The sequence below is a fragment of the Polyangium sp. 6x1 genome (assembly GCF_029946515.1).
Classification (GTDB): Bacteria; Myxococcota_A; Polyangia; order Polyangiales; family Polyangiaceae; genus Polyangium.
This window is the reverse complement of the sequence record NZ_JARZHH010000005.1, coordinates 57,672-115,342: the sequence shown is the minus strand read 5'-3', so window position 1 is coordinate 115,342 and position 57,671 is coordinate 57,672. Positions and strand designations below refer to the sequence as shown.

34 protein-coding genes and 1 riboswitch (2 of these 35 cut by a window edge) are annotated in these 57,671 nt (G+C 69.0%); of the genes, 24 read left to right on the top strand and 10 right to left on the bottom strand.

Going from position 1 to position 57,671, the window contains the following annotated elements; translation table 11 throughout:
• Nucleotides 1–1,028 carry the 5' portion of an FHA domain-containing serine/threonine-protein kinase gene (locus QHF85_RS07855; protein ID WP_281326452.1) on the bottom strand. The gene continues 661 nt to the left of window position 1, outside the view, so 1,028 of the gene's 1,689 nt are visible here — the first part of the coding sequence; the start codon lies at nucleotides 1,026–1,028; its stop codon lies beyond the left edge, outside the window.
• 430 nt (nucleotides 1,029–1,458) lie between these two features.
• A riboswitch (cobalamin riboswitch) is annotated at nucleotides 1,459–1,617 on the top strand.
• 167 nt (nucleotides 1,618–1,784) lie between these two features.
• On the opposite strand from QHF85_RS07855, the gene QHF85_RS07850 reads away from it, so the two are divergent.
• From QHF85_RS07850 to QHF85_RS07830, 5 genes are all read left to right on the top strand, one after another.
• Complete coding sequence (locus QHF85_RS07850) at nucleotides 1,785–3,002, top strand: hypothetical protein (protein WP_281326451.1); 1,218 nt, start codon at nucleotides 1,785–1,787, stop codon at nucleotides 3,000–3,002.
• A 147-nt stretch (nucleotides 3,003–3,149) separates the two neighbouring features.
• Nucleotides 3,150–3,770 carry a hypothetical protein gene (locus QHF85_RS07845; protein ID WP_281326450.1) on the top strand — a complete coding sequence of 207 codons (621 nt, stop codon included), beginning with the start codon at nucleotides 3,150–3,152 and terminating at the stop codon, nucleotides 3,768–3,770.
• A 126-nt stretch (nucleotides 3,771–3,896) separates the two neighbouring features.
• Nucleotides 3,897–5,600 carry a serine/threonine-protein kinase gene (locus QHF85_RS07840; protein ID WP_281326449.1) on the top strand — a complete coding sequence of 568 codons (1,704 nt, stop codon included), beginning with the start codon at nucleotides 3,897–3,899 and terminating at the stop codon, nucleotides 5,598–5,600.
• 77 nt (nucleotides 5,601–5,677) lie between these two features.
• Nucleotides 5,678–8,341: a TonB-dependent receptor gene (locus QHF85_RS07835; protein WP_281326448.1), complete on the top strand. Its 2,664-nt coding sequence runs from the start codon at nucleotides 5,678–5,680 to the stop codon at nucleotides 8,339–8,341.
• A gap of 9 nt (nucleotides 8,342–8,350) precedes the next feature.
• Nucleotides 8,351–9,754, top strand: a complete 1,404-nt coding sequence (locus QHF85_RS07830; protein ID WP_281326447.1) for an MBL fold metallo-hydrolase — start codon at nucleotides 8,351–8,353, stop codon at nucleotides 9,752–9,754.
• Between the two features lie 3 nt (nucleotides 9,755–9,757).
• Here the strand turns inward: QHF85_RS07830 and selA are convergent, their stop codons facing one another.
• On the bottom strand, nucleotides 9,758–11,128 hold the full coding sequence (gene selA / locus QHF85_RS07825; RefSeq protein ID WP_281326446.1) for an L-seryl-tRNA(Sec) selenium transferase: 1,371 nt from the start codon (nucleotides 11,126–11,128) through the stop codon (nucleotides 9,758–9,760).
• 139 nt (nucleotides 11,129–11,267) lie between these two features.
• Here selA and QHF85_RS07820 point away from each other — a divergent pair, with 139 nt between their 5' ends.
• Genes QHF85_RS07820 through QHF85_RS07810 form a run of 3 tightly spaced genes read left to right on the top strand, consistent with a single transcriptional unit; the run spans nucleotide 11,268 to nucleotide 16,813 of the window.
• Nucleotides 11,268–14,891: an FG-GAP-like repeat-containing protein gene (locus QHF85_RS07820; RefSeq protein WP_281326445.1), complete on the top strand. Its 3,624-nt coding sequence runs from the start codon at nucleotides 11,268–11,270 to the stop codon at nucleotides 14,889–14,891.
• Nucleotides 14,892–14,906: 15 nt separating this feature from the next.
• A complete protein-coding gene (locus QHF85_RS07815) occupies nucleotides 14,907–16,109 on the top strand; it encodes a hypothetical protein (RefSeq protein ID WP_281326444.1) in 1,203 nt (400 codons plus the stop codon).
• The gene (locus tag QHF85_RS07810) at nucleotides 16,106–16,813 is read left to right on the top strand and encodes a uracil-DNA glycosylase (RefSeq protein ID WP_281326443.1); all 708 of its coding nucleotides are present in this window, start codon (nucleotides 16,106–16,108) and stop codon (nucleotides 16,811–16,813) included. Before QHF85_RS07815 ends, QHF85_RS07810 begins: the two co-directional genes overlap by 4 nt.
• Nucleotides 16,814–17,188: 375 nt before the next feature.
• Here the strand turns inward: QHF85_RS07810 and grxD are convergent, their stop codons facing one another.
• Nucleotides 17,189–17,503 carry a Grx4 family monothiol glutaredoxin gene (grxD, locus tag QHF85_RS07805; protein WP_281326442.1) on the bottom strand — a complete coding sequence of 105 codons (315 nt, stop codon included), beginning with the start codon at nucleotides 17,501–17,503 and terminating at the stop codon, nucleotides 17,189–17,191.
• Nucleotides 17,504–17,940: 437 nt separating this feature from the next.
• On the opposite strand from grxD, the gene QHF85_RS07800 reads away from it, so the two are divergent.
• The 3 genes from QHF85_RS07800 (at nucleotide 17,941) to QHF85_RS07790 (ending at nucleotide 20,506) form a co-directional block, all read left to right on the top strand.
• Complete coding sequence (locus tag QHF85_RS07800) at nucleotides 17,941–18,417, top strand: VOC family protein (protein WP_348652722.1); 477 nt, start codon at nucleotides 17,941–17,943, stop codon at nucleotides 18,415–18,417.
• 95 nt (nucleotides 18,418–18,512) lie between these two features.
• On the top strand, nucleotides 18,513–18,920 hold the full coding sequence (locus QHF85_RS07795) for a hypothetical protein (RefSeq protein WP_281326440.1): 408 nt from the start codon (nucleotides 18,513–18,515) through the stop codon (nucleotides 18,918–18,920).
• Nucleotides 18,921–19,129: 209 nt separating this feature from the next.
• Nucleotides 19,130–20,506: a hypothetical protein gene (locus QHF85_RS07790; RefSeq protein ID WP_281326439.1), complete on the top strand. Its 1,377-nt coding sequence runs from the start codon at nucleotides 19,130–19,132 to the stop codon at nucleotides 20,504–20,506.
• Between the two features lie 167 nt (nucleotides 20,507–20,673).
• On the opposite strand, the gene QHF85_RS07785 is transcribed toward QHF85_RS07790, so the two are convergent.
• The 3 genes from QHF85_RS07785 to QHF85_RS07775 all read right to left on the bottom strand — a co-directional run bounded on the left by QHF85_RS07785 (nucleotide 20,674) and on the right by QHF85_RS07775 (nucleotide 25,957).
• Nucleotides 20,674–22,584, bottom strand: coding sequence for a hypothetical protein (locus QHF85_RS07785; RefSeq protein WP_281326438.1), 1,911 nt, complete (start codon nucleotides 22,582–22,584; stop codon nucleotides 20,674–20,676).
• Between the two features lie 63 nt (nucleotides 22,585–22,647).
• Nucleotides 22,648–24,150 carry a hypothetical protein gene (locus QHF85_RS07780; RefSeq protein WP_281326437.1) on the bottom strand — a complete coding sequence of 501 codons (1,503 nt, stop codon included), beginning with the start codon at nucleotides 24,148–24,150 and terminating at the stop codon, nucleotides 22,648–22,650.
• A 391-nt stretch (nucleotides 24,151–24,541) separates the two neighbouring features.
• Nucleotides 24,542–25,957, bottom strand: coding sequence for an SBBP repeat-containing protein (locus QHF85_RS07775; protein WP_281326590.1), 1,416 nt, complete (start codon nucleotides 25,955–25,957; stop codon nucleotides 24,542–24,544).
• A 534-nt stretch (nucleotides 25,958–26,491) separates the two neighbouring features.
• On the opposite strand from QHF85_RS07775, the gene QHF85_RS07770 reads away from it, so the two are divergent.
• Entirely contained in the window at nucleotides 26,492–29,974 is a 3,483-nt protein-coding gene (locus QHF85_RS07770) for a CHAT domain-containing protein (RefSeq protein ID WP_281326436.1), read from the top strand.
• Nucleotides 29,975–30,151: 177 nt separating this feature from the next.
• Here QHF85_RS07770 and QHF85_RS07765 read toward each other — a convergent pair whose 3' ends face one another.
• On the bottom strand, nucleotides 30,152–30,949 hold the full coding sequence (locus tag QHF85_RS07765) for a hypothetical protein (protein WP_281326435.1): 798 nt from the start codon (nucleotides 30,947–30,949) through the stop codon (nucleotides 30,152–30,154).
• Nucleotides 30,950–31,712: 763 nt separating this feature from the next.
• On the opposite strand from QHF85_RS07765, the gene QHF85_RS07760 reads away from it, so the two are divergent.
• The gene (locus QHF85_RS07760; protein ID WP_281326434.1) at nucleotides 31,713–32,798 is read left to right on the top strand and encodes a hypothetical protein; all 1,086 of its coding nucleotides are present in this window, start codon (nucleotides 31,713–31,715) and stop codon (nucleotides 32,796–32,798) included.
• 48 nt (nucleotides 32,799–32,846) lie between these two features.
• On the opposite strand, the gene QHF85_RS07755 is transcribed toward QHF85_RS07760, so the two are convergent.
• Nucleotides 32,847–34,943 carry a M13 family metallopeptidase gene (locus tag QHF85_RS07755; protein WP_281326433.1) on the bottom strand — a complete coding sequence of 699 codons (2,097 nt, stop codon included), beginning with the start codon at nucleotides 34,941–34,943 and terminating at the stop codon, nucleotides 32,847–32,849.
• A gap of 298 nt (nucleotides 34,944–35,241) precedes the next feature.
• A complete protein-coding gene (locus QHF85_RS07750; RefSeq protein ID WP_281326432.1) occupies nucleotides 35,242–37,077 on the bottom strand; it encodes a right-handed parallel beta-helix repeat-containing protein in 1,836 nt (611 codons plus the stop codon).
• Between the two features lie 153 nt (nucleotides 37,078–37,230).
• Between QHF85_RS07750 and QHF85_RS07745 the strand changes: the two genes are divergently transcribed.
• The 11 genes from QHF85_RS07745 (at nucleotide 37,231) to QHF85_RS07695 (ending at nucleotide 56,403) form a co-directional block, all read left to right on the top strand.
• Entirely contained in the window at nucleotides 37,231–39,057 is a 1,827-nt protein-coding gene (locus QHF85_RS07745; protein WP_281326431.1) for a hypothetical protein, read from the top strand.
• Between the two features lie 432 nt (nucleotides 39,058–39,489).
• Nucleotides 39,490–43,749 (top strand): aminotransferase class V-fold PLP-dependent enzyme, encoded by a 4,260-nt coding sequence (locus QHF85_RS07740; protein ID WP_281326430.1) that lies wholly within the window; start codon nucleotides 39,490–39,492, stop codon nucleotides 43,747–43,749.
• Nucleotides 43,750–43,763: 14 nt separating this feature from the next.
• On the top strand, nucleotides 43,764–44,366 hold the full coding sequence (locus tag QHF85_RS07735) for a hypothetical protein (protein ID WP_281326429.1): 603 nt from the start codon (nucleotides 43,764–43,766) through the stop codon (nucleotides 44,364–44,366).
• A 26-nt stretch (nucleotides 44,367–44,392) separates the two neighbouring features.
• Nucleotides 44,393–45,172, top strand: coding sequence for a CPBP family intramembrane glutamic endopeptidase (locus QHF85_RS07730; RefSeq protein ID WP_281326428.1), 780 nt, complete (start codon nucleotides 44,393–44,395; stop codon nucleotides 45,170–45,172).
• A 227-nt stretch (nucleotides 45,173–45,399) separates the two neighbouring features.
• Nucleotides 45,400–46,452 carry a hypothetical protein gene (locus QHF85_RS07725; RefSeq protein WP_281326427.1) on the top strand — a complete coding sequence of 351 codons (1,053 nt, stop codon included), beginning with the start codon at nucleotides 45,400–45,402 and terminating at the stop codon, nucleotides 46,450–46,452.
• A 237-nt stretch (nucleotides 46,453–46,689) separates the two neighbouring features.
• On the top strand, nucleotides 46,690–47,331 hold the full coding sequence (locus QHF85_RS07720) for a hypothetical protein (protein ID WP_281326426.1): 642 nt from the start codon (nucleotides 46,690–46,692) through the stop codon (nucleotides 47,329–47,331).
• A 195-nt stretch (nucleotides 47,332–47,526) separates the two neighbouring features.
• Nucleotides 47,527–49,869 carry an HAD family hydrolase gene (locus QHF85_RS07715; protein WP_281326425.1) on the top strand — a complete coding sequence of 781 codons (2,343 nt, stop codon included), beginning with the start codon at nucleotides 47,527–47,529 and terminating at the stop codon, nucleotides 49,867–49,869.
• A gap of 66 nt (nucleotides 49,870–49,935) precedes the next feature.
• The gene (locus tag QHF85_RS07710; protein ID WP_281326424.1) at nucleotides 49,936–51,570 is read left to right on the top strand and encodes a hypothetical protein; all 1,635 of its coding nucleotides are present in this window, start codon (nucleotides 49,936–49,938) and stop codon (nucleotides 51,568–51,570) included.
• Nucleotides 51,571–51,651: 81 nt separating this feature from the next.
• Nucleotides 51,652–54,705 carry a hypothetical protein gene (locus QHF85_RS07705; RefSeq protein WP_281326423.1) on the top strand — a complete coding sequence of 1,018 codons (3,054 nt, stop codon included), beginning with the start codon at nucleotides 51,652–51,654 and terminating at the stop codon, nucleotides 54,703–54,705.
• A gap of 4 nt (nucleotides 54,706–54,709) precedes the next feature.
• Nucleotides 54,710–55,636, top strand: a complete 927-nt coding sequence (gene tsaA / locus QHF85_RS07700) for a tRNA (N6-threonylcarbamoyladenosine(37)-N6)-methyltransferase TrmO (protein WP_281326422.1) — start codon at nucleotides 54,710–54,712, stop codon at nucleotides 55,634–55,636.
• A gap of 11 nt (nucleotides 55,637–55,647) precedes the next feature.
• Nucleotides 55,648–56,403 (top strand): class I SAM-dependent methyltransferase, encoded by a 756-nt coding sequence (locus QHF85_RS07695; protein WP_281326421.1) that lies wholly within the window; start codon nucleotides 55,648–55,650, stop codon nucleotides 56,401–56,403.
• Nucleotides 56,404–56,757: 354 nt separating this feature from the next.
• On the opposite strand, the gene QHF85_RS07690 is transcribed toward QHF85_RS07695, so the two are convergent.
• Nucleotides 56,758–57,671 carry the end of a hypothetical protein gene (locus QHF85_RS07690; RefSeq protein ID WP_281326589.1) on the bottom strand. Its footprint extends 2,200 nt past the window's final position, so 914 of the gene's 3,114 nt are visible here — the last part of the coding sequence; its start codon lies beyond the right edge, outside the window; its stop codon occupies nucleotides 56,758–56,760.

Sequence of the window (57,671 nt, the reverse complement as noted above, 5' to 3'; positions counted from 1 at the left end):
AGGTCCTGATCGGCGCGACGGCCGAGCGTCATGATCGGTTTGTCGAGGGGCAGGATCTGCCCGACGATCTCCGGCGCGTTCGTCGCGTACGTGATGAGGAGCGACTGGGCGCCGGGCGTGAACGCGGCCGTCTGGGCGCGGCCCGGCGGAGGCCCTGGCTCGAGGCGCTCGCGCGGGAGCTGGATCGGGCTCGTCGTGAGCTGCGTCGGGTTGAAGAACCGGAGGTGACGCGCCTGCGGGCGCATCGTCGGATCTTCGTTCATGCCGCGGAAGATCTGCTTGACCTCGTCGGTCGCGAGACCCGCGGGCACGTCGAACATGATCTGCTGGCGCATGGGCCGCGCGCGCGGCTTGTAGCCCGGCTCGGGGACGCGACAGGTCCACATCTCCCAGAGCGTGAGCACCATGGCGTAGACGTCGTCGTCGACGCTGGCGCCGCCGTTGCGCAGGCGCTCGGGCGACATGTAGTTCGGCGTGCCGCCGTCCGGGGGCGCCCCGGGCCTGCGCGCCGAGGCGCGGGCGCGCTCCTGCGCGAAGCCGAAGTCGAGGATGACGGTGCGGCCTTCGCTCACCATCACGTTGCCCGGCTTCAGATCGCCGTGCACGAGCCCCTGCGCGTGGATGGCCGCGAGGCCGCTGCACACCTCCGCCGCGATCTTCCGGAACTCGTCGGCGGTGTAGCCGCCTTGCGCTTTCTTCTTCCGGATGTGCGTGTGGAGGGTTTGTCCGGCGATCTTCTCCATCACGAGGATGGGGCCCCAGAGGCTCGGGGCGAGATCGAAGACCTTGCAAACGTTGGGATGGGCGACCGATCGCGCGAGCAAGAGCTCTTGGCGCAGCGCCTCGTCGTCGCCGGGCATGCGCGATTCCTCGCGCACGACCTTCAGCGCGACCTCTTGCTGCGTCGATCGGTCGAATGCGAGGAAAACCTCGCCCATGCCACCCTTGCCGAGGCTTTGTCGGATTTCGTATCGGTCGTTGATGACCGTTCCGGGAGTGATCGGGGGGGGAGGAGTTCTGTTGGTCACGACGAGAAGAGGGTCAGCCGCCTCGTTGCCCAGTGGGTCGAGACGGTGCTGGTTTCCCACAAGCGTCGTCCATCTCGGGCGAGAGCGCAACGAGTCCTTTTCAAGAACGAAAACCTTCCCGCGCGGACAAGCGTTTTCCGGGGTTTTGGGGTCGGTCCGGGCCCACCACGTGGCCCGGGTGGCCCGTCGCCCCTCTCGCACGTACCCCCCTCCACGCCCCTTTGTGGCCCCCCCGTGGTCGCCGCCCCACGCCCGTGAGGCCACCGAGGGAACGAGCGCTCCGGTCGATGAACCTCTTCTTGACTGCACGCTCGTTCATCGCCTACGCCGCCCCTGCGGTCCCCGGGACGCTCGTCGTGGGGACCGCCGATCTCGAGCAGTGGGCGCGCGCGTGTGGAGAGCGAAGGCTCGCCGGACGCGCGCGCCGGACAACAGGGAAGCCGGTGACATGCCGGCGCGGCCCCCGCCACTGTAGCCGGGGACGAAGGCGGAAGATCCACTGCGCGCAGAGCGCCTCGCTGGAGTGAGCCGGCGAGGCGCGAACGCGCGGGAAGGTCCGCCCGAGGACGATCCGGGAGCCAGGAAACCTGCTGCGTCGAGGCCCGACCGCGGTCTCCGGGGTGGAGCATGCGGCGGGGGGGCCCTCGCATCGTGTCTCTCCGTCTCTGCCCACCTCGGCGCCGCTCCCCGGCGGGATCGCTCGATCCCGCCCACGAGACCCGAGGGCGCGGGTGTGTCGCCCATGCGGAGAGGATCATGAACGACGAATCGAAACGCTTGAAGAGCGCGCGGCTCGCGCTCGCCCTCGCGATCGGCGCGAGCTTGATGATGGTCGCGTGCAGCGACGGATCGGATGGAAGCGGCGGCAACGGCGGCAGCGGCGGTAGCGGCGCCACGGGCGGCAGTGGCGGCAGCGGCGGCAGCGGCGGCGCTGGTGGTGGCGACAGCGCGTGCCTCGATCCTTCGACGTACGCGGATCTTTTCACGGTGAAGGACGCAGGGTTCTGCGTCGTCGGGCTGTACGAATCCGATGCGGTCGTCGGCATGCCCTCGACGTGGGGGAGCCACGGCGGCCCGGTCGCCGTGAGCCCGGCGCCTGCTCCGGGCGCGGTGACGATCGAGCGCCTCACGCCCCCCGACGGCGCGACGGGCAAGCTCACGATCGCGAAGAACGACATCGACGCGAAGATCCCGGCGATGACGTTCCTTGGAGCTCAAGCGATCGATCTGCCCTTCTTCGGATGGACGGCCGTCTCGTACACCGCGGGCGATCTCACGGGCGAGATCGTCCTGATCGACGGCACGACCGTCGCGACGCGCTACCCGGTGAACGGGTTCTACGCGGGCGTCGGCGTGGGCGACGGGACGCTCGGGCGGCTGCTTTACTCGGGGATCTCGGCCGTCGACGACGCGGGCGGGAAGACGAACGCGCTCTACGCGGCCGACGCCTGCGGCACCGATGCGGCCATGCCGCGGCTCGTGCCGGGCGACGACATGTCGTGCGCCGCGCCGCTCGCGGTCGACACGTTCGGCGTCGCGTCCGGACCGATCGCCGCGGATCGCGCGGGCAACGTGTTCGCGATCATGTCGGAGGCGAACGGCGATCAAGAGGCGCGCGGCTACGCGGCGGAGAAGGTCGCGCGGGGCACGGGGGCCACCACCGGCGCGTCGCTCTTCACGCTGCCGGGATACGCAGGCAGCCTCGCGGCGATCTCGCCTGCGACCGATGACGCCGGCGTGCTCGCGTTCCAGCCCGTCGACGGGACGACGTTCGACGCGCTCGACGTCGTCGCGCAGCACTACCGCGTGGAAAACGGAGCCGTCATCGCCGAGGGCACGCCAGGCGTGTTCCTCTCGGCGGCCACGCCTGGCACGTCCCTCCCCTTCTTCACGGACGACCAGGATCGGCTCTGGGTGGTCGGCCAACGAGACATGGACAAGACGGTCTTCGCGGTCGTGGCCCGCGTCCCCTGAACGCCTCCTCCCGGCGCTCGTGGTAGCCCGAGAGACCAGCCGACCCAACCAAGGAGCCGGGGGTCTCTCGGGGCCCGCGCGCCGGGGATGTATCTCCGTGCGGGGCGTGATAATCGACGCATGATGGGGTCCCCCATGGGAGGCGTCATGAACTTCCTCGAGCCCGACACAGATCGCGTCGTCCGCATGAGCATCGACGCCTTCCTGGAGGGAAGGTTGCGTCCCGACGTGGCTGGCGATCGGGTCTTCGAGACGAAGAACAGCCGGTATCGCATGGCGGCAGGCAAGCTCGTCGCCGCGACGTCGTCGCAGCTCGTGGGCTCGGAGCTCGTCGGGTGGCTCGTCGACGAGGAGTCGGACCGGGTGCGCGTCACGCCGCGCTGGGCGCCCGGCGCGCGCGCGGTCTTGCTCGTCAAGCGCCTCGGCCGGCACATCGTGGTCACCTCCACGACGCTCATGATGGAGGTCGACGGCGTGCTCGTGGAGGGCTCGGACACGCGCCCGCTGATGCCGCGCAAGGTGAGCACGCCTGCGATGCTCGCCGTGACTCCGCCTTCGGCGCAGGTGCCCATGATCCCCAAGGCCGCGCCCATGCCGCGCGGGGTCGGGATGGAAATCACCGTGCCCGAGGCCTCCGCGACGGACGCGCCCGCTTCGGTGCCGCGTGCGCCGATCAACCCCTCGACGCCGCCGCCGGGCCCGGGACCCGCGTCGGGGCAGGTGGTTCCTTCAACGCCCACCCCCCCCGGACGAACCTCTCTCGGCTGACCACTTCGCCCCTTCTCGGCGGGGCGAGCAGTCAGCACAATTGACACAAGAGCGCGCCAAAGGCAGACTTTTCCGCGCACGCGAGCGTGCCTTTGGGGGCCGCCGCTCGCCGAGGATCCAAACCCGATGGCCCAGGTTCCGCATATGGGCGCGTCCCGACAAGACCAGCTGGCCGAGGGCGTCGATGACCCGAAGGGGGCCGCGCCGGATCCCCTCATCGGGATGACCATCGGCGGTCGCTTCAAGATCGTCGGCGTCATCGCCCGCGGCGGCATGGGCAAGGTGTACCGGGCCGAGCAAGCGCCGCTCGGACGCATCTGCGCCCTCAAGGTCCTCTCCCCGAAGTACGAGGGCGACCGCGATCCGGAGTTCCACAAGCGCTTCTTCCTCGAAGCGTCGATCGCCGCGAAGCTCACGCACCCGAACACCGTCACCGTGTTCGACTACGGGCAGAGCGACGACATCTATTACATCGCGATGGAGTTCGTCGACGGCAAGACGCTCCACCGCGTGCTGCGCGAGGAAGGCCCGTTCCCCGAGGGCCGCGCGTGCCACATCGCCCGCCAAATCTGCCGCTCGCTGCGCGAGGCGCACCAGATCGGCGTCGTGCACCGTGACCTCAAGCCGGGCAACGTTCTCCTGGCGCAACACGGCGACGAACGGGACAACGTCAAGGTCCTCGACTTCGGCCTCGTCAAGGACGTCACGGGCGAGGCGGAGGACCTCACGCAGCAAGGCCTGTTCATGGGCTCGCCGAAGTACATGGCGCCCGAGCAGATCGTGGGCGCGGAGGTCTCGGCGCGCACGGACATCTACTCGCTCGGCGTGATGCTCTACGAGATGCTCTGCGGCAAGGTGCCCTTCGACAAGGGCCCCGGCGTCGGCACGCTGATGGCGCACGTGAACGACCCGCCGCCGCCGATGGTCCACTACAACCCGAACCTCGCGATCACCGAGGAGATGGAGGCGATCGTCCTCCGCTGTCTCGAGAAGGATCCGCAGCGCCGCTTCGGGTCCATGGACGAGCTCCTCAGCGCGCTGAAGCGTTGCGGCGGCGGCGCCGAGGAGATGATGACGGGGCCGTACCAGTCCTTCGCGCACTCGGGCGCGTTCGGGCGCGCGCGGAGCATGGACAGCCTCCCGCCCGGCGACACGGGCCTCTCGGGACCTCTGCGGCGGCCCTCGGGTCCGCCCGGCGACAGCGGCCCCTCGACGTCGCTCTCGCTCTCCGGCGCGCGCCCCGCGGCACTCGGCTTCAGCAGCCCGAACACGCTCGCCGATCCGCTCACGGCCTCGCAGCCGATGGCCGTGCCCGACCCCGACGCGCTCAACGGTCAGAGCGGCAAGCGGCGCTTCATGCTGATCACGGGCGTGCTCGTGCTCGGCTTCGTGGGCATCATCATCACGCTCACGCAGACGCGCGGCTCCGGCGAGACGACGGCGACGAGCGCCTCGCCCGCGACGACGCCGCCGCCCGCGGCCACGCAGGCGCCGCAGACGCCCGCGCGTCCGGGCGATCGCGTGGTGCACATCGAGAGTGATCCTTCCGGCGCGAGCGTCATGGAGGGGAACGAGACGCTCTGCGGGGGCACGCCCTGCGACGTGACGTTCCGCGGCGCCGCGGCCGCGGCCGACGTCGTGCACAGCCTCACGCTGTCGAAGAAGGGCTACCAGTCGAAGACCATCAAGGTCACGGTCGTCGAGGAGAAGGTGAAGGTCACGCTCGACGCCGCCGCGGGCACCGTGCGCACCGCGCCCGCCACGACGAAGGCCGGCGGGAACAAGGATCCGAACTACAAGCCGGATCCTTACAAAGGCAATCCTTACTGACGCGCGCCGCCCGCCGAAATGGCGGTGAGGCGTGGTGCGGGCTCGTGTAGAGTGCGGTTTGCCCCCGAGGAACCGCCATGTCGTCCGAGCCTTCATCCGCCCACCGTGACGCGCCCTCTTCCCCCACGGAACCACGACGCTCGCGTCGCACACGCACGCTCGTCGCGCTCGCCCTCGCCTTCGCCACCGCGCTCGCCGCGGGCCCCGCGATGGCCGACGCGCGCACCGAGGCGCGGCGGCACTTCCGCGCGGGCATGGAGCTCATCAGCAAGGGCAACTATCCCGAGGGCATCAAGGAGCTCGAGCGCGCGCAGGAAATCCTCCCGCACCCGAACGTCCTCTTCAACATCGCGCGCGCGCACGCCGAGGCCGGCAACCTCGAGAAGGCCATCAACGCGTACAAGCAGTACGTCGCGTCCGATCCGCCCGATCGCGCCGAGGCCTCGCAGGTCCTGAAGCAGCTCGAAGAGAAGCTCGCGCTCCAGCGCGCCGAGCAGGCCAAGCCCACCGAGCCGCCGAAGCCGAACGAGGGCGACGCCAAACCCGGCGACGCAAAACCCGGCGATACGACGCCCGGCGACACCAAACCCGGCGACGCGAAGCCCGGCGATGCCAAACCCGGCGACGCGAAGCCCGGCGATACGACGCCCGGCGACGCAAAACCCGGCGACGCAAAACCCGGCGACACCAAGACCGGCGACGCGCAGGCGCAGGCCGACGTCAACAAGATCGTCGGCAAGGCGCGCGACGAGGACGTCTACCGCGAGACGGTCATCACGGCCTCGCGCGGCGCCCAGAGCCCGCTCGATTCGCCGAACTCCACGACGATCATCACGCGGCAGGACATCCGCCTCTCGGGCATCACGCGCATCCCCGAGCTCCTGCGCCGCGTGCCCGGCATGGACGTCGCGCAGATCACAGGCGGTGACACGAGCGTCTCGATGCGCGGCTTCAACAGCCGGCTCGCGAACAAGCTGCTCGTGCTCATCAATGGGCAGCGGCCCGCGTACCTCGACATCCTCGGCGCGACGTTCTGGGAGACGCTCTCGATCGACGTCGACCAGATCGAGCGCATCGAGGTCGTGCGTGGCCCGGGCTCCGCGCTCTACGGCGCGAACGCGTTCGCGGGCGTCGTCAACATCATCACGATCGCGCCGGGCGACGGCCGCACGGGCTTCCGCGTGGGCTACGGCGACACCGGCCAGGGCTACGGATCCGCGTGGGCCACGGGGCGCGACGGCGACCTCGGCTACCGCGCCTCGGTCGGCTACACGCGCTACCCGCGGTGGACGCGCGAGGTGCAGGACGGCCGCACGGACATCCAGGTCTTCGATCCGAACCAGAACCTCGGCGCGGAGAACCTGCGCGTCGACATCCGCCTCGCGCAGCGCTTCAAGAACAACCGCGAGCTGCAGGTCGGCGGCGGCTTCGCGCGCAGCGACATCGACGTCTACGGCATCGGCCCGTTCAACGACTACCGCGCCCGCTTCGACAACGCCGACATCACGGCGCTCTTCAAGACCGAGAACTTTTCCGCGCGCGTCTTTTACGCGCGGGTCACGGCGCAGACCTCGTCGAACCACGACTACTACGGCCACACGCTCTTCCCGAGCCAGGCGAACCAGAACGTCGTCGACGCCGAGCTCAACTTCTTCAAGGACGTCACGTGGCCGAAGTCCGTCGAGCACAGCCTCCGCGGCGGCGCGGCGTATCGCCTCAAGTCGATCACCTGGACGTACCTTCAGGACGAGACGCCGATCGAGAACTGGGGCTCGCTCTTCCTCCAGGACACGCTGCGCTTCGGCAAGTCCGTGCAGCTCGTCGTCTCGGGCCGCGCCGACTACGTGCCCTACCTCGAGACCGTGAAGGTCTCGCCGCGCGGCTCGCTCATCATCAAGCCGACCGACCTCCAGTCGATCCGCGTGAGCGGCTCGACCGCCTTCCGCAACACGACCTTCCTCGAGTCGTACCTCGACCTGCCGATCCAGCTCCAGCTCCCGGGCGCCGAGCTGATCTCGGCGACGAAGCGGTACGAGGACCAGTCCTTCCGCCTCCGGCCCGAGAGCATCATCACGGCCGAGGCGAGCTACCTGAACCAGATGAGCGATCGCTTCGAGTTCGAGGCGACCGCCTATTACAACCGCGTCACGGACCTGATCGCGCTCGCCGGCGAGCGGCCGCTCACGCTGGCGAACCGCGCCGACGGGCTCGGCGGGCTCAACCCGGAGACGGGCCGTTACACGGTCGGCTTCGGCGGGTGGCTCAACCGCTGCGACATCCAGAACGTGTTCGGCGGCGAGATCGGCACGCGCGTCTATCCGATCGAGGGCCTCGACCTCTTCGCGAACTACGCGCTGAACGCCTCGTCGCAGGAGCTACCGGACGGCTGCACGGCGCCGACCGACCAGCGCACGAGCCGGCACAAGATCAACGCCGGCGTTCAGCTCCGCACGAAGCCCGGCATCGACGGCGAGATCACCTTCCACTACCAGTCGGCGCAGACCTGGGCCGAGCAGGTCGCCACGCTCTCGGGCATCCAGGTGCAGACCTTCGACGTCCCCGGCTACGCCCTGCTGAACGGGCGCATCGGGTGGCGCTTCCCGATCGCCAGCACGACCGGCGAAGTCTCGCTCGTCGTCTACAACGCGCTCGCGGGCCTCGCCGACGAAGCGCCGCAGATGCACCCCTTCGGCAACCGCGTCGGTCGCCGCATCATGGGCTTCTTCCAGCACACGCTGTAGAGTCGCCGCGTGGACATCCAGTTCGTCGGCGCGGCGCAGACCGTCACCGGCTCGATGCACGTCGTCCGCACCGAGCACGCCACCGTGCTGCTCGACTGCGGCCTGTTCCAGGGACGACGGCGCGAGTCCTTCGAGTACAACCGACGCCTCCGCGTGCCCGCGCGCGAGGTCTCGGCCGTGGTGCTCTCCCACGCGCACATCGATCACTCGGGCGCGCTGCCGATGCTCGCGAAGAACGGCTTCGACGGGCTCGTGTACGCGACGCCGGCAACGCGTGATCTCGCCGCGCTCATGCTCCGCGACGCGGCGGCGATCCAGCAGGCCGACGCGCGCTACCTGAACAAGCAATCCGTGCGGGAGGGCCGCGAGGACGAGCTCGTCGAACCCATCTACGGCGAAGAGGACGTGCTCGACGCGATCTCGCGGTTCGTCTCCGTCCCCTACCACCGCTCGATCCCCATCGCCGACGGCGTGCGCCTGACCTTCTTCGACGCGGGGCACGTGCTCGGCAGCGCGATCACGGTGCTCGACCTCGAGGAGCGCGGGAAGAAGCGGCGCCTCGTCTTCACCGGGGATCTCGGCCGCGCCGGGCGCCCGATCCTGCGGGATCCCGAGGTCCCCGACGGCGCCGACGTCCTCATCACCGAGAGCACCTACGGCGATCGCCTGCACGACGGCGTCGACAAGATGGAGGACGATCTCGCGCGCGTCGTCACGCGGACCGTCGCGCGCGGCGGCAAGGTCCTCATCCCCTCGTTCGCGCTCGAACGCGCGCAGGAGGTGATCTTCGCGCTGAAGAAGCTCCGCAAGGCCGGGCAGATCCCGCGCGTCCCGGTCTACGTCGACTCGCCGCTGACGGTCCGCATCACGGACGTCTTCAAGCTCCACCCCGAGTGTTACGACGCCGAGGCGCGCGAGCTGCTCCGCGGCACGGACACGCCGTTCGACTTCGAGGACCTCGAGTACGTCGAGGACAAGGAGCGCAGCAAGGAGCTCGGCGGCGAAGGCAGCGCGATCGTCATCTCGGCGAGCGGCATGTGCGAGGCCGGCCGGATCCTCCATCACCTGAAGAACGGCGTGGAGGATCCGCGCAACACCGTGCTGATCGTGGGCTACCAGGCGCAACACACGCTCGGCCGGAGGCTCGTCGAGCAGCGCGCGCGGGTCCGGATCTTCGGCGTCGAGCGCGAGCGCCGCGCGGACGTCGTGGTCCTGAACGGTTTTTCCGCGCACGCCGATCAGCGGGATCTCGTGGCCTACGCGGACGCTTGTCGCGCGCGGGGAACGACCGGGACAATCGCGCTCGTGCACGGCGACCCCCAGCCGCAGCGCGTCCTCGCCGACAAGATGCGCGACCGAGGGCACGGCTCGATCGTCATCCCGGCGCCAAACGACAAACTCGAAATCGTTTGACGATCAACCGTTCACGGCGCGAACGATCGCCGCCGTGAGCGGCGCGTCCTCGCCGTCGAGCAGCGTGCGCACGTCGAAGAGGATGCGGCCCTCCTGCACGCGCGGCAGGACCGGCGGATCCCCTGTGCGCAGGCGCTCCGCGATCGCCGCGAGCGCACCGCCCGTCGCTTCGAGCGCCACGCCGAACGAAGGCACCGGCTCCTCCGCGCACGCCCCTCCCCCCACGGCGCCGCCGAGCTCCACGACGGACGACGTCACGCCGAGGCGCACGAGCTCACCCTGGATCCACTCGGCCCGCGCGCGCACGGCGGGGAGCGGCGCGCGCAGCGCGGCCAGCGTCGGGATCGCGTCGAGGTCGTCTTCGAGGTACGCGGCGAGCGTCGCTTCGAGCGCGACCAGCGGGAGCCGACCGAGCCTGAGCGCGCGCGCCAGCGGATCTTTCCGGCACGCCGCCACGAGATCGGCGCGCCCCACGATGGCCCCGCCCTGCGGCCCGCCGAGCACCTTGTCGGTGCTGAAACAAACCACGTCGGATCCCGCCTCGACCGAGCTCCGCACGCTCGGCTCTCCCGAGAGCCCGAGCGGCCCGAGATCCACGATCGCGCCGCCGCCGAGATCCTCCAGCAAGAGCACCTTCCGCTCGCGCGCGAGCGCCGCGAGCGCCCGATGCTCCGGCCGCTCGACGAAGCCCACCTGCCGGAAATTGCCCTGATGCACGCGCAGGATCGCCGCGGCATCCGGCGCCGCGTCGAGCGCGCGCGCGTAGTCCGCGATCCGCGTCTTGTTCGTCGTACCGACCTCGACGAGCCGCGCGCCCGATCGCGCCATCACCTCGGGCACCCGGAAACCTCCGCCGATCTCCACGAGCTCGCCCCGCGACACCACCACGGGCCGGCCTGCCGCGAGCGCGCCGAGCATCAGCAGCACCGCCGCGGCGTTGTTGTTCACGACGAGCGCTGCCTCCGCGCCCGAGAGCTCGCAAAGCGCATCCTCGGCGAACGCGCCGCGACGCCCGCGCCTCCCCGTCGCGAGATCGATCTCGATCGACGTGTACCCGGACGCCGAGCTCGCGAGCGCCTCGGCCACGCGCGCGCCGAGCGGGGCGCGCCCGAGGTTCGTGTGCAGCACGACGCCCGTCGCGTTGATCACCCGCCGCGCGCGTGTCCCGAGCGTTCGCTCGGCATGCGCCGCGACGCGCAGCGCCACCTCCTCCGCGGAGGGACACGGCGCGCCGCCGCGCACGGCTTCACGTGCTTCGTCGAGCGAACGCCGCACGAGGCGCGTCAACGCGGGGACGCCGAGCCTCTGCTTGGCCTGTGTGAGGGACGGATTCGCGAGGACACGGTCCACCCGTGGGATGCCACGCAGATCCACGCCCCCTGCCCCTCGCGTTTCCTCCTCGCCCATCGGCTGCTACATCTAGCTGCTCTCCACTCCTTCTCCCGTACTTTTTGCGCACACACACTTACGCGGCCTCGCGAGAAACCGCGCCGGCGAGGCCGATGAGGAGACGATGCGAACGTACCGCCCCTCGTGGCGCGGCGGCTTGCTCGCCGCCCTGGCCCTCGCGAGCGCCCTCGCGCCCCAATCCGCGTCCGCCACGTGGCCTCCGTCGCCCCAAGCGGACATGGCCGATCCCGCGAACTGGCCGAACGATCCGGGCTACGCATTCGCGGACGATCGCGACGGCCAGTGGAACTACTACTCGTTCCTGCCGCCGGCCGCGCCGGGCGTCGTCCGCCGCGCGGACGAGGTCGCCTCCGGCATGAGCATCGACCGCGCGTGGCGCGTCTCCATCGGCGATCCGCGCGTCGTCATCGCCGTGACCGACAGCGGCATCTTCTGGGAGAAGCCCGATCTCGTCGACAAAGCGTACCTGAACCGCCGCGAGCTCCTCACGCACAAGCCCTTCCAGACGGGCGGTAGCCCCTGCGGCGGCGACGGCGAGCTCGCCGGCTTCGACTGCAACGGCGACGGCGTCTTCTCGGTCTCGGACTACGCGACCTCGATGCCGCTGCCGGCCTCCGATCGCAACGCGAACGGCGTGCTCGACGCCGGCGATCTGATCCTCGCCTTCTCCGATGGCATCGATGACGACGGCAACGGCTACATCGACGACATCTCGGGCTGGGACTTCATGAAGAACGACAACGACCCGTACGACGACACGCGGTACGGGCACGGCACGGGCGAGGCCGAAGACTCGTCGTCCCAGGCCGATAACGGCATCGGGCTCGCGGGCGCTTGCCCGCGGTGCATGTTCCTCCCGCTCCGCGTCGGCGACAGCTTCATCGGTGACGTGCAGGCGTTCGGCGAGGCCGTCGTGTACGCGACCGACAGCGGCGCGAAGGTCGTGCAGTGCGCGCTCGGCACGCTGAACATGACGCGCTTCGCGCAGGCCGCGCTCGACTACGCGTACGAGAACAAGGTCCTCGTCGTGACCTCGATGGCCGACGAGAACTCGCGCCACCACAACATGCCGGCCGCGAGCAACCACACGCTGCCCGTGCACGCGATCCAGTACGACGGCGCGAGCGCCCGCACCTCACGCAGCTTCGTCGACTTCCACCCCTGCTCGAACTACGGCGGCCAGAACCTGCTCTCCGCCTCGGGCACCTCGTGCTCCAGCGAGGCCACGGGCCAGCTCAGCGGCATCGCGGGCCTGCTCTACGCGGCGTCGCTCCAGTACAACACCGTGCCCGAGCTCTCGCCGGGCGAAGCGCAGTCGATCTTCTTCCACACGGCCGACGACATCGACATCCCCGCGTCGCGCGAGCCCGACTCGATCTACCGCTTCTCGCAGCCCGGCTTCGATCAGCGCTTCGGCTACGGCCGCGTCAACGCGAGCCGCGCGCTCGAAGCCATCCGCGACGGCCGCATCCCGCCCTCGGTCGACATCGTCTCGCCGCGCTGGTTCGAGGTCCTCTACACGGATCGCGTCGACGGCCCGATCCAGATCCGCGGCACCATCTCCGCGCCGCGGGCGAACGCCTACGACTACGTCGTCGAGTGGGCGAGCGGCGTGCAGCCGCTCGACGAGGATTTTGAAAACCACGTCCTCGATCGGCGCGTGAACCTCGATCCCACCTTCATCGCCGGCACGGCCGAGCCCCTCGCGCTCCTCGACGTCCGCAACGTCACGGTCAGCCACGCGCGCGACGTCGACAGCCCGTTCGGGGAAAACGATCACACGATCACCGTGCGCGTCCGCGCCGTCGCGCACTACGGCGGCGCCGTCGGCGACGTGGCCGGCGAGATGCGCCGCACCTACTACGTGCACAGCGATCCCGACCTCGCGCGCGGTTTTCCCGTCTGGCTCGGCGACAGCCTCGAAGCGAGCCCCAAGATGGCCGATCTCGACGGCGACGGCGTGCGTGAGCTCGTGGTCCCCACGGGTGGCGGCGCGATCCACGTCCTCAACCTCACGAAGGCCGGCCCCGTCCCCTTCCCCGGCTTCCCCTTCTCGACGACCACCATCGACGGCCTCACCGCCCCGCCCGACAGCGACACACCGAGCCACATCACCGCGCCCGCGTACGCCTCCGGCAAGGTCGACCCGGGCCTCGCGCGCGAGGGCTTCATGAACGCGCCCGCCATCGCCGACCTCGACGGCGACGGCATCGTCGAGATCGTCGCCTCCACGTTCGCCGGCACGATCTACGTCCTCGAACCCGACGGCTCCGTGCGCAAAGGGTTCCCGCGCCGCTTGCCGCGCATCCCCTCGTGCCCGCGTGGCAAGGACCTCCCTCCGCAAGCGGGCCCTTGCATGGACGAGGACCAGCGCATCACGCGCGGCGCCTTCGCCTCGCCCGTGCTCGTCGATCTCGATCTCGACGGCCGCCTCGACATCGTGCAGGCCGCGTTCGACGGCAAGGTCCACGTCTTCGACGCGGACGGCGCACCCCTGCCCGGCTTCCCCGTCGAGATCCGCATCGACCCCGAGCACAACCCCAAGGCGAAGAGCCGCATCCTCACGACGCCCGCGGTCGCCGACTTCAACGGCGACGGCGTGATGGACCTCGTCCTCGGCTCGAACGAGCGGCTCGGCACGAGCGGCCAGTTCGGCGCGATCACCGTCGTCGATGGCCGCGGCACCCTCGCCCCCGAGGGCCCCATCGTCGCCGGCTGGCCCGTCACGCTCAGCTCCTTCGAGCTCTTCCCGCTCGTCGCCGAGGGCATCCCGAACGCCCCGGCGCTCGCGCGCTTCGGCGGCAAGCTCGCCGCCGTCGCGCACGGCAACGTGAGCCTACCGTTCGTCGTGCCCGCCGAACCCGGCGGCCAGAGCTCGCTCGGCGCGCCGCCCGCGAACGCCCTGCCCGTGCGCCCCGACCCCGCGGATCCCACGAAGACGATCCGCGGCCTCGATCCCTCCAGCATCTTCGGCCCGCTCACGCGCGCCTCCCAGCCGAACACGATGCTCCCGCTCTTTTCGAGCCCCTCCGTCGGCGACCTCGATCAGGACGGCGTCCCCGACATCGTCGCCTCCGGCGGCTCCCTCTCGCTCGCGCAGTCGCTCCAGGGCGGCGGCGCGGGCGCGGGCGAGCACCTGCTCGCGGTCTGGAGCGGCAAGACCGGCGCGATGCTCCCCGGCTCGCCCTTCCTGCTCGAAGACTTCACGTTCTTCAACAACCACGCGATCGCCGACCTCGACGGCGACGACTACCCCGAGGTCATCACCGGATCGGGCGGCTACTTCCTCCACGCCTACGACGGCTGCGGCCGCGAGCCCGCGGGTTTCCCCAAGTTCACGGGCCAGTGGATCGCCTCCACGGCCGCCGTCGGCGACCTCGACGGCGACGGCACGCTCGAGGTCGCGGCCGGCACGCGCAGCGGCTTCTTGCACGTCTGGCACACGCGCGGCCGCACCGACGGCGTCATCGCCTGGGAGAGCTACCACCACGACAACCGCAACACGGGCAGCCTCGACACCAAGCTCGATCAGGGCACGCCCTTCAAGGCGAAAACCCCGCTCACGCTCGAGGCCTGCGAGGCGGCCCGCCTCCCCCGGCCCCTCGAAGCGGCCGGCGGCTGCGATTGCCGGGCTGCCGGCCAGGGCCGCGAAGGCGGGCGCGCAGCGGCTCTCCTCGCCGTGGGCCTCGCGCTCGTGCTGGCGAGGCGGCGACCTGCGCGCACCTAAGCTACCCTTCCGGCCGTGTCGCCTCCCGTTCGCATCTACCTCTCCCCCGGCATGTTCGGGTTCGCCCGGCTCGCCTCGTTCGAGTACTTCGAGCACCTCGTCGTCGCGCTCGAAGAGCGCTTCCGCCAGCGCGGCCGCGTCGCGAAGGTCCTCGTCTGCGACGTCCACCCGACGGCCAGCGTCTGCCGCCGCGCGGCCAAGCTCGCGCACATGGTCGCCGCCACGGCCGGCGATGACGACGGCCCCATCCACGTGATCGGCCACTCGACGGGCGGCCTCGACGCGCGCCTCGTCGCCTCGCCGACCGCGCGCCTGCCCGGCGTCGCGCGCAAGGAGCTCGCGTGGCTCCCGCGGCTCTCGTCGATCACGACGATGAACACGCCGCATTACGGCACGCCCCTCGCGGCCTTCTTCGCGACCGTCAGCGGCCAGCGCATGCTCTACGCGATCTCCGCGCTCACGGTGACCGCGCTGAAGCTCGGCGCGCCTCCGCTCGCCGCGACGTCCGCGCTCGTCGCCGCGTTCGGCCGCCTCTCGATCGGCAACTTCGAGCTCGAGATCATCAACCGCGCCGTCGACGCCGTGGCCAAGGTCTTGGACGAAGCGTCGAGCCGCGAGCTGCGCACCTGGCTCGATCTCCTCCGCGGCGATCAGGGCGCGATCGTGCAGCTCATGCCCGAGGCGATGGACCTCTTCCAGGCCGGCGTCGAGGATCGCCCCGGCGTGCGTTACCAGTGTGTCGCGACGTATGCGCCCTCGAACGCGGTGCGCGACTGGATCGCGGCGCTCCGCTCGCCGTGGAGCGCGATGAGCGCGACGATCTTCACGGCGCTCTACAACCTCACGAGCCGCCTCGACGAGCGGTACCCGTGCGCGGCGGCGGACGGGTCGGCGCAAGCGAAGCTCAAGGCGATGCTCGGCGAGGCCCTGCCCGCGACGGCAAACGACGGCGTCGTGCCGTTGACCTCGCAGATCTGGGGCGACCTCGTCTGGGTGGGCAAAGCGGACCACCTCGACATCGTCGGCCACTTCCCGGGCGCCGGCGGCCACACCGACTGGCTCGCGAGTGGCGCGCGCTTCCAGCGCGTGCGATTCGACGTCGTGATGGATCGGATCGTGTCCGGAATGATCGTGGGCGAGGAGCTGCGCGACGCGCGCACGCCCGCGTCCGAGCGCGCGCCGAAGAGCGCACCGCCGAGCGTGCGCGGGGTGTCGTGACGGAGAAGCGGCGCTCGCTCGAGCTCTTGCACGAAGCGCTCGTCGAGTGCCGCCGCTGCGATCGTCTGGTCGCGTGGCGCGAAGAGGTCGCGCGGGTGAAACGCCGCGCCTACCGGGACGAGACGTACTGGGGCCGCCCGATCCCCGGCTTCGGCGACCCCAACGCCAAGCTGATCCTCATGGGCCTCGCGCCGGCCGCGCACGGCGGCAACCGCACAGGCCGGATGTTCACGGGGGATCGCTCGGGCGACTTCCTCTACGCCGCGCTTCACCGAGCGGGCGTCGCATCTCAGCCGACGAGCGTCCGCCGCGGCGACGGCCTCGAGCTCACGGGCGCCTTCATCGTGGCCCCGTGCCGTTGCGCGCCGCCCGAGAACAAGCCCACGCCGGAGGAGCTCGCGAACTGCCGCCCGTGGCTCGAAGCCGAGCTCGCGCTGCTCGACCGGGCGAGCACGTACCTCGCGCTCGGAAAGACCGGCTACGACGCCGTCCTGACGCTCGCGAGGAAGCACGGGGACATCTCGACCGTGCCTGCATTCGCCCACGGTGCGCGCGGAGAGATCCCGGACCCGCGCGGCACGGGGGGTCGGGCGTGGCTGTTCGGGAGCTACCACGTGAGCCAGCAGAACACCCAGACGGGGCGGCTCACGGCAGCGATGTTCGACGAGGTCTTGGCCGCAGCGCTGAAGCGAGCGCGCCTCTAAAGCCCCTGTCATGGCAAGGCGCCGCGCCGGGGCGCTGCCCCGGGCCCCGCGGGGGCTGTTCGCCCCTCGACCCGAACCAGGGCCAGCCCTGGACCTTTGGTGGAAGAACTGCGCGATGCGCAGTTCTTCCAACGGGCCGGTGGCAAGACCATGAAGGTGCGTTCCACGCTGGCGGCGGGCCCGTTGCATCGTCAGCGCCGCGGTCTTGGTAGGCAGGGTCGTCGTTGGTCTTGACCTGGCCTGTTCGATGAACTGCGCGGAGCGCAGTTCATCGACCCTCAGTCCAGCGCGGGCGCTGGTCCGGGTCCCGGGGCGGATAGCCCCGGGTGGGGCCTGGGGCAACGCCCCAGCGCAGCGCCTCCCCAGATGAGACCGCTAGTTCTTCGGCGTGAGGATCTGCGAAAGCTCCCCCGACGACTGCATCTCGAGCAGGATGTCGCTGCCGCCGACGAACTTCCCGTCGATGTAGACCTGCGGGATCGTCGGCCAGTTCGAGAACTCCTTGATTCCCTGGCGGATGTCCGGGTCCTTCAGGACGTTCACGTCCAGGAACTCGGCCCCAGCCGACTTGAGGATCTGCACGGCGCGCTGAGAAAACCCGCACTGCGGGAAGCTCTTCGTCCCCTTCATGAAGAGGACCACGCGGTTCTGATCGATGATCTCCTGGATCCGTTGACGCACGTCGCTCATGGCGGGAACAACGTAGCGTAAGGGGAGGAGCGGGGCGAGGAGGCGGGAGCAGGGCCGTCGCGCCGGGGCGCTGCCCCGGACCCCGCGGGGGCTGTTCGCCCCTCGACCCGAACCAGGGCCAGCCCTGGACCTTTGTTGGAAGAACTGCGCGATGCGCAGTTCTTCCACAGGCGGGATCTGGCTTTGGGGCCTCCCCAAAGACCCCTCCGACCGGAGGGACCTGGCTTTGGGGCCTCCCCATGACCGCTCCCGCCTGCTCGGACCTGGCTTTGGGGCCTCGCCGCTCCATTTTGGAGCATTTTTTCACGGGAGCGGAAGCGGAAGCAGCGGGACGAGCCGCCGAACAAGCCGATGGATCCGAGGGATGCCCGTGCTACGCGTGCGACGCGCGGACATCTGCGGCTCATCGAAAGCTCGTGAGACGCCAAGGAGACACCATGACAGTCAAGCGTATGGACAACGTCGGCATCGTGGTGGAAGACATCGATGCCGCCATTGCATTCTTCACCGAGCTCGGCCTTACCCTCGAAGGCCGCATGCCCATCGAAGGAGAATGGGCCGGCCGCGTCACCGGCGTGCGCGGCCAGCGCGTCGAGATCGCCATGATGCGCACCCCCGACGGCCACAGCCGCCTCGAGCTCTCGCGCTTCGACGCCCCCGCCATCGCGTCCGATCACCGCACAGCCCCCGTGAACTCGCTCGGATACCTGCGCGTCATGTTCAGCGTCGAGGACATCGACGACACCCTCGCCCGGCTCAGCAAGCTCGGTGCGACGGTGGTCGATGAAGTCGTCAATTACAAAGACATCTACCGGCTCTGCTACATCCGGGGTCCCGAAGGAATTCTCATCGGGCTCGCCCAACAGCTCGGGCAGCAGACCTCCCGAGAGAATCCCATAGAACGTGAGCGTTGAGAAACTCCGGTGTTGGCGTCCAACAACCGGTCCGCTGCGCGGCTCGCCGCTGAACCGACGGAACGTGGGTGGAGGTGAAGATGTCGTGTCCCCTCATGCTGAAGATGGACGATGGTCCGTTGGACGCGATCCTTGACGCATTGCAAGGCGCGGGGATTCGCGTGGAGCGCCCACCGCAGTGGCAGAGCGACGCACGCGAAGCAGAGCTCATCTGCCGTCGTGGCAGGGCCAGCTTTGCACTCTCGATGCGCAGAGGGCAGGGCCAGCATCCCTTGTCGGTTACATTCACTGCGGACCTGTCCAAGTGGCGTTGGTGGAACTTCCCGGTGATGTGGCTTCTTGGGCTCCCATTCACTGGGCAAGAGATCCGGCTCCAGACGGACGCGTATCGAGTGCTTCGCGGCTTGGGAGCAGCACGCATCGGTGGCGGTGATGTGCTTTTTTTGGAGGACGAACACGCCGCCGAACATAAGCCAGCGGACGGCGCTCCCCGCCGCCGCTGATGCTGAAATCGAGGCACTTCGGAATCCCCTTCTTCCAGTGCCAATGCTCACGCCCGCGTGACGGCAGCCCGCCTCCGCTCCCGCTCCCGCCCCCGCCCCCGCTTCCGCTTTCGCTCCCGCCCCCGCTCCCGCTTCCGCGTCCGTGTCCGCTCCCGTTCACGCGTCCGTGTCCGCTCCCGTTCACGCTCCCCCCTGAATCTCCCCTTCCTGTGGTCCTGGCACGCGCCTCGCAAGGCGCGCCGGCCCTCGTCTGGAACCTTTTCACCAATGTCGACACATCGACACGGAGCGGCTTGATGCGAACGATTGCTTGCGCGTGGATTCCCTGTTTCCTCCTTCTAACGACGGCCTGCTCCTCGCAGCCGAACCCGAGTGACGGCGCCGGCGGCGAAGGAGGCTCCGGTGGCAGCAGCATCAGCGCCGGTGGGAGTGGTGGGAGTGCGGGGGATGGCGGAAGCGGGGCGGGTAGCGGCGGTGCCGGAGGCAGCGGCGGCGTCGGAGGCAGCGGCGGCGAAGGAGGCAGCGGCGGCGCTGCGTGCTCCATCGCGACGACGGCGGTCCCGGGCGCGTCGGGCTTCCTTCGTTTGCCCCAGATGGTCCTCGGTGCCGATGGCTCCGGCGCGCTCGTTTACGTGGCCACCATGAGCGGAGGAGGAAAGAACGGGACGCATTGGGCCAAGCTCGGTCCCAAGGCCGCTCCCTCCGGTGCCTCGGTGCACATCGACGGTTTCGCCCGAGAGCTGGATGTCGCGGCGGCTCCGGGCGGCGGGGTCGTGCTCGCCACCTCGTCGTTTTATGGCGATACCACGCTCCGCTGGATCGACGACAGCGGCGCGACGACGCGCACCGAGTCGATCCCGAACAGTGCGAATCGAAAGCGTCCCGCCGTCGCCGTGGCGAACGGCATCACGTATCTCGCCTGGGTCATCGACGCCTTCACCGCCGGCGCGGAGAGCGACGCGCTCTGGATTGCCGGCTACGACGACAGCAAAATGGTGTTTGGACCGACGCAGGTCACGGTCGACGCGAAGGATTTCGACGTTCATCTCGTCACGGTGGGCACGGACGTCTACCTCGTCACCGCAGGAACGCTCCTCGCCTGGTCGAAGCTCGACGCCACCGGCAACCTCGGGCCGAGCGTGGTCGCACAGAGCGGTGAAGGAAAGGACACCTCGACCGTCGCCGTCTCTCAAGGCCACCTGGCATTCGGCTGGACGAACGTCAAATCGCTCAGCCCCCTGACCAGGAACGTCGAGCTACGCGTGGCGGGGCTCGCCGACGGCGCGGATCTGGGCAAGCTCTCCATTGATGTCGAGAATGAACAGGGGCCCGAGCTCGTCGGCACGGAGGCGGGGTTTTCGCTGGCATTCACGAGCGAGGACCCCGCGGCAGGAGCCCTCCAGTACTTCGAGCTTTCGCCCACGCTCACCGTGAGTCGCAAGCTGAAGGTTGCCTCTTCCGCCCTCGGGCTCGGCAACGGCACGGGAAGCACGGTCGGGCTGGCCATCGGCGAGGCTGGCATTTTCCTGGCTCACGGCGACCCCAACGGCGCCTTGTTCACGAGCGCCATCGCGTGCAGCCCGTAAACCCTCCGGCTCGAATCCTCGAAGCCTGACAACGCGCGCCATGGCGGCCGCCCGTCTGCGCCTCGAGCGCGCCCCCGGGAAGCCCAGCGCCGGCCCCTTCGAAGCGACGTTCAGGCGCTCGTTGAAAGGTTCCGTCGCGCCGGGCACGCGGTGCCTCGACGTTCGGCTCAGGGCGTGTTGGCGCCGGTGAACTGAAACGGCTTGCCGGCCGTCGCGAAGCTCCCGCCGAACTCGAATGGGTCGTTGCCGCTCTCTCCCATCTTGCAGGGCGCAGAGGACTGGCAGGCCGCGGGGACGCTCGCGTTCATGTCCGTATTCGTCCAGAAGATCACGTTGCCGAAGCGGTAGTTCGCGAGCTGCTTGCCGGCGTAATCGGCGATGCTCACGATGTAGCTCTCGGTGCCGTGGTTGTCGTTGTCCTCCGACCAGATCGGATCGATGAGCCGCGAGTCGGTCAACGTGCGCACGACCGTCCCGCCGGTGTCGGTGAGGTTCACCCAGTCGAGCTTGCGGTCCCCCCGTGAGGTGACGATGACCGCGTCCTTGCGCGACCCGTCGGCCGGGTCGTGCTTCGCGTAGGCGATGCTCGTGGGGTTCTTTCCGACGATGACCGTGCCGACCTCTTGAATCGACGCCGGCGTCGTCCCTGTGCCCTTGCCGTAGCCTGCGACGTCGATGATGTGCAGCGTGCCGTCCTGGGTCGCGACCCAGGCGCGCTCGTTGCTGATGAGGCTCGTTCGCACCGCCGTCGGCTTCTCGGCAAATGTCATCGTCGTGATCACGGTCGGCGCGAAGTCGGGCGCGGCGCTGAATGCGTAGGGCCACTTGTCGGCGTCCATGCTCGGAGGCTGCGTCTTGTCGAAGTCCTCCTGCGTGCCGAAGTACATGCTCTGGACCTTCGCGAAGAGCGGCTCGAGGTCGAGGAAGAGCGCCTTCTTCTCCGACTTCGAGATGATGACGGCGACGCCGGCCTTCGAATAGCGGTGGGCGTTCGGCCCGCTACCACTGAACGAGGCGCGGTTCGCGCTGTCCGACAGCGGCAGGTTCTTCGCGAGGACACGGCAATCGTCACCCGCCGGGCTGCACAGCCATCCCTGCTGGTCGTCGAGCGGAGGGCTATAGTCCGACGAGGCGGATATCTCGGTCGGCGCGACCATCCCGGGTAGATCGACGTAGCCGAGGATCTTCGCGAATCCGATGTCGCCCAGGTTGCGGAAGCCCGGGTAGGTCGCGGGCCATTCGAAGGTGTCCGCGACAAAGCCCTCCTGCGAGGGCCCGAGAGCGATGACCGCCACCTGCCCTTTGACCTCGACCGTATCCCAGACCGTCACGAGGGCGAACTCGCTGCTGTTGGTGATCGCAATCGAGGTCGGGACCTTGCCGGGGGCGAGCTTGAGGAGATTCATCGTCCTCGCGGTGTTGGAGCCGCTCGTCGCGAGGACGCCGTTCTGGTAGCCGATGAGGCTGTTCGCGCACCATCCCGAGTTCCCGAAGCAGCGGCCGGCGGCGATGGGCTGTCCGATCGTCTCATTCATCTGCTGGTAGAGGACGACGTTCACGTCGACCTCTCCCTCGCCGTAGTAGACCCAGGGCAACTGGGGCGATTCCGAGAAGGTATTGCGTCCCATGAGCAGGGTCGTGACGTCGCTGACCCCGACCTTCGTGGTGTCGTCGGCGACGAAGAGCACCTGCCCCTGGTTGCTCGAGTAATCGTCGAGCTCGCCCGGCTGGGAGACCGGTCCACCGACCTCCCAGTACCAACCATTGCCGTTGCCGTCGTTGGGGAAGTGCTGGCTCGGCGGCTGCCACCACGTGGGCATGGTCTCGGGCGTGGGGTGGTAAGCCGTGGACGAAGGGCCGTATCGGTACTCGATGCCGACCTCGGTGCTGAGCTGGGTCGCGAGCTGTTGATAGGCCTCCGGCACGACGGCGCCGGTCGAGTCGACGATATCGCCCGGAAGGGGCGTGCCGGGAGGAGGATCGGGGACGCCGCCATTGCCCCCGCTCCCACCGTCACCGCCCCCAGCGCCGCAGCCTTGCACGAGGAGGGTGACGATCGTGGCGGCAATGAATCGCACGGGTAAGCTCATGTCTCCATGTAGCCGCAACTTCTGCTCACAGGCAATGCGAAACTCGACGCCTCACTCGGCGACGAGAATCCCCCGTACCGTCGACGCCTGACCGACGCCGCTCGTCGCGATGAGGATCGGATATCCATTGTCTGCGGGCATGAGGAAGCTCTTGCTCTCGCCGTCGCCCAGGCTGCCGGTCTCGAGGATCGTCTTGTACATGCCGTCCTTGAACTGCATGTTGAGCTTCGCCCCGCCGCTCGCGACCACGGTGAGCCGATAACTCGCCCCGGCCGTCCACGGGGCCCAGCTCACCCGGTAGTCCCACGTGGCATTCGTATGCTCCAGCTTGATGGCCGTGTCCGTGCTCGCGAACACGAGCGCCTGCTGCCAGGAGTCGAAGGACCCGCCGCTTCCGTTCCAGGGGCCGCGCATCGACATGCGATTGAGGTTCGTGTTCGGCACGAATTCCTTGCCGTCGCCGTCGATGAACCCGTCGGAGCTTTCCATCCTGCGCAGCGCGTGGGCGATGTCGAAGAGCTGATTGGCCACCACGCTGTCCCACTCGCCGGGCGGCTTCGTCGAGACCGTGAATTTGCTGCCGTTCTCCACGTAGATGGCGAAAGGCGTATCGGTGTTTCGGTCGACGAGGCGGGCCCCGTAGACCTGGAGCGTCTTGATGACCTTCAAGAGGCCGGGCGACGTGACCTTCGATGTGTCGAAGTCCGGCGGCAGCATCAGGAGCGAGCCCATGGGGATCTGCCCCTTGTAGGCCGAGGCGCTGTCGCCGTCCTCCAGGGTGGCGGGAAAAACGAAACCGGCCTTCATCGCGGTGCCGTCCAGCGACAAGGCCAGCGCGTGGTGGAACATCTCTTCCCCGTCGTCGGCTTCGCTCACGCGAATGAGGCCGGCGGCGGTGCACACGCCGGAAGCGCGCGCCCCCTGGGAGAAATGCGCGGGGTCGCCCCAGCCCGAGCCGGCGAGGGGGGACCATGAATACATCGCCGCGGTCCAGGCGCCGGCTGCGTCTTTCTTGAGCTGCCAGAACGAATGAATGATGCCCGCCTTCTCGTCGACGATGTCGGCGTGACCATCACTGCCCGACGCGCCCTCGACCGAGGCAGGCCAGTGGGGGATGACGAGGGCGCACGATCCGCCGACGTCGGGGCAGCTCGGGCCCGCGGCGCCGCCTTTGCCGAGCACCTGCATCGACGGGTCGCTCTCCGACGCGCGGAAGATGGTCGTCGAGTAAGCGCCTCCGGCCACGACGGGGTAAAAGGCCGGATTGTTCGTCGGCGGGATCTGGTCGTCGCCGAGGACGGGGTTCTTGGGGTGGCTGTTCCACAACGAGTCCGCCGCGAAGGGTTTTTCGAAGGTCCCCCACACGCTGCCCATGCCGGCGTCGCCGCCCGCGCCGCCCGCGCCCCCTTCCCCCGCGGAGCCGCCGCCGCCGCCCGTGCCGCCATTCGCCCCGCTTCCTTCTGTGGACGAAGGCGGATCCGCGTTCGTGTCGCCGCATCCGGGGATCAAGGCATAGAGAAGGATCGAAATGGCAAACGAGCCGAGGGTACGCATGGCGGTCTCCATACCGATCGAGGAGGGGCGGATCAACCACGACCCGCGTCGTGAAGTGGCTCGAGGTCGAGAATCAACCACAAGGCGCGCCCCTGCATTGCAATATGGCCGTCATCTGGCAGCGGGAGCGGAAGCGGAGGCCGAAGCGGAAGCGGAAGCGGTAATCGGGATCTGATTGTGTACCGCTGTTGAGGAGGGGGTAGGTCGAGCGCCGGATGGGCCATGGGCCTTGCCAGGTGTGGCGGGCGCCGTGGCGGAGAGGGGCGGCCGTCAGGGATGATCGATGAACAGCTCGGCAATCGGCGCGCCTTTGGCACGATGCGCGCGATGGTTGGGTGGTACTCCGGCCGGTTCCGAGCGGAAACTCGCCGAACGGCTGCTCGTTGGAGCGTCAGGGGCCTAGGAACTTCGTGAGAAAGCCGCCCCAGGGGGCGCCGGGCGGGGTCGGCTGCGCGGCGTTATAGACGGGGAAATTCGCGGAATCCGTCCAACCAGCCACGACGGCGTTTCCATACTTATCGACAGCGACGCCGTACAGAGAATCGTGGTCGCTCCCGCCCAAATACGTCGAGTACGCCGCCGCCGATCCCGAGACATTCAGCTCCATCAAGAATCCGTCGGCGGAGCCGCCACGGTACGTCTTCTGAAGCGCGTTCGCCGTCACGGGGAGGCTAGACGAGGTCGTCATCCCCGAGACGTACGCCTTTCCGCTGCTGCTCACGGCGATGAAGGGAATCTCGCGGCCCGGGCCGCTCCCCACCCAGGTGGAGTACGAAATAGCGCTGCCTGGCTCGTTGACCTTCGTCACGAATACGTCGAATTCATCGGCAAGCCCCTTCTTGACCCCGCGGAACGCGCCCGGCGTCGTGGGGAAATTGGTGGAGTCCGAAATCCCAACCACGTATGCGTTGTAAGCGCTGTCCACCCCGATTCTGTACCCGACGTCGGAGCCGCTGCCTCCGATCATGGTCGAGTAATAAAACGCCGAGCCGCTGGGAATCAGCTCGGTGACGAAAACATCCCCGCCAAACGTGGGGTCACCGTAGGTCCTCTGATATGCGCCGGGTGTCGTCGGGAAGGGGAGCCCGACGCCATTCGGCGGAGGGTACGTAGCCCCGGCGACGTATGCATAACCGGCCGCGTCGACGGCGATGTCCATGCCGTCGTCGGAGCCGCTACCTCCGAGGTAGGTCGAGTACACGAGGCTCGAGCCCGCCGCATTCAGCTTCGTGACGAATGCATCCATGTCCCCGCGGAGCGTTTGCTGTATTGCCCCGGGCGTCACAGGAAAATCGGCCGAAAGCGTACTACCTGCGACGTAAGCATTTCCAGCGGGATCCACGGCGATTCCGTACGGCCGGTCTTCTCCGCTGCCGCCAAACCGGCTGTAGTAGGCGAGCGCATTGCCCGCGGCGTTGAGCTTCGCGACGACGATCGTCTGCGACGGGTGCACATAGGTCTTTGCGAGCACGTACACGCATCCCACGTTGTCCACCGCGATATCACGGACATCCTCACTGTAGGAGCCGCCGAATGTTGCCGTCCACAAGAGCGCGCCGCTGGGGCTGTATTTGGCGACGAAGATATCAAGGTTGCTGCTATTGATGATCGACGCCGTGCCCGCCACGTACACGTTCCCCGCCGGGTCCACCGCCGGTATGCCGCCCGAGATGCCTCCTGTTCCTCCGACGAACGTCGAGAAGCCCACCGAGGTGAGCGCCTCCGTCGCCTCGGCAACGTTTTCCTCTTCGCTCACCACGTCGGAGCCGCCGCGTACCTCGACCTCTTCCCATTCCTCGACGACCATCTCGTCCACGGGCCCGCAACCCAGCATCGCCGGCGCGAGGCAGGCCAAGCCGAGCCCCGCTGCCGTCCATCGGCCCGTCGTCATCATCGCTTTGCCCAAGGTATGCGCAGGATTCATCGTATGCCTCCGGTGTCGGAGGCAGCAGTTGCAGGAACCGGGCCAACGCTCGGGCGGTGGGAATGGCGGGTAAAAGCTCGAGCGGGTTTGGCTGTGAAGGGCGGCTGGCGCGTCAATCGCGCGCGGGTGACGTCGACGGGACCGCTGACGTGTCACCGCTCGAGGAAGGGGGGCAGGACGTGCGTGATGGCCGCGCGTATTGGGACTTGTCTCGGGAACAGGAAGCACGAGCTGGCTGACGCGTCAGCGGAGGATGCTGACGCGTGCGAGGGCGCTTTGGCGCGTGAGGGGGGGCTGTATGCGATGACGTGTTGGCACGGAGCTGTCGAATCGGCGGTGGCACGGAGGTTGTGTGTGCTACGGGCTGACGCTGACGGTGACGATTGCGCGGACGATGGGTACATCCGGAGGACGAGGATGGCGCTTACTTTTGATGCGGAGTTATTGAAGCGTGCGTGGGCGGAGGTCGCCGAGCTCCAAGTCGAGGGGGACCGCCTCGTTGCCTCCGGGAAGTTGGACGAGGCGAACGACCTCGCCGGCCGTATGGTGGCGATCATGGAGACCGCGCTGGGGGTGGGCCCAGGCGAGGGGGTTTCGTCGTTGCATGAGCTCGCGGAGCGGTTCGACGACAGGGGGGAGCACGGTCCCGCGGAGCCGCTCTATCAGGCCGCTCTGGGGCTTCAGGTGCTTTCGTTGGGTCCCGAGCACCCGGACGTGATCCAATCGCTGATCAGACTCGCTGGGTTCTACAGGACCACAGGAGATTACCAGCAGTCGGAATCGCTTTACCAGCAAGCACTCGCGCTTCTGGAGAAGACGGCGGGACCCGAGCACCCAGCCGTGGCCAACGTGCTCAACCATCTCGCGGTGCTCTATGAGTTCCAAGGGGAGGGGGACAAGGCGAAGCCGCTGGTCGAGCGCGCTGTATCCATCCTGAAGCCGCGGTATCCGGAGGAGCGCAGTCGTGCGCTCGAAGAAATCTTCGTGCTCCGCAATGAGGTCGATCGTCTCCACGATGAGGGACAGTATGATGCTGCCATGCCGCTGGCGGACAATCTCCTCGCCCTCGTGAAGAGCACGTTCGGGCCAGTCCATCGTCATGTGGCCACTGCGTTGACCGACATCGCGCGACTGCACGAAGCGAAAATGGACCACGCCCAGGCAGAGTCGACGTATTTGCATGCGCTCGCCATCGCGGAGGCAGCGCTGGGCCCGGAGAACGCGGAATTCGGCGAGGCACTCTACTGCGTGGCAACATTTTATCACAAAATAGGCGACTATGCGCAGGCCGAGTCGCTCTATCAGCGCGCGATCGCCATTGTGGAGATGGCGCTGGGACCCGAGCACCCCCGTCTCGCCGACTTGGTCGCCGGCCTCGGGGAGCTCTACAAGGCGAAACACGAGTACGCGAAGGCGGAGCCGCTCTTTTTGCGCGCACTCCCCCTCCAGGAGTCGAAGCTGGGGCCAGAGCACCCGGACATCGTCTGCTTTCTCAACTATCTCGCAGTCTTCTACAGCAAGAGAGGGATGTATGACAAGGCCGAGCTGCTCCTCCAGCGCGCGCTCGCCAGCAGCGAGAGAGTGCTGGGGCCGGAGCACGCCATAACTGCCAGCGTGCTCAACAGTCTCGCCTTGCTGCACTTCGACAAAGGCGACTACGCAAATGCAGAGCGGCTTTCTCTGCGGACTCTGCATATCGCGGAAGTGGCGTTGGGACACGATCACCCCAACGTGGCGAGCGCTTTGAATGGTTTGGCGCTCGTGTACTACAAAAGAATGGACTACGCGAGGGCCGAGCTGCTCATACACCGCGGTCTTCGCATCAGGGAGGAGGTGCTGGGGCCGGAGCATCCGGATGTCGCCTCGTCGCTCATGAGCCTGGCATCGATACATCAGAAAAGAGGGGAATACGCGAGCGCCGAGCTGCTCTATCAACGCGCGCTCGCCATCACAACGAAGCTCGGGCCGGAGCATCCCGATGTCGCCCTCGCGCTTCACAACCTTGGGTTCCTGTACGATCTGACCCGAGACTACGACAAGGCAAAGCCGCTCTATCAACGTGCGCTCGCCATCCGGGAGAATGTATTCGGACCGGAGCACCCCGATGTCGGCGCCACGCTCATGTTGCTCGCGAAGGCGCACATGGCAACGGGTGAACGTTCGAGGGCCCTGCAAACGTTGGCGCGAGCAGCGGCGATTCAAGATGGTCATGTGGAGGTCATGATCCCGATCGGAGCGGAACAGCAAAAGTGGGCCTACATGGTCAAGATGCGAGCGAGCACCGATGTCGTCATCTCTTTTCTTCGCCACTTTGCGCCCAATGACGAGGATGCGAAGCGGTTGGCGCTGACCACGATCTTGAATCGCAAGGGCCGAGTGCTCGGTGCGCTGACCGATAGCTTCTCGGCGCTGCGCCGTCACATCGGGCCCGCGGATCAGGAGCGACTCGACCAACTCAAATCCATCTGCGCCCAGTACAGCGCGCTCGCATGGCGCGCAGCAGGGGATAGGGGGCTTCGTGACGACCAAAGCACCCTCCGTCGCCTCGATGAGGCCCGCCAGCGGCTCGAGGCGGATATCAGTCGTCGCGGCGGCGAGCTCCGAGGCCAGCGGCAGCCCGTCACGATCGCGGAAGTGCAGGCTGCGATCCCCGAGGGGGCCGCTCTCGTCGAGCTATTCCACTACCAGACGCTCGACTCGAACGCAGAGCGGTGGGTAGAAAACCGCTATGTGGCCTTCGTTCTGCATCGGCACGGCGAAATCGGCTGGGCAGATCTGGGCGAAGCAGAGCCCATTGACATGGCGGTCATGGCGCTGCACGCGTCGCTTCGACATCCCGCCGCCGAAACGAAGCCCACCGCGCGCGAATTCGACGTCATGGACACGGCCGTTGCAGAGCATCGGGCACGCGCCCGTGATCTCGACCGTCTGCTGATGGAACCGATCCGCCGTCTGCTGGGCTCGATTCATAGGCTCCTGTTGAGCCCCGACGGGGTGCTCAACTTCTTGCCCTTCGGCGCCCTCATCGACGAGGATGCGCGCTACCTCGTCGAGCGTCATGCGCTGAGCTACCTGACGAGCGGCCGTGACCTTTTGCGCATCGCGACCCAGTTCGAATCGCGACAAGGCCCGGTCGTGATCGCTGCGCCGGACTACGACCATGCCGCGCAGGGCAATTCCCCTGGCGAGCTCTCCGGCGAAGCGCGAGACATTCAGTTTCGGCCGCTGCAGTTCGCCGCTCGCGAGGGACGCACCATTGCAGGAAAGATTCCCGGCGCGAAGCTCATCACGGGCGCAACTGCGACGAAAGGCGCCTTTACAATGCTTGCAGGGCCAAGAATCCTTCACATCGCGACGCACGGGTTCTTCGTCACGGGAGGGCCCATGCATGAGGCGCCTCGTCAGGGCGACTTCGACGCCGATTCGCACGTGGCCGATCGGCGAGCGCGGCCGATGTCGCTGATCGAAGACCCCCTCCTTCGCGCCGGCATCGCGCTCACCGGAGCCAATCGAGGGCCTGGCGATCAGGATGACGGCATCCTGACGGCTTTGGAGCTTTCGCTCGTCGATCTGACTGGCACGAAGCTCGTGGTCCTCTCAGCTTGCCAGACAGGCCTGGGGGACCTGCGAACTGGAGATGGCGGCGTGTACGGTTTCCGGCACGCGATGGTCATGGCCGGCGCAGAGACGCAGGTGATGAGCTTGTGGGGCGTCGACGATGCGGCAACCTGTGAGCTGATGGAGGGATATTACGAGAAGCTGCTCGCCGGGATCGGTCGCGGTGAGGCGTTGCGCCAGGTGCAGATCGAAATGTTGGGGCGCCAAGACCGTGCACATCCATATTACTGGGCGAGCTTCATCGTCTCGGGCAATGACGCTCCCCTCGATGCAATATCGTAGCTCCGCCAGTCTGTGGGCGCTACGGTGGCACCTTGTAATCGACCGATGGCGCCCCACCTTCACGCTCAACGGAAGCGGCTGCGTCGGCGGGAGCGGGAGCGGCAGCGGAAGCGGCAGCGCGTGCGGGACGGGGGGGCCCGGCGATGGGAGCCGCGGCGCGCCGAGAGAAAAACCTTTTTACGGTCGATCGGCGCCCGCTTCGGGCTCGTGTTTGGGCGCGTGCTTCTTTGCCCGTCGCGTCGCGCGGCTTTCGGCGGCGGCCTTGGCGCGGTCGAGCGCGTCTCGCAGGGGGGCGATCAGGGCCTGGCACTCCACGCGCTTGTTCGCGTCCGCGGTCGCGGCGCGGTAGTCGATGTATTTGCGCAGGCGCAAGACCACGTCGAGCCATTGCGCCTCCGTGTCCTTCCCGAGCGAGACGTGCTCATCGATCCGGCCGTGGGCCGAGTTCTTTTCGGCGAATGCGGCGTCGCTCTCGGCCAGGGCGGCCTCGAGCGTGTCGAGCCAGGCCATGGGGAACGACAGATGCATGAGCGTCTCCACGTGCTCCGGGGCGGCGAGCGCCTTCAGGGCGGCGCGGACCTTTGCGTTCTCGTCGGGGACGCGGTCGTCGATGAACGCAATGCCATGCGGGAAGGCGGCTTGGTGCAAGGCGCGCGCGGCAGGGGCGTGGGGGCTGCGGCGGTGGCGGCCGGCGATCAGGAGGAAGCTCTCGATCTGGCGGGTCCAGGTGTCGACGATGGCGTCGGCCTCCTCGACACGGCAGCCGCTGGCGACGCGTACGGCCCTTGCCGTGATCTTGCCGCCGACATGCGCGTCGAGGCGGAGGGCGACGAGGTCGAGCTCGGGGATGAAGGCGTCGAGCGCGGGCTCCGCGGGACCCGTCTGGGCGCGCGCGGAGAGCAGCGCATGCAGCTCACGGCTGATGGTGGCTTTTTCGAGACGGGAAAGGCGGGCGGGGGTATGCGACGTGGGCACGGGAAACCTCGCTGTGGCCGTCGCGACGGCATGTCGCGATGCGGGTCGATCGAGGGACACAGCAAATCGCTGGCCAAGCGGGGACGAGCGGAGAAACGAGGGGCCGGCCGCGAGGGGTGATCCAGGATGGAGCGGTGACCGCTCCAAATTGGAGCGGAGCGCTCCAGATCGGAGCTGCATGGGGAACATGCGAGGGTCGGAGCGGCTCTGGAGGCACCTGCGCCGGGCGCAAGAGCGGCGGGGAACGGTCCGCAGGGCGCTTGCGCCCGGCGCAAGAGCGGCGGGGAACGGTCCGCAGGGCGCCTGCGCCCGGCGCAGGAGCGGCGGGGAGCGCTCCGAAGGGCGCTTGCGCCCGGCGCAAGAGCGGTGGGGAACGGTCCGCAGGGCGCTTGCGCCCGGCGCAAGAGCGGTGGGGAACGGTCCGCAGAGCGCTCGTACCGGGCGCGCGAGCCTCGGGGAGCGCTCCGAAGGGCGCTTGCGCCGGGCGCGAGAGCCTCGGGGAGCGTTCCGAAGGGCGCTCGTACCGGGCGCGAGGCCGATTGCATACCGGAGCCCGCCCTCCAGCGTACCCATCCAACCCGCCCTCGTGTGAACAGAAGTCCTCATTGCGCCCCCTGGCGGCGGGCGTGAGGGTGCCGATTGCCCGGCAAACAGGGCCGCTGCACCGAGGCACGACGTTTGCTGAAGCGGCGCCGCGCACCGGGGCATTGCCCTGACCCGTGCTTTCTTGAAAGGTGATCCTTTGAAAACGACGCGAAGCTCGATGAATAGGACCCGCAACGCGCGGCTCGCGCTCTTGGCGAGCGCTTCTTGCATGATCGTCGCCGCGCTCGGATGCTCGGGGAAGAGCGCCGGCGGCGGGGGAGGTGCAGGCGGTGAAGGCGGTGAAGGCGGTGGGGGCGGTAGCGGCCCGGGGATGAACGTATGCAAGGAGAGCGATTTCACGCCCTGGGCCGTCGATGTGCGCGACGGATTCTCGCTTTCTACGAGCAAGAAGGGGGTCACGGCGCTGCTCTCCACGGACGCGGGGCTCGAGTTCGTGCGCGCGGGCGGCGAGCGGGTGCTGCTCGCGCCGAAAGCTTCTGAGCAGACGGGGTTTCAGGGGAAGCACTTCTCCCGCAGCGACGGCACCGTCTGCGCGGTCTTCGTGGATAGCAGCGTGAGCACGAGCACGATGCAGTTTGTCTGCGACGACGGCAAGGGGCCCACCGACACGATGATCGAGCCGGGCAGCGACCTCTACAATGACTACCATCTCGCGCCAATCGAGGGGCAGTACCCCGGCGAGACGAACGTCTACGGCATGGAGCACGCCGCGATTACCCTGTTCGTGGGGTCCGAGAACGGCTGGTCCGCGCAGGAGCTCTACGAGTCGTCGATCTCGTACGCGGGCAACGCCGTGCGCAGGGGGAACGAGGTCATCGCCTGCGTCATCGGCTCGGGGTATGTGCCGATGCTGGCGAACTACAACCAGGAGGACTGGGGCGTCGAGCAGGGCACGACTGCGTACGATTGCCGTGTGGCCACCGACGGCACCTCGCTCTTCGTCGCCGCGGACAATCGCTTCGCGACCCTGACGAACTTCAATGGCGGAGCGTTCACGACGACGCCGGTCCCGGGGCTCACAGAGAACGATTATGTCCTGAGCCTCGCCGCCTACAAAGGCAAAGCTTGGGGCCTGACCAGCCATCACAAGCTGATCGATCCCACCACGGGGACCCCGGATCCCTGGACCATCCCCGAAGGCTCTCGCGCCGATATGATCATCGATCCCGCCTCGGGTGCCCTCACGATTGGCGTGCTCCAGGGGGACGGCCAGTACGTCGTGGGCACGAAGTGCCTCCCATAGGCACTTGCCCGCGGCGCCCCCGCCTGCTGCGGCCCCTACGCGTGCGGCTCACCAGACGTCGCAGCGCTGCTTGGGGTTCAGGGCCTTGCCCTCGGCGCAGGAGAAGGCGCGGGCGAACTCGGGCATGTTCGTGACAGAGCCGTTGACCCGAAATTCTGCCAGCGAATGCGGGTCGGTCTGCAAGAGCGTGCGCGCCCGCTCTTCACGCCACTTCGTGCACTGAGACTGGCCGAACGACAGGAAAAACTGCTGGTCTTCGTCGAACCCGTCGGCCCAAATGCGCTCTTCTGCGCTCTTTCGCAGGGCGCGATACGCGCGAAAGGCGAGCTTGAGGCCACCGATGTCGGCGATGTTCTCGCCGAGGGTCAGCTTGCCGTTGATCTTCACGCCGGGCAGGGGCTCGTAGGCCGAATACTGGTCGACGACGCATTGCGCCCTGGCCTCGAAGCGCGTGCGCGATTCAGGCTCCCACCACGACGCGAGGTTGCCCTTGCCGTCGTACCGCGAGCCCTCGTCGTCGAAGCCGTGGATGAGTTCGTGGCCGATGGTCTCGCCGGTCGCGCCCATGTTGACGGCCAGGCTAGAGCGGGCCGAGAAAAAGGGCGGTTGCAAAAAGCCCGCCGGGAAGGCCATTTGGTTGAGCTGCGGGTCGTAGTAGGCGTTCACTGTGGGCGGGCTCATTTGCCAGTCCTCGCGGTCGACGGGCTTGCCCACCTTGGTGAGCTGGCGCTTCACCTCGAAGGCCTTGCCGGCGAGCACGTTGGCCGCGTGCACCTTCTTGTCGAGAGAGAAATCATAGACGCGCCACGTGTTCGGGTAGCCGATGAGGTAGGCTATCTGCTGGCGCTTTTCGCGTGCGCGCTCTTTGGTTTTTCCGTCCATCCAGTCGAGCTCGCCGAAGCGCTCGTCGAAGGCCTCGCTGATGGCGACGATCATCTGCCGGACGACGTCGCGGCTCTCGCCGGCGAAGTGGCGGGCGACGAAGAACCGGCCGAGCGACTCGCCGAGCGCGGCGTCGGTGGCGGTCACGCAGCGCCTCCAGCGGTCTCGTTGCTTCTGCTGGCCGCTCAAAAACCGCCACATGGTGAACGATTCGTCGTCGAACCTCTTTGGTAGCGCGTCGGCGGTGGCGTTCAGAACATGCCACTCGAGGTAGGCCTGCCACGCCGCCGGCTTGGTCGACGCGAGCAGGTGCTCGAGGCCCTGCAGAAAGCCCGGGGCGGTGACGTTGAATTCGTGCAGGCCTTCGAAGCCCAGGCCCTTGAAGTAGGCGCTCCAGCCCCACGTGGGCGCAAGGCGCGCGAGCCCTGCGCCGTCGACCTTGTTGTACATGCCGGACGGGTCGCGCCGCTCGACGCGCGTCTTCGAGGCGCGGGCGAGCGCGGTCTCGATTGCCATCACGTCGTCGGCGGCCTTCTTTGCATCGGCGGGTTTCTTGCCGGCAAGCTGCATCATGCGGCCGACGTGGTCGAGATAGTGCGTTCGAATCTCTTTCGACCGCGCGTCCTCGTTCAGGTAGTCGTCGCGGTCGGGCAACCCGAGGCCGCCTTGGTCGAGGCGGGCGATGACGCGCGTCGCGTCCTTCGCGTCTTGCTCGCTGCCGATGACGAAGATCGAAAAGATGCCGTGTCTGTGCAGCTCGGCGACGGCGGCGACGAGTGAAGGCAGGTCACGCACCGCGCGCACTTTCTTTACGAGGGGGTCGATGCCCTTGGTGCCGGCGGCCTCGAGCGCCGCTTCGTCGACGCACGTGCCGTAGAAGGTGCCGACGGCCTGGAGCGCCGGGTCGTCGGTCGCCTGCGACGAAGCGCTCTCGAGAATGCTTCTGAGTGCGTTCTGGTTTCGTTCGACGATCTCGATATTGCGACCCACGCGGGTGCGGTCGGCGGGTATCTCGTTCTTGGCAAGCCAGCCGCCGCAGGCGTATTGATAGAAGTCTTGGCAAGGGTCGGCGGTGCGATCGAGCGCGGTCGGGTCGAGGCCGACGTCGCCGAGCGTGACGTGCTTTTGAGGGGGGGCTGGCGCCGTCACCGGGGTGGGGCTCGGGCGGGGCGACGCGGGGGTGGCCACCGAGGGGCGGCTGGCGTCACAGGCGGCCGTCGCTGCCGCGAGAACGGTCAGTACGAAATATCTCAACCCTGTCATGTTTGTGGATTGTAGGGCAAAACCCAGAGCTGTAACCATCATTTTGTTCTCGCCGTCGATGCTGCCTCTCGGCCGAAATCTTGTACGTCTTCGCCGTAGGCCGGGGACAGAGGCGGGGGAGATGTGGTTGGTCGGGGGGTTACGTAGCGGGAGCGGGTTTGGGAGCGGAAGCGGGAGCGGCTGCGGAAGCGGGAGCGGGAGCGGAGGCGGGAGCGGAAGTGGGAGCGGCAGCGGTAGCGGCAGTGTCAGCGGCGGCCTGCCATCAGAAACCGATCGAACGTGATCGGCGGCAATGCGCTTACGGCCTGTATTCGAACGCTCCGACGTCGTACGGGCCGACCTTGCGGGGCAGCTTGTCGAAGTCGGTGGTGAGGCCCAGGCTGGACACGTCGGTCCCGGCGTCGACGGCGCTCGACGTCGAGAGGAGGTGATAGTCATCCTCGCCCGCGTTCACGAAGTGGCTCTCGAGGCTGCCCGTGGTGACGTTGCTCGACGCCTTCCAGTCGACGCTGGCGTTGAGCAGGTGGATGGCCTCGGCCGCGCGGAGGAGCAGGTTGTTGTGGCAGAGGTTCCCCTGGCTGTGCGTGTGGTACATGTAGATGCCGTGCGGGCCGTCGTTGACGATCGTGTTGTTGAGAATGCGGAACGGCCCGTTCTTCGCGCCCGCGTCATTGTCCTGGATCACCAGGCCCACGTCCGTCGCGGTGATGATGACGTTGTTGTAGACGTCGATGTTGCCCGGACCCGCGATGAACAGGCCCGCATAAGCGTCGGTGCCGCGGACGAAGTTGCGGTACACCCGGCCCGACGTCCCGGGGTTGATGTCGAGGGCGCCCGAGTTGTAGGGGCTGTCGCCGGTGGCCCCGGCAATCACGACGTTGTCGTAGACCTCGGTGTCGTAATCGACCGTGCCGTCGCGATCCGACCACGCACTGCCGACCTGGATGCCGTCGGCGGCGGTGCTCTCCACCCGGTTCGCGTAAATCCGAACCCCGTGCAGCTCGGGCTCGAACTTGCAGTCGTTCTCGCACACGATGGTGCCATTGCCGGCGTTGACGCCGCACTGGGCATTGCCGCTCTCGACGAGCTCCGGAGCGCCCCAATGCGAGCCGCCGATGTAGAACCCTTCGCCTCCGGTATCGTGCACGTGGTTATGGTGGAGGAAGGTGTTCTCTTGCACGAAGGACGCGCGGTGCCACTTGCAGCTCACGTTGGTGCGGGCCACGATTCCCGCGTACGCGGCGCTCTTGACCTCGACGAAGGCGACCTCGACGTCGGACGAGCCGTCGGTGATCTCGAGGCCGTTCGCGCCCTGGTTGCCCGAGGTGGCAACGGTGATCCCATACGGCTCCGCCGCGTCTCCGACGCCCACGATGCGCACGTAGCGTGATTCGAGCACGCCCAGGGCCGCATTGGCGTGGCTGTGCGCGAAGTCGACCCGACCGCCGCAGTTCACGAGGGTGACGGGCGCCTCCGGGCTGCCCTCGAAGCCACGGATGTTCAGCGTGTCGTAGGCGCCGGCCTGGAGGCAGACCTTCGAGCCCGGCTTGATGTCGAGGAGCTTCTCGTAGTCGGGGGTGCCGTCGCCATTCGCGTCGTAAAAGTGCTTGGGGGTCGCATAGAAGCCGCTCGAGGTCGTGAGGATGAAGTCGCACGTGCCGCCGTCGGCCACGAGCTTGCACGCCGTCGACTCCGGGCCCGTCGTGGCCATGTGGAAACTCGCCTGGGTCGGCGTGACCTGCCAGTTGCCGACGGCGTCGCGCCCGAGGATCTTCAGCGTGCGCTTGCCGGCCGCGACGGATGGGATCGAGATCGGCGCCGCCACCGGCTGCTCGTCGCTGAAGGCGCCGTCGTCGATGGCGTAACGGTAGTGGGTGACGTCGTCGCCGGCGACGACGGCCGAGAGCGGCACCGCGTCGACATACCAGTACGCCGGCGGGGCCAACGCGAAGATCGCGGTCGGCGGATCGTGGTCGTCCGACGTTCCTCCGCTGCCTCCGCTGCCGTTTCCTCCGCCGCCGTTTCCGGAACCTCCGTCTCCACCTCCGCTCGTTGCATCAGGGTTCGAAGCGCCGTCGCAGCCGACCCCGATGAGCAGTGACAAACCGATGCTCCACAACAGGTGTATACGCATTGGAATCCTCCATTTTTCACTCGCCTCCCGCCGCTGACACGAGCGTACGCGAAGACGTCGCACGATGGACCCATCCGCACGAGACCGGCGTCTCGAAAGCCCTGTCAATCGGGTCTATCCTGTGCAATCTTCCGGCCCGTGCATAACCGCCCCTTGCACGTATCCTCCCTCCTCGCGGTGCTGCTCGTCGCCTGCGGCCCGACGCCCCCGGCGTCGCCACCTCCTCCGCACGCCGCGCCCGACGGCGTGCACGTGCCGCCCGCCACGGCTTCGGCCCCACCGGAGCCGCCGCCCGATCCCGACGCGCCCATCCACATCGAGCGCGCGGCAGAGGCAGCGCCCTGGCTCGAGCGCGACAGCAAGCGGTTCGCGCTCTGGGAAGCCTCGCCTCGCGTGAATGGCGTCATGCATCCGATCAACCCGATTCTCGGCGATCTGCGCGCCCAAGCCATCGAGCCCGGAGCCATCGTGCTCGAATCGCGCGTGGGCCAGCTCGTGATCACGAAGGATGGCGTCCGCGGCCTCGTCCCGAAAGGCGTACGCTTCGTCGGCGTGGTCGCGAGCGGCGAGGTCTTCGCCGAGAACGAGAATCACGCGCCCTTCCGTGCCGCGAGCGTCGACGACCTCATCGCGGGAAAACTGACGCCCGCGGTCGGAATCGACCGGATCTTCGACACGGCAGGCATGTTCGTCGTCGCAGCGCGGGGCAGCGTGCTCGTGCAATCCAAGGACGGAGGAAAAACCTTCGTCGAGGTGCCGATGAAGGGGTCGGTGGACCACGCATTCGTGCGCGCCGACGGGGTCATTCTCGCTGCCGCTGCCGGACGAAAACCCGCCGAGACGTGGTCCACGATCGACGCCAAGGGCAAGGTCGAGCCGGTTCGCCGTGCACTCGAAGCTCCGTTGCGTTGGGGCGGGTTCATCCTGCATGCGCTGAAGCGGAACGACCTGGGGCAAGCCCAGCAGGCCTCCGTCCTCACGAAGGACGGACGCACATTCGCGTCCCTCACCCTGCCGGGGGAGATCCAAGGGGCCGAGTTCGTCTCGTTCGACCCGATGTTCCAGGGCGCGATGATGAATACGCTGCTCCCCTGGGAGGGCGACGTTCTCGCCGCCGCGCCCGAAAAGCCAGGCGCGGCGAAGTTTGGTGTCCTGGGCCCGTCAGGCATGAAATGGCTCGACGTGCCCGCCGAGGACCCGTCCACCGTGTCCGGGATTTCCCTCGCAGGTCCACCGAGCCAGCCTGCCCGGCCCGTCTGCAAAGGGCTCCGCTGCATCCAAAAACTCCGCGGGATCGTCCCACGCAACCCTGCCTCCAGCCTGGTCGGCAGGTTCTTCGACGACGCGCTCTGCAAACGGCCCGTCAACGGACCGTGCGAAAAAGGCCCCCTTCTCCGCGGGCCGACGATCGGCATCTTTCACTGGAGCACGAGGGCGCTCCTCTTTCGCCCGACGCCGGAGGGGTGCGACCCCCTCTCGATCGAGAGCCTGCGCGGTCTCGTCATTCTGGATTGTCGCAAAGCTCGCTTCGTGAGCGATGCATCCGGGATGTTTTTCCGCGAGGGATCGGTCGACACCCCCACGGCGGGGTACTGGGACTACGAAATGGCCGAGGATGGGACGGTGCTCGCCCAGCACATCGAATCCGGCAGCATCATCGCCGCGTCCGTGAGGCTTCCCGTGGCCCCAGGCGCGGCAGGCGCGTGGAGAAACGTGACGAGGTCGGGGGGCGTCACATACATCGTCCTGCCCAAAGGCGCCGTCCTCGTCGCCACGTCGAATGACGCAGGCAATGAGCTCACGCTCACGCTCGACGCGCCCGAAGGCATCAAGGAGCTCGTCACGAAGGCCCCCGTGACCCGTTCCGTACATACGATCAAGGTGGAATCAGGCTATCCCGAGCTCCACTTCTCCGATCCAGGGGGCCCAAGCGCAGTCCGCATCTCGCGGAAAGGAACGCTGCTCGAGGCGCCGCGCTGAGACGCGTCTCATTTGGGAAGCGCTTCGCTGGGGCTTTGCCCCAGGCCCCACCGGGGCTGTCCGCCCCTGGACCCGGACCAGCGCCCGCGCTGGACGGAGGGTCGATGAACTGCGCTACGCGCAGTTCATCGAACAGCCGGGTCAAGACCAGCGGGCGACCCTGCCAACCGAGACAGCAGCGCTGACGGTTCAATCGTCAACGCGGTATCAACGGCCTGTTGGAAGAACTGCGCGGAGCGCAGTTCTTCCACGAGAGGTCCAGGGCTGGCCCTGGTTCGGGTCGAGGGGCGAACAGCCCCCGCGGGGCCCGGGGCAGCGCCCCGGCGCGGCGCCTCCTCGATGAGACGCGTGAGGCCGCGGCCCAGCTGACACCGCAGGCTTTCCGCGCCGATTTCGCCTTGCTCGCCTCACGCGCTCGCCTACCATCGCGGCGTGTTCGAATCGGGCCACGCTTCTCCCCCGTCCGCGTCCGTTGATCCGAGGTGCCTCACGGAGTTCGACGGCTATCGCCTCCTCGAGCGGCTCGGCGAAGGCGCGATGGGCGAGGTTTGGCGCGCTCTCGATCTCACGCTCGATCGCCACGTTGCCATCAAAATGATCCGCGGTGCGCATCCGAGTGAGAGAGATCGGGAGCGCTTCCGCCTCGAAGCCCTCGCGCTCGGGCGGATCGAGCACCCGAACGTCGTCGCGGTGTATCGCAGCGGCGAGGCGCTCGGGCAGCCTTACATCGTGTACGAGCTCGTCGCTGGAAAGAGCCTCGATACGCTTGTCGGCGTGATCGAGTGGCAGGAGGTCCTCGCGCTCGGCGTCGACGTGGCGCGCGGGCTCGCCGCGGTGCATCACGCCTCCGTCCTCCACCGTGACCTCAAGCCGGCCAATGTCATGCGCACGCGCGTGGGCGCTGGCAAGCTCATCGATTTTGGCGTCGCGAAGCTGCCTTCCCGGCCCGCGCTCGAAGAGGCGAGCCCCGAGAGCATCGCGCGCTTCGTCGCGAATGCGGGCCTGCCCTCCGGCGATGTGACCCGAAAAGGTGATATCCTTGGCACGCCCCGCTACCTCGCGCCCGAGCTGTGGAGGGCTGCGCCTGCGAGCGTCGCGAGCGACATCTATGCGCTCGGCCTCATCCTCTGGGAGCTGCTCGCAGGGGCGCCGCCGTACGGGCCCAAACGACCTTTGATGCAGCTCGTCGAGGCGATCCTCAAAGAGCCCCTGCCGAGCATCGCCTCGCTTCGCCCCGATATCCCCTTCGAGCTCGCTGCGACCGTCGACCGCGCCGTGCAAAAGGATCCTGCGAAGCGTTTTGCGTCGGCCGACGCCCTCGTCGCTGCGCTCGAAGGCGTGGTCGCGACGATGCGCGCGCTTGGCCTTTTGCCCGAGGCCGCGGCCTCGCCGTCGGAGCGGCAGGCCGAGCTCGTGCGCATGATGTTCCGGCGGGCGCTCTCGCGATCGAGCTTCCCCGAGAGGTTTTACGAGCGCCTGTTCGAGCGCCACCCTGACATGCGGCCCTTGTTCCCGCTGGATCTGTCTGGCCAGGGGCGCAAGCTCGTCACCGCTTTGACCGCGAGCGTCGCCTGCTTGCGCGATACGCACGGGCTTCACGCGATGCTCGAAGAGCTCGGCGCGCGGCACGTGCTTTACGGCGTCCGCGAGGCGCACATCGATTCGTTTGGCGAGGCGCTCCGCGCAGAGCTCGATCTCTCCGAGGGCGGCCGCATGGATGACGAGCTCGCCGAGGCGTGGAGCGAGGCATGGGAGCAGCTCGCGGGCGCCGTGCGCCGCGGGATCCGGCTCGCCGCGCTCCCGGAGGCCGAGGCCGAGCCCATCGCGTCCGGCGTGACCTCGCGCAAGACGCAGGGCCCCGATGCGATCGCCGCGCTCCTCGGCACAACGACGCTCTTCGCCGATCTGGACGGCGACGAGCGCCGCGAGATCGCCGCGCGCATGCGGCCTTTTCGGGTGGAGGCCGGCGAGGTCCTCTGCGCGCAAGGCGCGCCGGCCGACGAGCTTTACGTCGTCGCGGACGGCCTCCTCGCGGTCTCGATCCGGACGCCGGCCGACGATCGCATCTTCGTCGGCGAGAGCGGCCCGGGGGGCGTGCTCGGCGAGCTCGCGTTGAACCAGCGGTTGGCCCGCGCGGCCACCGTCACCGCTGTGCGGCGCGCGTCGGGCCATACGCTCGAAATCGCCGACTTCGAGCGCCTGCGCCACGCGCGCCACCCGGCCGCGTTGAAGGTCCTGCGGCGGCTTTCGAAAAACCTCTGCCACGAGCTGCGTTGCCTCACCCGCGAGATGACCGGGCTCGCGGAGACGGTCGCGGGCGGGTCGGGCGACCGCCCGGCCGACGAGCTCGGCGAGGCGCGCCCCCTTTCGCCGGACATCGAGCCGTTGCTCTGCGTCCTGCCGTTCTTCGCGTCGTTCAGCGCGAGGCAGCTCGAAGATGTCGCGAGTGTCCTCGTCGAGCGCGAAGTGCCGCAGGGGCGAACCATTCTCGCGGAGGGCGCGAGCTCGGGCTCGGCCTTCCTCCTCGCGCGCGGCGCCGTCGAGATCACCGTGCGCGCGGGCGCTCGGCGGACGCACCTCGCCGTGCTCGGGCCCGGCAGGACGCTCGGCATGGAAGCGCTCCTCGACGGCAGCCTGCAGCGGGTCACGTGCGTCGCGCGGGAGAACGTGGTCCTGCTCGAAATCGCGCCCGAGACGCTCGAGCGCCTGATCACGTCCGACCTGGCCATGGCGTTCCAGATCGTCGAGGCCGTCAACCGCGACCTCATCGACGCCCTCCAGCAGACGGACGCGCGTATCGTCCGGCGCGCGACGCAGGCGCTGGTCGTGGGCGCGGACGACGAGCGCACGATGACCACGAAGACGCTGACCCGCATGGCCATGGCGAGCACGACGCGGGGCCTCGTGGGCGGCGCGGAGAACCTCGTCGAGCAAAGCATGAGCGGGTTCGTCGAGGGCCTCGTGACCGTGCTCGACGTCCCCCCCGCGCCGCGCGACGCCGCGGACGAGGCGCGCGCGCCGGCGGCCCCGCGCGAGGCGCCCTCCGACAAGGAGGCTCTTTTTGCGAAGGTGCGCGCCTCGGTGCTCGGCGACGACGTCGTCCTCGTGGGCCCGTTCGGCCCGCGGCGCGTGGTCCATGCCGATCCCGCGGCGTCTGGCCGCTCCGTCGGCTTCCTGGAGGCATTTCTCCGCAGCGAGGTGATGCCGCTTTATGCGAATACGCTCGCCGCGTCTCCGGGCGCGGGCGCGCCGACGTCGCCGCTGCGGGAGGACGCGCGTGAAATCATCCATCGGAGCGTGGGCGGCGGGAGCGACGACATCGTCCTTTTTTGCGGCTCGGGCGCGACGAGCGCGATCGAAACGTTGGTCCGGGCGCTCGGGCTCCTTTTGCCGCGCGAGCTCGATGCTCGGTATCATGTGCGGGACCGGATCCCGGAGCACGAGCGCCCCGTCGTGTTCCTCGGGGCCTACGAGCCCCCTTCGAACGAGCTGCCTTGGCGCGAATCCATCGCCGACGTCGTGACGATCGACGTGGACGCGGAGGGCCGCATCGATCTTCGGCAGCTCGAAGCGGCGCTCGAAACGTACGCCCATCGCCCGCTCAAGATGGGCAGTTTTTCCGCGGCGTCCCGCGTGACGGGAATCCTCGCGGACGACGTCGCCATCTCGACGCTCCTCCACCGGCACGGCGCGCTTTCTTTCTGGGACTACGCCGAGGCCGGGCCTTCCCTCGATATCCGCATGAACCCGGAAGGCCCGGGCGTGGAGGGCCCGCTCGCGCACAAAGACGCTGTGTTCCTCGCGCCGCACCGATTCATCGGCGGGCCCGGCGCGCCCGGCGTCCTCGTCGCCAAGCGCTCGCTCTTTCATGACGAGACGTCTGCCCGCGAGGAGGCGGCGGCGCCGGCCATCCTCGAATCCATCCGCGCGGGCCTGGTCTTCCAGCTCAAAGCGGCGATCGGCACGGCCGCGATCCGCGCCCGCGAGAACGATTTCGTCAAGCGGGCCATCGCGTCGTTTCGGACGAACGACAAACTCCAGGTGCTCGGCCCTCCGGAGCTCGAACGAGGGTCGATCGTATCGCTCGTGGTTCGCCACGGTCTCGACCGATTCCTCCACTTTCGCTTCGTCGTGGCCCTGCTGAACGATCTGTTCGGCATCCAGGCGCGTGGCGAAGGCGCCTCCTTGGGCCCGCACGGCGGCTCCATCCTGGGCATCGCCCCCGAGCCGCCCGTGGCTTTCGCCGAAGCGGTGGAGGCGGGCTGCGGCGTGCTCCGGCCTGGCTGGGTCCGCGTCCATTTCGATGGCTTCATGACGGAGACCGTCTTCCTCTATATCGTCGCCGCGATCCACCTGATCGCCAACGACGGGTGGAAATTGCTCCCCATGTACCGGTGCGACGCCGAGACCGGGCAATGGACGCACGTCGCCGGGCGCCCGCGGCCCGCGCTCCGCTTGAACGACCTCACCTATCGCGGGGGCGAGCTCGAATATCGGTCGATGCGCACGAGCGAGCCGGAGACCGCGCTCGCCGCGTACCTCGACGAAGCGCGGTCGATCTTCGCGAGCGCCCCCGTCGAGGGCCCGCCGGATCCGCGCTGTGAGCTTGACATCCCGGAGGCTTTTCGACATTTGCGCTGGTTCCCGACGCCGCTCGAGTGCTTCCGCGCGCACCGGGCATACGATTTCTGAGAAAAAGCACCGTAATGACCACGAAAAAAGCCGCGACCAAGAAGGCCGCGGACAAGGACGAGACCCGCATCGTGTTCCCGGATCCCGGCCTGCACATTGCCGTGCTCGGCGCGCTGATGGAGGCCGAGGCCGTGAGCGCGGAGCGGGTCGAGGCCAAGCTCGAAGGGATCGAGGGCGACGACGATACGGTTCGGCTCCGGGCGGCCATGGCCCGGCTGCATGCGATCAAGCTCGATCGCAAGAAGGTCGCGAAGCTCGATCGGCTCGATTTCGACGGCGGAAACGAGATCTACATGATGATGGAGAGCGGCGCCGGCGTTTCTACCGGCGGCGAGGACGACACCTATGCGCTCCGCTCGCTCGCAGGCATCGGCGCGCTCGAGGGCCTCGAGACGCTCGACCTCGACGGCCACGGCTTTTTCGACGACCTCCGCGATCTCCGCCCCCTCGAAGGATTGGCCAATCTCACGGATCTCACCCTGAGCGGCGATTGGACGCACGCGGCGAGCCTGGAAGCGCTCCCCAAGCTCGCGAATCTCGACGTGAGCCTCGGCTCGGTCGACGACCCCGCCGTCCTCGATCGCCTCGCGGCGCGTGGGGTCGAAGTCTTGCGCTGAACGCCCGCTCGCCCCAGAAAGGCGATATGGCAGCTCCTCAGCGTTCGTGGCGACAATTCGGCGTGCTCTTCGGCCTGGGAGCTCTGGGCGTCCTCAGCCTGCTCCCCATCACCATCCCGCAGCTCCGGCAGTTGACGCTGAGCGGCACGCCCTTGCCGCCGCTGCCCGTGCTCGTGGCGGCGTCGATGATCCAGCCCCTGCTCCTCCTGGCATTGGCCGTCGCGACGGGCGTTCGCCTCGCGCCCTCCTTGCACCTGCGCTCCCACGTCGCCGCGTGGGCGGCCGGCGAGCCCGCAGGTGAGCCGCGATTCCGCGCCCAGGTGCGGATCGCCGTCGGCCTGGGCATCCTCACCGCGCTCGTGGTCCTGGCCCTCGACCATTTCATGCTCCCTACCCTGGGCGAAGCCGGCCAGGGCCTCCGCATTCTCCAGAAACGCACTGCGTGGACCGTGATCACGAGCGTGCTCTATGGCGGGCTCACCGAAGAGTTTTTGATGCGGTGGGGCCTCGCGACGTTTTTTGCCTGGGCCATTGGAAAGATCGTCCGGACCTCGGGCAGCCCCACCACGGCGACGGTGTGGGTCACGATCGCGCTCACCGCCCTCCTCTTCGGCGCGGGCCACCTGCCCGCCGTCCACGGGCAGGGCCTTCCGCTCACGGCCCCGTTGATCGCCCGCACCGTCGTTTTGAATGCAATCGCCGGCGTCGCCTTCGGCTGGCTCTATTTCCGTCGCAGCCTGGAATCTGCAATGCTCGCTCATGCGACGGTTCACCTCACCTGGACCGGCCTCTCGCTCCTCGTCTGATCCTCGCGCGCGCCGAGGTCGGCGGATCCCGACTGACGACAACACCTGGTCACTCGTGCAACCACCCCCGCGTGACCGTCCCCGTCGAAATGCGGCTTTTCGGCGCTTTCCCATGCCTTGCGCTGCTGGCGCGCCTCGTGCATTGTGCCTGCACGTCGTTCGTCCGTGGACACGGCCCGGGGAACCCGAGCCCCCCGGAGCCAGAGCTTCAGGCAAGGAGACTTTACATGCCGTCCTTTTCCAAGAGCGCAATGGTCCTGCTCCTCGCGAGCCCCCTCCTCGCAGCCGTCATTGCTGTGGGCTGTAGCGACGAACCCCAGACGCAAAGCCCCAGCGGCTCCGGCGCGAGCGGCGGCGGCATCGCGACCGGCGGCATGGGCGGCACGGGCGGCGTCGGCGGCAGCACGGGCGGCGCGGGCGGCACGGGCGGCACGGGCAACATCCCCGACGCCGGGCCGGATGGCTGGGTGGGCCCGGACGGCGGGTTCGTCACGGCCGCGTGCGTCAACCAGGTCTATCAGTGCGGCGACACGATGGACAACGACGGCGACGGCCTCATCGACTGGCAGGATCCCGAGTGCCTCGGCCCCTGCGACAACAGCGAGACCGGCCTCGGCGTGAGCATCCCCGGCGGCTCCGGCGCGGCGTGCGTTCAGGATTGCTTCTGGGATTCGAACTCCGGCACGGGCAATGACGAGTGCTACTGGAACCACCAGTGCGACCCGCTCTCCACGGCGCCCGACTACAACCCGGAGTGGTGGAACGGCGACAAGTGCAAATACAACCAGAACGCGAACACGCCCGGCACGCCCCTCAGTTGTAACGAGCTCCTCAACGACCAGCCCGAGACCTGCAAGCAAATCTGTCCGGAGCTCACGCCGAACGGCTGCGATTGCTTCGGTTGCTGCGTCCTTTACAAGGGAGGACAGGAGTACGGTCCGGTTTGGCTCGGCACCGAAAATGGCCTGGGCAGCTTCTCCTGCACGCTCGACAAGCTCGACGATCCGAAGGCCTGCGCCCCGTGCACGCAGGTGAAGGGCGCCTGCTTCAACGAATGCGGCAAGTGCGAGCTCTGCATCGGCAAGGACACCCTGCCGCCCGAGTGCTTCCCGCCGCCCCCGGACGGCGGCATGGGCGGCATGGGCGGCAGTGGCGGCATGGGCGGCAGCCCGCCCGAGCAGTGCCCTGCCGACGTCCAGCCCTGCGGCCTGCCCGGCCAGGAGCCCTGCAACTTCGGCTTCTACTGCCTCACGGGCTGCTGCATCGAGGAGCCCAAGTGAAACCCGGGGGGCAGAGGCCCGTCGATCCGGGACAGGCCCCCAGCAAAGTTCTGCGACGAACTCTGCCTCCAAACCCCTCCCCTCACAGCACGAATCCGGTGTAAGTAGCGGACGCCTGGGCCCGTCTTACGCCCAAGCATCGGTGAGCCGCAGCGTCGGCCCCGAGCGTCTTCCGAGGTGCGGCGGCGCCGCCGCGCACCCGAACCACGGCAGCATAGATTTCCAAGGAGCCAACCCATGCGCCTCTCGATGATCCTCCCCGTGGCCCTGCTGGGCCTCTTCGCCGTCGGCTGCGGCGGCAGCGACACCCCGGACCCGAACGACCCGTCGCAGCAGAACCAGTACGCGGCCGGGCAGCAGCCGGGCTCCTACAACCCGAACCAGTACCAGCAGCCGGCCCCCACCCCGACGCCCGCCGCGACCACCCCGACGCCGGCGCCGACGGTGGGCGCGGGCGCCTCGGCAGGCGCCCCGGCCACGCCGATCGCCCCCGCCGCCGCCCAGGTCGCCACGCTCGCGCTCCAGGGCCTCGCCGCCTCGGAGGCCCCCGGCATGCAGCCCGACGGCCAGCCCTTCGCCGCCCAGTTCCAGGAGGGCCAGGTCCTCGAGCAGGCGATCAACATCGAGGCCGGCAAGTGCTACTCGGTCATCGCCTCCGGCGTCGGCATCCAGCAGCTCGACGTGCAGCTCGTCCTCAGCGCCGCCCCCCTGCCCCCCCAGGTCCTCGCCCAGAGCAACGGCCAGGGCGCCACGGCCATCCTCGGCGGCAAGGCGAACGGCTGCTTCAAGAACCCGCTGCCCATCGGCGGCCCCGGCAAGGTCATCGTGAAGGCGACGCGCGGCGCCGGCCTCGCCGCCGCCCAGATCTACAAGAAGTAACGATCCGCCAGGGTCGATCCCCCCGCCCCGCCGACGTCCGTCGCGGCGGCCCTCCACCTTCTCCCTTTCCCTCGCGATTTTCCGCAATTACGCGGTGTTACCGCCTGCGGCCGCGTGCACGAGTTGCCCGCCGGTCGTGATCGCCCGCGGCCCGAAGTTCGCTAGCGCACGCTGCGACTCCGGTCCGCGGTGACGATGCATCATTCCTTCCCCACTGCGCTGGTCGATGGAGACGCCCGCCCCGGGCGCGAGGGCGGCCGCGGGCGCCCCGCGTTCGAGCACGAGGCGACCTTCCATGTCGAAGGCCTCTCCTGCCGGAGCTGCGCCCGCCGCGCCGAGCAAGCCTTGCGCGCCCTGCCCGGCGTCCGCGCGGCGTCCGTCGGCTTCTTCGGCGAGATCGCCCAGGCCATCTACGACGTGCGGGTCACGAGCGAGCGCGAGATCGCCTCCGCCATGGCCCAGCGCGGCTTCACGCTCACGACCGCCGTGGGCGCACCGCCGAGCGAGCGGACGCGCCTCGACGCAGGGCGGTTCGGCCTGGTCGTCGCGCTGCTCGCCAACCTCATCGCCCTCGCCTCGTGGCGGCCCACGCGCGCCCCCGAGCGGGAGATCGCCTGGGTCGAGCTCGGCTTCACGCTGCTGCTCTTCGCCGTGGCCGGCCCTCCCCTCTTCCACCGCGCCCGCGCCCTCGCGCGCCGCGGCGTCGTCGGCACCGAGGTCGTCACGCTGACGTGCGCCACGCTGGCGCTCGCCCTGGGCATCCTCGCGATGGTCGCGGACCCGAGCCGCGCCGCGTCGATCCTGGAGAAACTCACGCGCTTCGGACTGGAGCTCGACGGGCTCTCGCTCGCGGCGTTCGAGGCGTCCGGCGCGATCCTCGGCTTCTCGATCCTCGGGCTCTACGCGCACACGGCCTTGCTCACGCGCGCCTTCCGGGGCCTCACGCAGTCCGCGGCGACGCGCGAGGCCCGCGTGCGCCGCGTGGGCCCGAACGGCGTGGACGAGCGCGTCGCGTGCGCCTTGCTCGCGCCCGGCGACCGCGTGCGCCTCGGCGAAGGCGACGTCACGCCCGTGGACATCGTCCTCGAGGGCGCCGCGCGCGTGGCCCTGCCGGATGGACACGCCGTGGATCGAGCCGGGGGGCAGATCGTCGAGACGGGCGCGCGTCTGCTCTCGGGGGAGGTCACGGGGCGCGTGGCGCGGGCGTCCTGCTCGGAGATCGCCGCCGCAGCCGACGCCGAGGTGCATCGCGCCGCCCTGCGGATCGAGCGCGACGCGCGGCAGCGCAGCGGAAAGTCGTTCGCGCACGTCGCGTCGCTCGCCCTGTCGGTCGCGTCCGTCTCGTTCGCCGGCTTCGCGTTCGTCGTGCACGCGCTGCTCGGCCGCGGCCCGTTCCACCCCGACGGCTATCTCACGGCGATCGCCGTGCTCATCGGCGCCTCGCCCGCGGCCTTCTTGATCGCGCTGCCGGCCGCGCGGACCATCGCCGTCCTCCGGGCGCGCGCGGCCGGCGTGGTCGTCAAGGATCCGGCGGCCCTCGAAGGGATCGCCACGGCCACGGTCGCCTGCTTCGACAAAGCCGGCACCGTGACGCTCGGCACGCCGCGGGTCACGCGCCTCGCCTGGCGCGACTTCCCGGACATCTCGATCCTCGAAGACGTGGCCGCGCTCGAGGCGAGCGCGACGCACCGCGCGGGCCGCGCCATCGCGCATCACCTCGTGGTGGCCGGCGTGCGCCCGGGCGCGCTCGACGAGGCCGCGGACGTACGCCCCGACGGCGTGGTCGGCCGGGCGCGCGGCGCGCTCATCGAGGTCTCGGCCGCGCGCCCGGGGGATGCGCTGCCCACGGACGCGCGCGAGGGCGCGAGCCTCGTGTGCGTCCGGCGAAACGGGATCGTCGAGGCCTGGTTCGAGCTCTGGGATCCGCCGCGGGTGGGCGCGGAGAAGGCCTTCCGCGCGCTCTTCCAGCGGGGGCTCGGCTGCCGCCTCGTGAGCGGCGACGGCCCCGACGCGACGCTCGCGCTCGCGCATCGGCTCGGCGTGCCGGCGCTCGGCGGCCTCGGCCCGGCGGAGAAGGCCCTGCACGTGCGTGATCTCCAGCAGGCCGGCGCGCGTGTCCTCCACATCAGCGACGGCCAGGAGGACCGCGCGAACAAGTGCCCGGCGGACGTCTCGCTCGCCGTCGCGCCCGGCGCGTTGCCCGTGGCCGTGCCTGCGCCCCTCGTGCTCTGCGACGACCGCCTGGAGACGATCGCGTGGCTCGTCGACCTCGCCCGCGCCTTGCGGGCGACCGTCCGGCAGAGCCTCCTCGTCTCGGTCGTCTACAACGCCGCCGTCATTCCGCTCTGCGCGGCGGGCTTGTTGAGCCCTCTCGCCGCGGCGGGGCTCGTCCTCGGCGAGACGTTGATCCTCTGCGGGAACGCGGCGCGCCTCCTGGTTTCGCCCGGGCTGCCTGGCAAGGCCGCGACGCCTCCGGGTTTGCCCGCCGCGGGCGCTCTCGCGCACGTCCGGACAGACCGGGTGCCCCTTCCGCCCTGAAAAACCACCCAAGATCGTGCGCAGAGAGGTCGCCGCCGCCCTCGTTCCGGGGTAAACTCGCCTCCGATGCGCTTTCCTTCCCGACTTTCATGGTTTGTCCTCTTCGCCACGGCGGGGCCACCGCTCCTCGGCTGCGCCCCGAGTGAAGACAGGACCGCGGAGACGCCCTGGTCGCCGCCCGTGGAGCCGGCTCCCGAGAACCAGCTCATCTTCACGAACGAGGGGCCGCTCTCGCTCGGCATGCGTGAGCTCGCCACGATCACGGTGCGAACGGAGCCGCCGACCTCGGACGAAGTCTGGTTCGTCCTGCTCGGCGACTCGCTCGACGCGACGCTCGATCGCGTCGCCGCGCCGATGGACGCGAAGGGCACGGCGACCGTGACGATGCGCGCGCCGAACAAGGCGACGACCTACCGGCTCCGCGCGTGGATCAAGGACGGCCCCTCGGCCGAGCTCCCGGTGACGGTGAGCGGCGACGGCTTCGCGACGCTCGACGTCGTGCCCCAGTACAAGGGCAAACGCGTGGTCACGGAGTGGACGGTCAGCGTGCTGCCGCGCTCGACGTGCGAGGCGGTCGCGCCGCTCCTGCCGGAGGGTGCCCCGGCCGATTTCGTGAACAGCGCGCCGGTCGACGCGCCGCTCCTCGTGGACAAGGCGCCCGTCGGCCCGACGCTCGCGGTCTCGGTGCGCGCCGGCCACTTCGCCTGGGGCTGCGCCACGGCGAGTGGTCTCATCGCCGGCACGACGCATACGCTCAAGGTCAACGTCATCGACAAACCCATCGTCGTCGGCAAGACGGACCTCGACGTCACGCTCGACTTCGTGCCCGCGCAGGCGCCGTTCCTCTCGATGCTCGACGCGGCGGGCAAGAGCTTGCGCGACAGGTTCGCGCCGGCCGACGTCGAGATGGCCTCGGTGCTGCTCGACGAGATGGCCGCGCGCGTGTCCGAGCTCGAGGAAGCAAACTTCGCCGAGGCCCGCGCGGCGAGCGGCTGGGACACGATCACGAAGGATCACCTCGCCGCGCAGCCGATGTCGCTGCGCGCGGCGATCGAGGGCTTCCTGCAGAAGGGCATCGCCGCTCCGCCGAGCCAGCTCGCCGGGCGCTTGACCGCGCTCACGGCCGTCCCCGGCTACGGCACGTTCTCGCCGAGCCGCTTCGGCGTCGTCCCGGCCGACGAAGCGGGCATGCCGGGCACGCATCTCGTGAAGATCGCGTCCGAGCCGGGCGACAACCTCTCCACGAGCGGCGAGATCTTCTGGCTGCCCACGCGTTACGTGGGCGGCGCGTGCAAGAGCGTGGCGCTCGAAGGCGCGCCCGAAGGCGCGACGATGGGCGATGCGCTCGCGACGATCGCGGCCTGCGACGCGCTCGGCCAGGCCCTCGGCAGCTTCGGCGCCTGCGACGCCGCTTGTCTCGCCGGTCTCTGCCAGGAGGCGCTCACCGCGCGCTGGGACGCCGCCCAGGATGGTTCTGCCATCGAGGGAAAAATCGGCCTCCTCCAGATCTTCGCGGCAGCCGGCACGACGGTCGACGACGTCGCCGTGCCCGTCTCGCTCGAGGGCTCGTGGCTCGGCAGCGTCACCGACGGCGTGATCGTGGCGCCCCTCGGCAAGGCTCCGATCACGGGCGTGCTCCCCGGGCTCGGCGAGGAGATGCCCGCCGAACCGCCGCCCGATCCGGCCCCGCCCTCCCCCTGATCCGGACGACACGAGCCTCGCGCGACCTCGTTCGCGTGAAGCTCCCCTTCCGTCCGCCTCCTTCGGTATCCTCTCGACCCCATGACGACCGCTCGCCTAGGGGGCTTTTCTTCCACGCGCACACGCGCGGCCTTCGTCCTCGCGCTGCTCGGCGCGATCGGCGCCGTCGCCGCGCCGAGCTGCACCACCGAAACCACGCCGGGGACCAACCCCGGCGGCACGGATCCGACGCTCCGGCCAGGTGACTTCTGCTCGGCGCCGTCGCCCGACGTGGTGAAGCTCCGCTTCGAACCAAGCCGGGTCTTCCTCGCGAAATGCGCCGACGGCGCGACGTGCGCGTCGCGGTCGGTCCGCGTCGTCGCCGAGCCCGACTTCTGCACGAAGACCGCCATCCGCTTCGAGACCTCGAGCGCGGACATCACGCCCGCGCCGAAGGGCGACACGCTCGACCTGTACAAGGCCGGCGTCGATGTCGCGGTCCTCGCGGGCAAGACGGGCGGCAGCGCGACGTTGAAGGCCTTCCTGCCCCGCGGCGACGGCACCGAGGCCGAGGCCACGCTCGAAGTCGAGGTCCTCGACACGGCTGGCACCGCGGATCTCACCTGCGCGGCCGGCGACGGCGCGACGGGCGCCGTCGAGGGCGGCAAGACGATCACCGCGAAGGGCAGCCTCGCCGCGGCGAGCCTTGGCCTGCCCGAGCGCGCGAGCGAGCCGAACAGCGGCAGCTACCTCTGGAGCGTCCCCAAGTTCGACGCGACGATCGCGTGCGGCGACGCGAAGCTCCCGTCGGGCTACGAGCCGCTCGGCCCTGCGGTCACGTTTGGCCCCGTCACCTCGAAGTTCCAGCGTGACGTGCCGATGACGATCCCCCTGAACCCCGCGCGTTTGCCCGAGAAGGCGCGCCTCCGGCACCTCGCGGTCTCGTACTCGGGCCCGGCCTTCAAGGAGCCGCGCGTCGTCCCGGTCGCGGACGCGCGCATCGTGAAGATGGGCGACGGATGGGCGCTCTCGTTCATGGCGCCGCGGCTCGGCACCTACCAGGCCGTCGTGTCGGCGGACGCGGGCACGAACGCCTTCCCGCGCAGGCTCACGCACCGCGCGATCCTCGGCGTCTCGATGGGCGGCGGCGGCACGGCCATGTTCGGCATGCGCCACCACAACCTCTTCGACGCGCTCGCTCCGCTCGGCGGACCGGTCGACTGGACGTGGATGCTCGACGCGGTCAAGCGCCACTACGTCGGCGGGTTCCGGCCGATCGCGAAGGGCACGGTCCTCGGCGACATCAACCTCGAGCCCACGCTCTGCCAGACGAACGCCGAGTGCGCAGCGGACGAGACGTGCATCGGCGTGATCGACGGCTCGCCCGGCAAGTGTGCGTGGAAGCTGCCGCCGCGGGATCCGTACGAGCACACGCAGGTCTTCAACCAGTGGTGGTTCGAGTACCCGCGCAGCGGCACGGGCGGCAGCTTCAGCCGCGAGGCCTACGTGCAGATCTTCCGCGACCTCGCCGTCATGTTCGGCAACCCGAACGGCGAGAACCTCACGCCCGGCGCGGAGAACCTGCCCGCGGGCGTTCGTCCGGACGATGCGAGCCAGACCGGTGGTCGTCCGACGGACGAGTGCACGCTCTGGGTCGATCCGCTCGACGGGCCGGACAAGGAGAAGCAGGAAGAGCTCGCGCAGAACTGCCCGATCGAGCGCTGCGCGCACCCGCTCACGCTCACGGGCTACTTCGACGACGAGTTCAACCCCGACGGCACCTTCCCGGTGATCACGGTCTGCGACGGCTCGCCGCAGAAAGAGGAGCGCACGCCGTACGCGAACTGGTGGACCGCCGAGGGCAACAACTCCCCGCTCGAGCTCGCGCTCGCGGTCGACTACAACGGCAACGGCGTTCGCGACGAGATGGAGCCGATCATCCGCGCCGGCCACGAGCCGTGGGAGGACGTCGGCAAGGACGGGATCCCGAGCGCGATGGAGCCTGGCTACATGCCCGGCGTGAACGAGGATCCGGCCGGCGACGACTACGACGCGCAGTACAACCCGACCGGCAGCGAGCGCAACATGCGCTTCGACGACGGCGAGCCCTTCCAGGACGTCGGCCTCGACGGCGTGCCCAGCACGAAGCAGCAGCCTCCGGGCGGCTGGCAGAAGGAGGGCGACGGCTACGACGTCGGCGAGGGCGACGGAAAGTTCACGGTCGCGAGCGGGCTCGATCGCTTCTGGGAGCGCGACGCGCACTCGATCGTGCATCGCATCACGCGCGACGCGCCGCCCGGCGGCGAGCTCGACGACGCGGCGCTGCGGCGCATCGACGTGTGGACCGACGGCGGCACGCGCGACCTCTTCAACTTCGGCGTCAGCGCGCAGCACCTCGCGGGCGCGTTCGGCGCGCGCAAGCGCGCGGTCACGTACTTCTCGGACTTCACGCAGCACCCCGAGCTCGTCCCGGGCAGCTTGAACAGCTACGCGCCCTCGCGCGTGCCCTACGAGGATCTGCCCGGCATCGTGCTCCAGCGGTACGGCAAGCTCGATCCGACGGCCGAGGACATCGAGAGCGGCAGCGGGCAGCATGTGGGCACGGCGAACGAGCTCGTCGCCCGCCTGCAGAGCGCGCTCTACTTCATCGGCGCGCGCTGGCCCGATCCGGAGCTGCGCTCGCTCGTGCTGGAGAGCAACGACGACGCGGATCCGGAGGCGGAGCCGTGCGAGGTCCAGGGCGCCTGTTCGTTCGAGTTCGAAGCGTCCGGCCGCGTCGGCCCGGTCAGCGTCGCGCTCCCGCCCGGCTACGCGCACAAGGACCAGAAGGAGCGGCGTTACCCGGTCGTCTTCGCGCTGCACGGCTACGGCCAGGAGCCGAAGGATCTCGTCGCGGCGGCGACGCTGATCAAGACGTTCATGAACGCGCCGACGGACAGCATGGAGAGCCGCCTGCCGAAGATGATCCTCGTGTTCGTCGACGGCCGCTGCCGCGTCGGCAAGGATGGCAAGGCCGAGTGCATCCGCGGCACGTTCTTCGGCGAGAGCCCGCTCCAGAGCGGCGCGAAGCTCGAGTCGTGGTGGCTCGAGCTCATGAACCACATCGACACGAAGTACCGCACGATGGGCGAGACCGAGTCGATGTGGACCGAGTGAATTGGTGGTCTACGCTTGGGGGCTACGCTCGGACCAGCCGAGCTACGCCCCCAAACCCCCGAGCACATTGCTACCACCCGACGATCCCCGCCTAAAACCGATCTCGCTCACGCCGATCGGGATCCTGCGCACGCCCTTCCCCGATCGCGTGAGCACACCGCGCCAGCCGCACGTCTCGGAGGGCGCAGAGGGCCGCATCGAGCTCGCCTCGGGCCTCGGGCTCGAGCACGCCGTCAGCGATCTCGAAGGCTGGGAGTATCTCTGGGTCGTCTTCCTCTTCCACCTCAACAAAGGTTGGAGGCCCAAGGTTTTGCCCCCGCGCAGCGCCGGCAAACGTCGCGGCGTGCTCGCCACGCGCTCGCCGCACCGGCCGAACCCGATCGGCCTCTCGCTCGTGCGGCTCGTCTCGGTCGAGGGCCTCGTGATCCACGTGCGCGACGTCGACATGATCGACGAGAGCCCCGTGCTCGACATCAAGCCCTACATCCCCTACGCGGAGGCGCGCCCCGGCGCGCGCACGGGCTGGCTCGAGCCGCTCGCCGCCGAAAACGAGAGCGCGAGCGCGGCCGAGGCCCCGGCCGATCCCGAGCCGGGTTTCTCCGTCGCGTGGAGCCCGTACGCCGCGGAGCAGGCCGCGTACCTGAAGGACGAACACGGCATCGATCTCGTTGCGCCCGTCACGCGCACGCTCCGCCTCGGCCCGCAGCCGCACCCGTACCGCCGCATCCGCGTCCTGCCCGACGGCACCTCGCTCCTCGCGCACAAGGACTTCCGCATCCGGTTCCGCGTCGAGCGCCGCGACGTGACAGTCCTCTCGATCGGGACCGGCTACCGCGAGCGGGATCTCGCGCTGTCCGACGATCCAGCGGTCGAAGTCCACCGCGCCTTCACCGCCCGCTTTCCTCCAGGCGGGGAACCGGCGGCGTGCTAACGCATCCGTCGATGCGGCCCTCCCTTTGTCTCCTCCTGCTCCCCGTCATCGCCTGCGCGAGCGAACCTCCGAAGCCCGTGTACAGCACGGCGGAGACGATGCCGCATGACGAGCTCGTGGCGAGGCATGCCCCCCCCGGCAAACCCCATCACGCGCATGGCGGCGGGCATCACGGGCACGGCGGTCCACTCGTGCATCGCTTCGAGAAGGCCGAGGACTGGGCCAAGGAGTTCGACGATCCGGCGCGCGACGCGTGGCAGAAGCCGGCCGAGGTCGTCGCCGCGATGCGCCTGTCGCCGGGCCTCGTCGTCGCGGACATCGGCGCAGGCACGGGCTACTTCGAGCCGCACCTCTCGCGCGCCGTCGGCCCGAGCGGCAAGGTGCTCGCCCTCGACCTCGAGGCCGACATGGTGCGCTACCTGCGCGAGCGCGCGGTGAAGGAGAAGCTCGACAACGTCGAAGCGCGTCAGGTCGGGCTCTCGGATCCGGGGCTCGGGCAGGGCACAGTCGATCGCGTGCTCATCGTCGACACGTGGCACCACATCGACGGACGAAAGGACTACGCCGCGAAGATCAAGGACGGCCTCAAGCCCGGCGGCTTGCTCGTCATCGTCGACTTCACGATGGAGGCCACGAAGGGCCCGCCGAAGGAGCACCGCATCACGCCGGAGGCCATGATCGCCGAGCTCGAAGCTGTGGGGCTGAAGGGCGAGGCCATCGCGGAGACGTTGCCCGACCAGTACATCGTGGTCGCGAAAAAGCCCTGAGCATGGGTCTCGTCGAGAGGGCGTTTCGCTGGGGCTTTGCCCCAGGCCCCACCAGGAGCTATCCGCTCCTGGACCTGGACCAGCGCAAGCGCTGGACTCGTGGTCGATGAACTGCGCTCCGCGCAGTTCATCGAACAAGCCAGGTCAAGACCGCTACCGACCCTGCCAACCAAAACAGCCGCGCTGACGTCTCGACTGGCGAGGCGGTCCCACCGGCCTGTGGGAAGAACTGCGCATCGCGCAGTTCTTCCCCAAGTGGTCCAGGGCTGGCCCTGGTTCGGGTCGAGGGGCGAACAGCCCCCGCGGGGCCCGGGGCAGCGCCCCGGCGCGGCGGCTCCCCAATGAGACCCATGCTCAGCGACGGCTACAGGCGAAATTCCACCGCCGTCCCGTCGAGCGCTCCGTTGCCGCGAGCGGCACCGCCCCGGTCGCCACCGGTTTGTCCGCGGGCTGCGGCTTCGCGTCCTTCTCCGCCAGGAACGTTCCGTCGAGGCGCGCCGCGATCCCTTCCACGCACACCGATCCCGGATCGAGGCGCAGCCGCATCTCCATCGAGTCGAGCGCGGCGCGGCCGTCCGGAATCTCCACGGCGGGCGGCACGTCGAGCGACGTGTCCATGACCCAGCCGTCCTGCCCCTCCGCGCAGCGCGGCGGCAACGCGCCGCCGAGGTCTCGCTTGCCGAGCGCGATCGGCTCACCCACCGCGCCCGTCTCCGGATCGACCGGGTGCACGTACATCCCGCCGAAGCGATCGCCCGGCTCCGGGATGCTCGTCACGAGCAGGCCGAGGCCCGTCCCGAGCGCGCGACGCACGAGCCGCGGCGGCTCCGGCATCGCGTACCGCGAGGGGCTCGGCCGGTAGAACGACGTGACGAGACGCAGCACGCCGAGATCCACGCGGTAGAGCGCCACCATGTCGTAGGCCGCGCCCTGCACGAGGAGGAACCAGCTTTCGCCGAGGCGCACCGCGCCTTGCGGCAGCGGCCTTGCGAACCCCGTCGTGCGCCCCGCCGCGTCCCGCAGCAGCAGCACCGGCTGCCCCTCGCTCGCCGCGAGCAAGGAGCAGCTCGTTCCCCGACAAACGTGCGCCAGCGCGTGACGCCCGGTCGGATCGAGGAACGATCCCCACGACGCGAGCGGGTACGAGCCGACGCCCATGCCCTCGGCCGTCGAGGTCTCGTCGGGCCAGGGCGGCGCGCTCGTCGCCGTGGAGCGAACGCCGCCCGCGGGATCGAAGCGATCGTCGAAGCGCACCAGGAAGTGTCCCG

Coding starts and splice junctions, on each gene's coding strand:
- grxD (WP_281326442.1), bottom strand. CDS start 17,503: ATGAGCGACGTGCGTCAACGGATCCAGGAGATCATCGATCAGAACCGC.
- QHF85_RS07820 (WP_281326445.1), top strand. CDS start 11,268: ATGCGAACGTACCGCCCCTCGTGGCGCGGCGGCTTGCTCGCCGCCCTG.
- QHF85_RS07795 (WP_281326440.1), top strand. CDS start 18,513: ATGCTGAAGATGGACGATGGTCCGTTGGACGCGATCCTTGACGCATTG.
- QHF85_RS07835 (WP_281326448.1), top strand. CDS start 5,678: ATGTCGTCCGAGCCTTCATCCGCCCACCGTGACGCGCCCTCTTCCCCC.
- QHF85_RS07775 (WP_281326590.1), bottom strand. CDS start 25,957: ATGGTCGTCGAGGAATGGGAAGAGGTCGAGGTACGCGGCGGCTCCGAC.
- QHF85_RS07845 (WP_281326450.1), top strand. CDS start 3,150: ATGAACTTCCTCGAGCCCGACACAGATCGCGTCGTCCGCATGAGCATC.
- QHF85_RS07710 (WP_281326424.1), top strand. CDS start 49,936: ATGCGCTTTCCTTCCCGACTTTCATGGTTTGTCCTCTTCGCCACGGCG.
- QHF85_RS07735 (WP_281326429.1), top strand. CDS start 43,764: ATGACCACGAAAAAAGCCGCGACCAAGAAGGCCGCGGACAAGGACGAG.
- QHF85_RS07715 (WP_281326425.1), top strand. CDS start 47,527: ATGCATCATTCCTTCCCCACTGCGCTGGTCGATGGAGACGCCCGCCCC.
- QHF85_RS07705 (WP_281326423.1), top strand. CDS start 51,652: ATGACGACCGCTCGCCTAGGGGGCTTTTCTTCCACGCGCACACGCGCG.
- QHF85_RS07780 (WP_281326437.1), bottom strand. CDS start 24,150: ATGCGTACCCTCGGCTCGTTTGCCATTTCGATCCTTCTCTATGCCTTG.
- QHF85_RS07750 (WP_281326432.1), bottom strand. CDS start 37,077: ATGCGTATACACCTGTTGTGGAGCATCGGTTTGTCACTGCTCATCGGG.
- QHF85_RS07840 (WP_281326449.1), top strand. CDS start 3,897: ATGGCCCAGGTTCCGCATATGGGCGCGTCCCGACAAGACCAGCTGGCC.
- QHF85_RS07755 (WP_281326433.1), bottom strand. CDS start 34,943: ATGACAGGGTTGAGATATTTCGTACTGACCGTTCTCGCGGCAGCGACG.
- QHF85_RS07800 (WP_348652722.1), top strand. CDS start 17,941: ATGACAGTCAAGCGTATGGACAACGTCGGCATCGTGGTGGAAGACATC.
- QHF85_RS07695 (WP_281326421.1), top strand. CDS start 55,648: ATGCGGCCCTCCCTTTGTCTCCTCCTGCTCCCCGTCATCGCCTGCGCG.
- QHF85_RS07730 (WP_281326428.1), top strand. CDS start 44,393: ATGGCAGCTCCTCAGCGTTCGTGGCGACAATTCGGCGTGCTCTTCGGC.
- QHF85_RS07720 (WP_281326426.1), top strand. CDS start 46,690: ATGCGCCTCTCGATGATCCTCCCCGTGGCCCTGCTGGGCCTCTTCGCC.
- QHF85_RS07770 (WP_281326436.1), top strand. CDS start 26,492: ATGGCGCTTACTTTTGATGCGGAGTTATTGAAGCGTGCGTGGGCGGAG.
- QHF85_RS07725 (WP_281326427.1), top strand. CDS start 45,400: ATGCCGTCCTTTTCCAAGAGCGCAATGGTCCTGCTCCTCGCGAGCCCC.
- QHF85_RS07850 (WP_281326451.1), top strand. CDS start 1,785: ATGAACGACGAATCGAAACGCTTGAAGAGCGCGCGGCTCGCGCTCGCC.
- QHF85_RS07760 (WP_281326434.1), top strand. CDS start 31,713: ATGAATAGGACCCGCAACGCGCGGCTCGCGCTCTTGGCGAGCGCTTCT.